Origin of the sequence: Streptomyces beigongshangae, from assembly GCF_019710745.1 — a bacterium.
In the GTDB taxonomy this organism is placed as follows: Bacteria; Actinomycetota; Actinomycetes; order Streptomycetales; family Streptomycetaceae; genus Streptomyces; species Streptomyces beigongshangae.
The window spans coordinates 60,078-117,748 of the sequence record NZ_JAHKJW010000026.1 but is presented as its reverse complement, the minus strand read 5'-3'; the positions used below and the strand labels follow the sequence as shown (position 1 = coordinate 117,748).

The window sequence follows — 57,671 nt, the reverse complement described above, 5'->3', positions numbered from 1 at the left end:
AGGGATCCTCCAAGGATCTGCCCCGGATTCGCGGGATGAGACCGACCTGCGAATGGACAAATATTAAAAGTTGTCGACCTGCGGGACCCCACCCGGTCCGCCGGACGGAGTCGGGCGCCCTCCCCGTGCGGCGGTTCGCCCGGCGGAAACCGCGCTGACCTGCGCGGAAGCCACTCTGAAGGGGTCGCTCGGCGGCAGGGCCGGAACCGGCCGGGGACCGGGACCGGTCAGGGGCCGGCGGCGGGGCGGTCACGGTGACCGTGGTCAGGTCTCCCGCCCGGTGCGGCCGCCGGGCGCGCGTCACTGCCATGGTGCGGGCTCCCCTCCTGGAGACGGCGGGACCCGGCCGGAGCCGTCCCCGCGCGGGGGCCTCCGCGGACCTCGCCGGGCCGTGGGAGGCCGTGGTCGGATCACCACTGCGCAGCCTTACGTGAGGTGTGGGACGCCACAAGGCCGAACGCCGGGGTGGAATCGGCCATATCACCCGGACGGCACACCCGGCGGCCACGGCGGGAACGGAACCGCCACGGTGGCGCGGANTCGGCCATATCACCCGGACGGCACACCCGGCGGCCACGGCGGGAACGGAACCGCCACGGTGGCGCGGACCGGCCGCGAAGGGCATGGGCCCCGGCATCCGCGGCTGCGGAGCGGGGCGTGACCTGCCGCGGACGGCCCGCGGCCGTGGTACGGCGCACCGGGCCGAGTGCTGTGCGCCGTAGTTGCGAGGGCGCCCTCGCCGTTACCGTCGTGGATGACGAAGGGCGCACACCGACGTGTGTCCCTCACGGCCCGGCCACCGGGCTCCCGTCCGTCCGCCCGGCAGGGCGGGCACCGCGGGGGACCGGCGGCCGGGCCAAGACCCTGGTACGCCGCCCCGGTACGTCGTTTGTGAAGGTGGAAAGCTCGTGAAGGCCATCCGCAGGTTCACCGTGCGCCCCGTACTCCCCGAAGCACTCCACCCCCTCAGTGATCTGGCGCGCAACCTGCGCTGGTCCTGGCACGCCGAGACCCGTGACCTCTTCCAGTCCGTCGACCCCGAGCGCTGGGCCGTCTCCGGACGCGACCCCGTACGCCTCCTCGGCAGCGTGTCGTCCGGACGGCTGGCCCAGCTCTCGGCGGACCGGCGCTTCCTGCGGCGGCTGTCCGCGGCCGCCGACGACCTCAAGGACTACGTGACGGGGGACCGCTGGTACCAGTCCCAGCCGGCGGGGCTGCCCGACGCCATCGCCTACTTCTCGCCCGAGTTCGGCATCACGGCCGCGCTGCCGCAGTACTCCGGGGGCCTCGGCATCCTCGCCGGGGACCACCTCAAGGCGGCCAGCGACCTCGGCGTGCCCCTGATCGGCGTGGGCCTCCTCTACCGGCACGGCTACTTCCGTCAGTCCCTGTCCCGGGACGGCTGGCAGCAGGAGCACTATCCGGTCCTGGACCCCAACGAACTGCCCCTGTCCCTGCTGCGCGAACCCGACGGCACCCCCTCCCGGGTGTCCCTCGCCCTGCCCGGCGGCACGGCGCTGCACGCGCGGATCTGGCTGGCCCAGGTCGGCCGGGTCCCGCTGCTGCTGCTCGACTCCGACGTCGAGGAGAACGACCTCGGCGAGCGGGGCGTCACCGACCGGCTCTACGGCGGCGGCAGCGAGCACCGGCTGCTCCAGGAGATGCTGCTCGGCATCGGCGGGGTGCGGGCCGTGCGCACGTACTGCCGGCTGACGGGCCACGCGCGGCCCGAGGTGTTCCACACGAACGAGGGGCACGCGGGCTTCCTCGGTCTGGAGCGCATCCACGAGCTGTCCGGGGAGGACCTCGACTTCGACGCCGCGCTGGAGGCGGTCAGGGCCGGGACCGTCTTCACGACCCACACCCCGGTGCCCGCCGGCATCGACCGCTTCGACCGCGAGCTGGTGGCGCGCCACTTCGGGCCCGCCGCCGAGCTCCCGCGCATCGACGTCGAGCGCATCCTGCAACTCGGCATGGAGACCTATCCGGGCGGCGAGCCGAACCTCTTCAACATGGCGGTGATGGGCCTGCGGCTCGGCCAGCGGGCGAACGGCGTCTCCCTGCTGCACGGCCAGGTGAGCCGCGAGATGTTCTCCGGGCTGTGGCCGGGCTTCGACCCGGCCGAGGTCCCCATCACCTCCGTGACGAACGGCGTCCACGCCCCCACCTGGGTGGCGCCCGAGGTGCTGCGGCTCGGCGCCCGGCAGATCGGCGCGCACCGCACCGAGGACGCGCTCACCGTCGGCGGCTCCGACACCTGGGACGCCGTCGCCGACATCCCCGACCAGGACATCTGGGAGCTGCGGCGCTCCCTGCGCGAGCAGCTGGTGACGGAGGTGCGGGAGCGGCTGTACGCGTCCTGGCGGCAGCGCGGCGCCGGGACGGCGGAACTGGGCTGGGTCGACGGCGTACTGGACCCGGACGTGCTGACGATCGGCTTCGCGCGCCGCGTGCCGTCGTACAAGCGCCTGACGCTGATGCTGCGGGACCGGGACCGGCTCATGGACCTGCTGCTGCACCCCGAGCGGCCCGTCCAGATCGTGGTGGCGGGCAAGGCCCACCCGGCCGACGACGGCGGCAAGCGCCTCGTCCAGGAACTGGTGCGCTTCGCCGACGACCCGCGCGTACGCCACCGGATCGTCTTCCTCCCCGACTACGGCATGGCGATGGCGCAGAAGCTGTACCCGGGCTGCGACATCTGGCTCAACAACCCGCTGCGGCCCCTGGAGGCGTGCGGGACGTCGGGCATGAAGGCGGCGCTGAACGGCTGTCTCAACCTCTCCGTCCTGGACGGCTGGTGGGACGAGTGGTTCCGGCCCGACTTCGGCTGGGCGATCCCCACGGCGGACGGCAGCGCGGTCGACGACGACCGCCGCGACGAACTGGAGGCGACCGCCCTCTACGACCTGCTGGAGCAGCGGGTGGCGCCGCGCTTCTACGAACAGGGGCAGGCCGGCCTGCCCGACCGCTGGATCGAGATGGTCCGCCAGACCCTGACCCACCTGGGCCCGAAGGTCCTGGCGGGCCGGATGGTCCGCGAGTACGTGGAACGCCTCTACGCCCCGGCGGCCCAGGCCCACCGCTCCATGGACCACTCCTGCGCGAGGGAGCTGGCGGTGTGGAAGTCCCGGGTGCGCGCGGCCTGGCCGCACGTCACGGTCGACCACGTCGAGACCACGGCCGTGACCGCGACGGCCGAGCTGGGCTCCACGCTCTCCCTGCGGGTCCTGGTGGGCCTGGGCGACCTGGTCCCGGACGACGTGGAGGTCCAGGCGGTCTCGGGCCGCGTCGACTCGCAGGACCGCATCACGGACGGCACGGCGTTCCCGCTGAAACCGGCGGGCGGCCCGGACCAGGAGGGCCGCTGGCTGTACGAGGGCCCGCTCTCCCTGGACCGCACGGGCCCCTTCGGCTACACGGTCCGCGTCCTCCCGGCCCACCGCCTTCTCGCCTCCGGCGCGGAGCTGGGCCTGGTGGCGGTGCCTTCGGAGGGGATGGGGGAGGGGGCGGGGGTCCTGATGCGCTGAGTCGCCGGACACGGCCGGACACGGCCGGACACGGCCGGTCACGACGGGGTACCCGGGGCGCGTCGCGCCCCGGGTACCCTAGGCCGCCCCGCCGTCCTCCGTGCAGATCCGCCGCAGCACCGCCCCGCACCGCCGTGCGTACGCGTGCTGCAGCCCGCGGGTCGCCGCCCCGCCCGCCTTCGCGTACCACTTCGCCGGGCGGCTGAAGGCGGTCACGGTCAGCCAGACCGTGCCGTCGCCCGTGCGGTCGACCACGAATGCCTCCTCGCCGGACTCCGGGTGGCCGGGCAGCGTGCCGTAGGCCCAGCCGGCGCGGCGGGGCTCGTCCAGGGTCCAGACGACGCGGCAGGGGGCCTTTATGAGAGGGCCCAGACCGACCGTCACGTCGACGCCCGGCGCGGCCTCCGCGGCGTCCGTGGTGATCGTGACGCCGACGGCCCTGTGGAGTTCCCAGGTCAGGACCGCCCGCGAGGCGGACCTGAAGACCTCCTGGCCCTCACCGATGCGGCTGCGGACGTGCAGGGGGTGGAAACCGGGCGGGCACCGGCCGTCGCGGGTCGCGCCCACGTCCTCGTAGGTGAAGGGCATGGGCACCAAGAGTAGGGCGGTACCCGGGGATGCCTCGTCCCGGGTACCGCCCGCGCGCGATTGCCGGGGCGTCAGTCAGTTCACGTTCACGGCGGACCAGGCCGCCGCGACCGCCTTGTACTCCGTGCTCGCCGTGCCGCCGTACAGCGCCGACGCCGCGCTCAGGGTCGCCGTACGGGCGCCCGCGTACTTCGTCGTGGACGTCATGTACTCGGTGAGCGCCTTGTACCAGATCCTGGTCGCCTTGTCGCGGCCGATGCCGGTGACCGTCGAGCCGTTCGACGTCGGGGAGTTGTAGCTCACCCCGTTGATCGTCTTGGCGCCGCTGCCCTCCGAGAGGAGGTAGAAGAAGTGGTTGGCGGGACCCGAGGAGTAGTGGACGTCGATCGAGCCGAGGTTGGAGGACCAGCTGTCCCTGGACGAGCCGTCCTTGCTCGGCTTGTCCATGTAGCGCAGCGGGGTGCCGTTGCCGTTGATGTTGATCTTCTCGCCGACGAGGTAGTCGCCCACGTCGGAGGAGTTGGCCGCGTAGAACTCCACCGCCGTGCCGAAGATGTCGGAGGTGGCCTCGTTCAGGCCGCCCGACTCACCGCTGTAGACCAGGCCCGCCGTGTTCGAGGTGACGCCGTGGGTCATCTCGTGGCCCGCGACGTCGATCGAGGTGAGCGGCTTGGTGTTGCCCGAGCCGTCGCCGTACGTCATGCAGAAGCAGCTGTCGCTCCAGAAGGCGTTGACGTACGCGTTCCCGTAGTGGACGCGGGAGTAGGCGGCGACCCCGTTGTTCTTGATGCCGCTGCGGCCGAGCACGTTCTTGTAGAAGTCCCAGGTGACCTGGGCCCCGTAGTGCGCGTCGACGCCCGCCGTCTGGGTGTTGGACGCCGCGCCCGTGCCCCAGACGTCGTCCGCGTCGGTGAAGAGGGTGCCGGTGCCGGACGTCCCCCGGTTCAGGTTGTACGTCTTGTGGCCGCCGCGCGACGTGTCGTTGAGCTGGTACGTCGAGCCGGAGAGCGAGGTGCCGATGGTGACCTTGCCGGCGTACTGGCTGTTGCCGGTGCCGGTCTGGATCGCCTCCCACTCGTACAGCTTCTCGCCCGTCCCGGCGTCGGTGACGACGTGCAGCTCCTGCGGGGTGCCGTCGTGCTGGAAGCCGCCGACGACCGTCTCGTAGGCCAGGACCGGCTTGCCGTCGGCCGCCCAGACGACCTTGCGGGGCGCCTTGTCGGCGGCCGACTTGGTGCTGCCCTCGGCCTTCGCGGCCGCCACGGCCTGCTTCTCGGCGGTGGACCGGGCGATGGCCGGAGTGAGGTCGGCGACCTTGATCGTCGCCTTGGTCGCCCTGGTCACGCCCTGGGTCGTGCCGGCCTTGTCCCGGTGCACGACCAGGTCGCCGCCGAGCACCGGCAGCCCGTCGTAGGTGCGCTCGTAACGGGTGTGGGTCGTGCCGTCGACGTTCTTGACGACGTCTCTGACGACCAGTCTCTCCTTGGTGCCGAGACCTATCTCGTCGGCCGTCTCCGCGGTCGCGGCGTCGGCCTTCGCGATGAGGCCCGTGCGGGCCGCCGCGGAGAGCTGGACCGGCGACGCGGCGAGGGTCGTGTCGGACTGCTCGGCGGGGCTCTGGGCGGAGGCACCGGTGGTCAGACCGGTGGTGAGGAGGGCTCCGGCCGCGACGGCCGTGGCGACGGCCAGGGTGGTGCGACGGCGACGCGCGTAGAGGGGGGTCACACAAGCTCCTTCGTGGGGGGTGCCCGACCGCTGTGGGGGTGCGGTCGGGCTGCGGTGAAGTTGCGGTGCGGGTGCCTGCGGTGCGAGGTGAACAGTGCCAGTTGGGTCGCGTACATGTCAGTGGGCGAATACAGGTTGGCCGGAAATCGTCCGGTGCCCGAAGATCCGCGTACGCATTGCGGACTTGATCACCGGCAAAGGGTCGGCAATGAAGTCGGTAACCGTCGGTAAGACCGGAGTAAAGGAGGGGTCAAGGAGGTGTTGCCCCGGAGTCGGTGCCCAGGCCGCCGGGCGCGATCTTTCGGCCATCCGCCCGCCGGTGTTCCGCGCGGTCCGGTCCCGCGCCTTCAACTGCCGAGTCGTGTGGGTGACTTCGGCGTACGGAGTGGCCGTACCGGGCCGCCGGACGCCGGGCACCCGGTCCGGGGAGGTGAGGGACCCGGATCGGTGGGTCGAACCGCCCGGACGGCCCGACCGGCGGACGGACCGCCGCGCCGGGTGTGCGCGGGGCCGGTACGTGTCCGACGTGGCGCCGGAGTGGAGGGCGAGTCTTTCCGGCCTGGCTGAAAACATACGCCGGAGCCCGGAGCCCGGAGCCCGTACCCCGGAGCCCGGAGCCCGGAGCCCGGAGCCCGGAGCCCGGAGCCCGGAGCCCGGAGCCCGGAGCCCGGAGCCCGGAGCCCGGAGCCCGGAGCCCGGAGCCCGGAGCCCGGAGCCCGGAGCCCGGAGCCCGGAGCCCGGAGCCCGGAGCCCGGAGCCCGGAGCCCGGAGCCCGGAGCCCGGAGCCCGGAGCCCGGAGCCCGGAGCCCGGAGCCCGGAGCCCGGAGCCCGGAGCCCGGAGCCCGGAGCCCGGAGCCCGGAGCCCGGAGCCCGGAGCCCGGAGCCCGGAGCCCGGAGCCCGGAGCCCGGAGCCCGGAGCCCGGAGCCCGGAGCCCGGAGCCCGGAGCCCGGAGCCCGGAGCCCGGAGCCCGGAGCCCGGAGCCCGGAGCCCGGAGCCCGGAGCCCGGAGCCCGGAGCCCGGAGCCCGGAGCCCGGAGCCCGGAGCCCGGAGCCCGGAGCCCGGAGCCCGGAGCCCGGAGCCCGGAGCCCGGAGCCCGGAGCCCGGAGCCCGGAGCCCGGAGCCCGGAGCCCGGAGCCCGGAGCCCGGAGCCCGGAGCCCGGAGCCCGGAGCCCGGAGCCCGGAGCCCGGAGCCCGGAGCCCGGAGCCCGGAGCCCGGAGCCCGGAGCCCGGAGCCCGGAGCCCGGAGCCCGGAGCCCGGAGCCCGGAGCCCGGAGCCCGGAGCCCGGAGCCCGGAGCCCGGAGCCCGGAGCCCGGAGCCCGGAGCCCGGAGTCCGGAGTCCGGAGCCGCGCGGTCGGCCGCAGCCGGCCAGGGTCCGGCCGGTCGCCGTGCCACAAGTGCCGTGAGTGCCGCAGGGCCGTGTGTGCACGCCGCAGGCCGTCACGAGGGCGTCACGGGGCCGCCGTGGGCGCCGGGTCGGTCACCCGGGAGCGGCCCGCGCGCCGCCGCGGGATCACCCGGCGTGGCCCCGCACGAGGCTGTCCCGCCAGGCCCGGTGCAGGTCCGCGAACCGGCCCGTGTCCGCGATGAGCCGCTCGGGGCTGCCGTCCTCGACGATGCGGCCGTGTTCCATGACGAGAACCCGGTCCGCGATCTCCACCGTCGACAGGCGGTGCGCGACGACCACCGCCGTACGGCCGCGCAGGACCGTGTGCATGGCCCGCTGGACGGCCCGTTCGCCCGGCACGTCCAGGGAACTGGTGGCCTCGTCGAGGATGAGCACCGCCGGATCGGCGAGCAGGGCCCGCGCGAACGCGACGAGTTGCCGCTGACCGGCCGAGATGCGCCCGCCCCGCTTGCGTACGTCCGTGTCGTAGCCGTCCGGCAGGGCGCTGATGAAGTCATGGGCGCCGATGGCCTTCGCGGCCCGTTCGATGTCCGCGCGGGAGGCGTCGGGGCGGCCGATGGCGATGTTCTCGGCGACCGTGCCGGAGAACAGGAATGCCTCCTGCGTCACCATCACGACACCGCGCCGCAGTTCGGGCACCGGGAGTTCGCGCAGGTCCACGCCGTCGAGGAGGACCCTGCCGCTCGTGGGGTCGTAGAAGCGCGCCAGGAGTTTGACGAGCGTCGACTTGCCCGCGCCCGTCGAGCCGACCACGGCCACGGTCTGGCCCGCCGGGAGCGTCAGCGAGAAGGACGGGAGCACCTCGCCGCCCGTCCGGTACGCGAAGCGCACGTCGTCGAACACGACCTCGCGGCCCGGCAGTTCGGAGGCGGGCGCGGGCAGGGACCGGGGCCGCGCGGGCTCCGGCACCGAGGGGACCTGGGCCAGCAGGCCCGCGACCTTCTCCAGCGAGGCGGCCGCCGACTGGTACGAGTTGAGGAACATGCCGAGCCGGTCGATCGGGTCGTACAGGCGGCGCAGGTACAGCACCGCGGCGGCCAGCACGCCCAGCGCCAGCGAGCCGGCGGCCACCCGGTACGCGCCCCACAGCACGATCCCCGCCACCGCCGTGTTGGCGACCAGGCGGGAGCCGACGACATAGCGGGCCATCTCCAGGATGGCGTCGCCGTTGACGCGCTCGTGGCGGCTGTTGAGGGCGCGGAAGGCGGTGTCGTTGACGCTCTCCCGGCGGAAGGCGCGCACCGGCCTGATGCCGTTCATGGTCTCCGCGAACTTCACGATGACGGCGGCGATGGCCGTCGAGCGGACGCCGTAGATCCGCCCGGCGCGGCGCCGGTAGAGCCGGATGAGGAGGTACAGCGGCACGAACGACGCCACCGCGACCGCGCCGAGGCCGAGGTCCAGCCAGAGCAGCAGCACCGAGATGTAGACGAACGACAGGACGACGGTGATGAGTTCCTGGAGGCCCTCGCCGAGCAGTTCGCGCAGCGACTCGACGTCCGTCGTGGAGCGCGAGATGAGCCGGCCCGAGGTGTAGCGCTCGTGGAAGTCGACGCTGAGCGCCTGCGCGTGCCGGAAGATCCTGCCGCGCAGGTCGAGCAGGACGTCCTGGTTGACGCGGGCGGACGCGAGGACGAAGCCGTACTGGAGGGCACCGGCCGCCGTCGCGCACAGCGCGTAGGCCGCGGCCACCGCGATCAGCGGCCCGTGGTCGTCGTCGCGGAAGGCCGGTACGGCCCGGTCGATGGCGTACGCCACGAGCAGCGGGCCCGCCTGTACCGCCGCCTGCTGGAGCAGCAGGAGGACCGCGGCGAGGACGACGCGGGCCTTCAGGGGCGAGAGCAGGGAGCGCAGGAGGGTCGCGGTGGCGCGCGGGGGAGTGGGGAGGGCGTCGTGGTCGAAGGGGTCGCCGTCACCGGGCGGCGCGGCGGCCCGCCCGCTGTCCGGGCCTCCCAGGCCGTTGCCGTTCCCGTTCTCGTGGTCGTCGTCCGTCGGCGCGGTGGTCGTGGGCGCCGTCATCGGTTCTCCCTCTCGGTCGTCTCTGTCCTTCCCGACATCAGCCAGGCGTACTCCGCGCTCGTCCGCAGCAGTTCGTGGTGCGTGCCGACGGCGGTGACGCGGCCCCCCGAGAGCAGGGCCACCCGGTCGGCGAGCAGGACCGTGGAGGGGCGGTGGGCCACGACCAGGGCGGTCGTCCCGGCGAGGACGCGGCGCAGGGCCGCCTCGACCAGGGCCTCGGTGTGGACGTCCAGGGCGGAGAGCGGGTCGTCCAGGACGAGGAAGCGGGGGTTGCCGACGACCGCCCTCGCCAGGGCGAGGCGCTGGCGCTGGCCGCCCGAGAGGCTGAGGCCCTGCTCGCCGACCTGGGTGTCCGTCCCGTGCGGGAGGGCGTGGACGAAGTCCGCCTGCGCGATGTCCAGGGCGCGGCGCAGATCGGCCTCGCCCGCGGTGTCCGCGGCGCCCATCAGGACGTTCTCGCCCACGCTCGCGGAGAAGAGGGTGGGCTCCTCGAAGGCGACCGCGACGAGGGCGCGCAGCGTCTGCCTGGGCATGTCGGTGATGTCCACGCCGTCCAGGGTGATGCGGCCCTCCGTGACCTCGTGCAGCCGGGGGACGAGCGCGGTGAGCGTCGTCTTCCCGGAACCCGTCCCGCCCACGAGGGCCATGGTCTCGCCGTGCCGTACGTGCAGGTCGACACCGTCGAGGACGGGAACGCCGCCGGGGTCCGCGTCGGGATACCGAAACCGCACCCCCTCGAACCGAAGCCCACCGCCATCACCGGCCCCGGCCCCGGGCCCCCCGCCGGGACGCGGCACCGGAGCCGTTTCCGGCTCCGGTGCCGCGTCCATCACCTCGAAGTACCGTTCCGTGGCCGTCGCCGCCTCCTGGCTCATCGCCAGCAGGAAGCCGATCGACTCGACCGGCCAGCGCAGGGCGAGGGCCGTGGACAGGAACGCGACCAGCGTGCCCGCCGACAGGGAACCGTCCGCGACCTGCACCGAGCCGAGCACGAGCGCCGCGCCGACGGCGAGTTCGGGCAGGGTCGTGATGACGGCGAAGATGCCGGCGAGCAGGCGCGCCTTGACGAGTTCCGTGCCGCGCAGCTCACGGGAGAGGGCCCGGAAGGCGAGGGCCTGGCTGCGGTGGCGCCCGAACCCCTTGATGATGCGGATGCCGAGCACGCTCTCCTCGACGAGCGTCGTCAGGTCGCCGACCTGGTCCTGTGCCTGCCGCGCCACCTGCGAGTACCGCTTCTCGAAGAGCCAGCAGACGATCACCACGGGCACCGCGGGAGCGAGCAGCACGAGGCCCAGCGTCCAGTCCTGGGCCAGCATGATCAGGAAGCCCACGAGGATCGTCACGGAGTTGACCAGCAGGAACGTCAGCGGGAACGCGAGGAACATCCGCAGCAGCATCAGATCGGTCGTGCCCCGCGACAGCAACTGCCCGGAGGGCCACCGGTCGTGGAACGCGACGGGCAGCCGCTGCAGGTGCCGGTACAGGTCCGCCCGCATCGCCGCCTCGACACCCGCCAGCGGCCGGGCCACCAGCCAGCGCCGCAGCCCGAAGAGCACCGCCTCCGCGATCCCGAGGAGCAGCAGGTACAGCGCCCCGAGCCAGACACCGCCGGTGTCGCGGTCGGCCACCGGGCCGTCCACGATCCACTTCAGGGCGAGCGGGATCACCAGCCCCGTGCAGGAGGCGACGACCGCGATGACGGCCGCGATGGACAGCCGTGCGCGCACGGGCCGCACGTACGGCCACAGGCGCAGCAGGCTGCGTACGGCGGAGCGGTTCGCGGCGGATCCGGTCCCGGCGGCTTCCTCGGTGGGGGCAGGTGTAGTGGCCATCAGCGGCGAGCCTACGTTTCGCCACCGGCGGTGCCCAGCGAGTTTCGACCGGTCCCGACTCCGCCCCTGGTCCTACGACGCGACCCTCAGCAGCAGGACCGAGCGGGCGGGGACCGTGACGGTCGTGGCCGCCCGGTGCGCCGCCCCCGGAGCCTCCCGCTGCTCCTCCTCCGACGTGTCGACGACCACCTCGTACGACCCGGCCCACGGCGGGCCCGGCAGGACGAAGTCCGTGGGCCGGCCGCCCGCGTGCAGGACCGCCAGGAAGCTGTCGTCCGTGACGAGGTCGCCCCGTGCGTCCCGGCCGGGGATGTCCCGGCCGGACAGGAACATGCCCAGCGTCCCCGTGGGCGCGTACCAGTCCCCTTCCGTCATCTCGGTGCCGTGGGCGGTGAACCAGGCCAGGTCCCGCAGCCCGTCCGCCGAACGGGGCCGCCCGGAGAAGAAGGCGCGCCGCCGCAGCACCGGGTGGGCGCGGCGCAGCGCGATCAGGCGGGACGTCAGGTCGAACAGGGACCGCCAGCCGGGGTCGTCCAGCAGGCTCCAGTCGAGCCAGCTGATCTCGTTGTCCTGGCAGTACGCGTTGTTGTTGCCGCCCTGCGTGCGCCCGAGTTCGTCGCCCGCGACCAGCATCGGGACACCCGTGGACAGCAGCAGGGTGGTCAGCAGGTTGCGCAGCTGGCGCCGCCGCAGGTCCCGTATGCCGGCGTCCTCGGTCTCGCCCTCGGCCCCGCAGTTCCACGCCCGGTTGTCGTCGGTGCCGTCGCGGTTCCCCTCGCCGTTGGCCTCGTTGTGCTTGTGCTCGTACGACACCGTGTCCCGCAGGGTGAAACCGTCGTGGGCGGTCACGAAGTTCACCGAGGCGTACGGCCGCCGCCCGCCCCACGCGTACAGGTCGCTCGACCCCGACAGCCGGTACCCGAGGTCCCGCACGTCCGGCAGGGCGCCCCGCCAGAAGTCCCGTACGGCGTTGCGGTAGCGGTCGTTCCACTCCGTCCACAGCGGTGGGAAGGCGCCCACCTGGTAGCCGCCGGCGCCGACGTCCCACGGCTCGGCGATCAGTTTCACGCGGCGCAGCACCGGGTCCTGCGCGATGACCGCGAGGAACGGGGACAGCATGTCGACGTCGTGCACGGACCGCGCCAGCGCGGCGGCCAGGTCGAAGCGGAAGCCGTCGACGCCCATCTCCGTCACCCAGTACCGCAGCGAGTCCGTGATCAGGCGCAGCACGTGCGGCTGGAGGACGTGCAGCGTGTTTCCGCACCCCGTGTAGTCCGCGTACCGCCGGGCGTCGTCCTGGAGCCGGTAGTAGCCGCGGTTGTCGATCCCGCGCAGCGACAGCGTCGGGCCCAGCTCGCTCGCCTCCGCGGTGTGGTTGTAGACCACGTCGAGGATGACCTCGATCCCGGCCGCGTGCAGGGCGCGCACCATGCGCTTGAACTCGCCGACCTGCTGCCCGCCGGTCCCGGACGCCGCGTACGCCGCGTGCGGGGCGAAGTAGCCGATGGAGTTGTAGCCCCAGTAGTTCCTCATGCCGCGGCGCAGCAGGTGGTCCTCGTGCGCGAACTGGTGCACCGGCAGCAGCTCGACGGCCGTCACCCCGAGCGCCACCAGGTGCTCGATCGCCGCCGGGTGCGCCAGCCCGGCGTACGTGCCCCGCAGCTCGGGCGGGATGCCCGGGTGCAGCCGGGTGAACCCCTTCACGTGCAGCTCGTAGATGACGGACTCCGCCCACGGCGTCTTGGGGCGGCGGTCGTCCGCCCACTCGTCGCCGGGCGTGTCGTCGTGGACGACGACGCCCTTGGGGACGTACGGCGCGGAGTCCCGGTCGTCGCGCACGGTGTCCGCGACGTGCTGCTGAGGCCAGTCGCGCACATGCCCGTACACCTGGGGCGGCAGGCTGCCGAACTCGTCCCGCCCGGCGCCGTCCACCGCGCGCGCGTACGGGTCCAGGAGGAGCTTCGCCGGGTTCCAGCGGGCGCCGGTCCACGGGTCCCAGCGGCCGTGCACCCGGAAGCCGTACCGCTGTCCGGGGCGCACACCGGGCACGAAGCCGTGCCAGATCTCGTGGGTCAGCTCGGTCAGCGGGACCCGCACCTCGGTCTCCCGGACCTTCCCGCCCTCCCCGCCCCGCCGGCCCTCCGTGCCGTCCGGGGTGCCGAAGAGACAGAGCTCGACCGACTCCGCCCCGCCCGCCCAGAGCGCGAAGTTGGTGCCCGGGACCCCGTCGGGCCCCGTCCGGAAGCGCGCCCCGAGCGGGGTCGGCGCACCCGGCCGGACGGAGACGGACGGCGCCCTGCGCGCCGTGCGGTTCAGCACGGGGGCGGGCTGCGCGGGCAGTGTGCCCCCGGGGGCGCGCTCCTCCTGCGCTGCCTCCGGTACTGCCTCCTGCTCGGCTGCGCTCGACACGTCGGCCCTCCCGCGGCTCGGTCGGAGCGGCACGAGGAGGACCGCGGCGTCCCGGCCGCGGCCTCATGTCGTGCCGTCCTCCCCACTGTTCTGCCCAGCTCCGGGCTCGCCCTCACGTTTCCCGAGGCGGGGGCCGAACGGCGGGGAGGGAGCGGGTCCCCCCGTGCCCCCGCCCGCGCCCCTCCCGCCCGCGCCCCTCCCGCCTCCCGCCCGCGCCGCCCCGCACTCCGCCCGTGCCGCCCGCATCCCGCCCGTGCCGCCCGCCACCCCGCCGGACGCACCCACTTCCCCGGGACCCGCTCGGTCGTTGGACCCCACGTGATGCACGCACAGACGCGCGCGCGGCGCGCAGGGGCCGCGCTGGCCGCCGTACTGACATGGGCAGCCCTGCTGGCCGGAGCCGCGGGGTGCACCCCGCAGGGGGCGGACGGGACGCTCGGCAAGCCCCGCTCGTCCGAGGAGGCGATCCGCGTCTCGCCCGACGACGGCAGCAGGGCCGTCCGCCCCGGGAAGGGGCTGAAGGTGTGGGTGCCGGCCGGGCGCCTGGAGTCCGTGCGGGCCGTCAGGTCCCAGGACGCCCGGGAGTTCCCGGTCGCCGGCCGGATCGGCAGGGACGGCACCACCTGGCGGCCCGACGACCCGGAACTGGCCCTGGCCGCCAAGTACACGGTGGATGTCGTCGCGCTCGACGGCCGCGGCCGGCGGGCGGCCCGGCACGTCACGTTCACGACGTACGTCCCCGACAAGCGGTTCATCGGGTACGTCATGCCGGAGAACCGCTCGACGGTCGGCACCGGCATGATCGTGTCACTGGAGTTCAACCGGAAGGTCGGGAACCGGGCGGCGGTCGAGCGCGCCGTCCGCGTGACGTCCGTGCCGAAGGTGGAGATCGCCCCCCACTGGTTCGGCGACGACCGGCTGGACTTCCGCCCCCGGAGCTACTGGAAGCCCGGCACGAAGGTCACGGTCGCCCTGCGGCTGCGGGACGTCGAGGCGGCCCCGGGCGTGTACGGGCTCCAGCACAGGACCCTCTCCTTCACGGTCGGCCGCAGTCAGACCAGCGTCGTCGACGCGGCCGCCCACACCATGGAGGTGCGCCGCGGCGGAGAGCTCCTCGCCACCGTGCCGATCACCGCCGGCGCCCCCGCGAGCACGACCTACAACGGGAAGATGGTCGTCACCGAGATGCTGGAGGTGACCCGGATGAACGGGGCCACCGTCGGTTTCAGACGGCCCGACGGCAAGGGCGAGTACGACATCCCCGACGTCCCGCACGCGATGCGCCTCACCTCCTCCGGGACCTTCCTGCACGGCAACTACTGGGCCCGGGGCGTGTTCGGGACGGCCAACGTCAGCCACGGCTGCGTGGGACTGCGCGATGTGAAAGGCGGCGGCTCCGCGACCCCGGCGGGCTGGTTCTTCGATCGCAGCCTCATCGGTGACGTCGTCGAGGTGGTCAACAGCAATGACAGGAAAGTGGCCCCCGACAACGGCCTCGGAGGGTGGAACATGCCCTGGAAGGCGTGGAAATCGGGTTCCGCGGTGAAGTAGCCCGACATAGGGGTACGCACAGGGAAGGCCCCGCCGCGCCACCGGCCCCACGAGTTGGGACTGAACGGTGACATTCCCGGGAGACCATCTCTTCCGGCAATGTGATTGATTAGCGCGATGCGCGCGTGGGACGCGCCGCAGTACGGGCCTGAACAGGCCGTGCGAGGGGAGAACGAACTTGAACGGGCGACCGATATCGGGGGCGTCGGTTGGCGCACGGACACGAGGCCGCAGAGGAGTCCCGGCACTTGCGCTCGGGATGCTGCTGCTCCTCGTGACCGCGTGCGGCGGAGGAGGGGACTCGGACTCGGACTCCGGTTCCGGTGGGAACAAGAACAAGGGCGGGGATTCCAGCCGGACGGACACCGAGGTGTCGCAGGCGGCCGTGACCATAGCGCCCGAGGACGGCGCCGGAGCCGTGAAGACCAGCGGCGCGCTGAAGGTGACGGCAGCCAAAGGCAAGCTGACCGAGGTCACGGTCGAGGACACCAAGGGCAGGCCCGTCGCGGGGAAGATCACCGGTGGGGGGACGAGCTGGACGCCCGCCGGGCACCTCGCCGCGTCCACCAAGTACAGGGTGCACGCGGTGGCCGAGGACTCCGAGGGCCGCCAGGCCGCCGAGGAGTCCGCCTTCACCACGCTGACCCCGAAGAACACCTTCGTCGGCATCTTCACGCCCGAGGACGGCTCCGAGGTCGGCGTCGGCATGTCCTTCTCGGTGCGCTTCACCCGGGGCATCACGCAGCCCGAGGACGTCGAGAAGGCCATAAGGATAAAGACCGAGCCCGCGGTCGACGTCCGGGGCCACTGGTTCGGCAACGACCGCATCGACTTCCGCCCCGAGAAGTACTGGAAGCCCGGTACGAAGGTCACCGTGAACCTCAACCTCGACGGGGTCGAGGGCCGGCCGGGCGTCTACGGCGAGCAGGCCAAGACCGTGAAGTTCCGGATAGGCCGCAGCCAGGTCTCCACCGTCGACGTCAAGACCAAGAAGATGGTCGTCAGGCGCGACGGCAAGGTCATCAAGACCATCCCGGTGACCACGGGCAAGCCCGGTTACGAGACCTGGAACGGCCAGATGGTCATCACCGAGCGCCTCAGGGTGACCCGCATGAACGGTGAGACGGTCGGCTACGGCGGCGAGTACGACATCAAGGACGTGCCGGACGCCATGCGCCTGACCACGTCGGGCACCTTCATCCACGGCAACTACTGGGGCGGCGACGCCTTCGGCAACTACAACGCCAGCCACGGCTGCATCGGCCTGCGCGACCAGCGTGGCGGCGGTGACCGGGGCGCCCCGGCCGCGTGGTTCTTCGACCGGTCGATGATCGGCGACGTGGTGGTCGTGAAGAACTCGAACGACCGGACCGTGGCCCCGGACAACGGGCTCAACGGCTGGAACATGCCGTGGGAGAAGTGGACGGCCTGACCCCGCGGTGACCCGTACGGGCCCGTACAGCTCCGTACGGCCCTCTGCGGCCCCGGTGCGCTCCTCTGTGACGGAGCACACCGGGGCCGCTCCCGTTAGCCCCCGTTAACCTCCTTGCATGACTGCCACTCTCGAAGTCGCCGAAGGCGTCGGCACGATCCGCCTCGACCGTCCGCCCATGAACGCGCTGGACGTCGCCACCCAGGACAGGCTCAGGGAACTCGCCGAGGAGGCCGCGCGGCGTGAGGACGTGCGCGCGGTGGTCCTGTACGGCGGCGAGAAGGTGTTCGCGGCGGGCGCGGACATCAAGGAGATGCAGGCCATGGACCACGCGGCGATGGTCGTGCGCTCCCGGGCCCTGCAGGACTCCTTCACCGCCGTGACCCGCATCCCCAAGCCGGTCGTGGCCGCCGTCACGGGCTACGCGCTGGGCGGGGGGTGCGAGCTGGCGCTCTGCGCCGACTTCCGCGTCGCCGCGGACAACGCGAAGCTGGGCCAGCCGGAGATCCTCCTCGGCCTGATCCCCGGCGCGGGCGGCACCCAGCGGTTGTCCCGGCTCGTCGGTCCCTCCCGGGCGAAGGACCTCATCTTCACCGGCCGTATGGTCAAGGCCGACGAGGCGCTGTCGCTGGGCCTGGTGGACCGGGTCGTGCCCGCCGCCGACGTGTACGCCGAGGCGCACGCGTGGGCCGCGAAGCTCGCGCAGGGACCGGCGCTCGCGCTGCGCGCGGCCAAGGAGTCGGTCGACGCGGGTCTGGAGACGGACCTGGAGACCGGGCTCGCGATCGAACGCACCTGGTTCGCTGGTCTGTTCGCGACGGAGGACCGGGAGCGGGGGATGCGGAGCTTCGTCGAGGAGGGCCCCGGCAAGGCCGAGTTCCTCTGAACCGGCCCCCGGTCGTCCCGGTCGTCTCCGCTCGACCCTCGACCGGCCCGAAACTCACCCGTCGAGTTGCCTTCGGGCTCTTGCTGTTGACACGGCGTATGACCCGCGTCCCTCGAATGAGCGGTTTATCCGGTACTTGACGCGGCCTTGAGGGTTACTTGTCCGGAAGCGGGGCCGGCCGCTCCCGGCAGGGCTTCCTCCGCAGGTCGCACCGGCTGCGGACACCACCCGAGCGCCTGCGGTGCATGCCGGACGGATGAAACGGAACGGAGGGTTCCGGAGGGCGTATTCCCCCGGAACGCCTCCGGAGCGGCCCCCCGGCGGCCATGATGGGGGGCATGGCGGGGCTGGAAGGTATCGAACAGCCGCGGCGGCACGGGAGCGCGACCGCGGCGCGCTGGTCGCCTGCTGTCGAGGACGAACACGCGCTGAAGGCGCTGGAACTGTTCGGCAACCCCACCGAGGCCGAGGTGCCGCTGCCGTCCCGGCCGGAGTCGGCCGCCACCGCGCGCCGGCTCGTCCAGGTCGTGGTGCTCCGCCAGTGGCGCCTCTCGCCGAAGCTGACCGAGGACGCGGTGCTGCTGGTCTCGGAACTCGTGGGCAACGCCGTGCGGCACACCGGGGCGCGGGTCTTCGGGCTCCGGATGCGGCGCCGGCGGGGATGGATCCGGGTGGAGGTGCGCGATCCCTCACGGGGGCTGCCCTGTCTGATGCCGGTGAAGGACATGGACGTCAGCGGCCGGGGCCTCTTCCTCGTCGACAAGCTGTCCGACCGCTGGGGGGTGGACCTGCTGCCGCGCGGCAAGACGACCTGGTTCGAGATGCGGGTGGCGGACCGCTAGTTCCGACGGGGCCGACGGGGCCGACGGGGCCGGACCGAACCGGAACGTTAATCTGACCTCGTCAGTGAAGCACCACGAAGGGGCGGGTCCGGTGGCGGACATCGAGGAAGCACGCAAGGCGTTCGAGCGCATCGACGTGGACGGGGACGGCTACATCACCGCCGCCGAGTTCAAGAGGGCCCTGGCCCAGGGCGGGGACTGGAACGTCACCGAGTCGGTGGCCGAGGCCGTCATCGGCGCCCAGGACCTCAACGGCGACAAGCTGCTCTCGTTCGAGGAGTTCTGGGCCCACCTCGACAGGTGACGTGAGCTGGAGGGGCGCCCCCCGAACCGGCGGGCGCCCCTCTCGCTGTGCCCGCCAGCCCGCCAGCCCGGCGACCCGCTGCCCGGACGCGGCGCGGGCTCAGACGGTCTTCAGGGGCAGGTGCGGCCCGTCCGGCAGCCCGACCCCGACGGCGTCGCCGGGCCGCACGACCCCGCCCGCCACGACGACGCCCATGATCCCGGCCCTGACGACCCGGGTCCTGCCGTCCTCGCCCCGCCCCACGACCTGCTTCATCAGCCCTTTCCGGAAGGCGTCGATCTGCGCGCAGGGACTGCGCAGCCCGGTGACCTCCACCACGGCCTCGTCCCCGAGGCGCAGCAGCGTCCCGGTGGGCAGCCCCAGCAGGTCGACGCCCCGGGTGGTGACGTTCTCGCCGAGCTGCCCGGCCGCGACCTCGAACCCCGCCGCCCGCACCTCGTCGAACAGCTCCTCGTGGAGGAGGTGCACCTGCCGCAGATTGGGCTGCGAAGGGTCCTTCCGCATCCGGAACCGGTGCTTCACGGTCACCCCGGCATGCACGTCCCCCTCGACCCCGAGCCCCGCGAGCAGGGTGATGCTCTCCCGGTTCGGCTTGGTGAACGCGTACGTCCCGTTGCTGCTGACCGCAGCGACACTCCCGCCCATGCGGGAAAGCCTACGGGGTGGCCCACTCGCGCAGTTCGGCCTTGCTCGCGAACTTCGCGACGTTCTTGTCCAGCGGGTCGTCGGTGTACTGGTGGAAGCGCCACTTGGCCTGGATGCGGGGCTTGCCCGCCGCGACGTAGTCGGCGATCCAGAGGCCGTCGCCGGCGTAGGAGGTGTCGTCGACGTTGAGCCAGTAGTTCCGGTTGCAGTAGAGGAGGACCCGGTTGTCCGGGCGGAGTTCCTTCACCTTGCGGATGAAACGGTCCTTCTCGGCGTTGCTCGCGTGCGTGCCGTCGCTCGTCGTCTCCCAGTCCACGACGAGGAGGTCGCCCGCCTTCTCCGGGGCCTTGCCGACGAAGTACTCGGCCTGGGCCGTCAGGTTGCCCGGCCACAGGAAGTGGTAGAAGCCGACCACGCAGCCGGCGTCCCTGGCCCGCTTCGTCTGCGCGCCCAGCTTCGGGTTGACGTACGTGCGGCCCTCGGTGGCCTTGACGAAGACGAAGGACACGCCTTCGGTGCTGTACGAGGACGACTGGTAGGCGCTGACGTCGATGCCGCGCAACATGGGTGACTCCTTGGTGCATGGGGGGACAGAAGTACGAATGTGCTTCCCGGGGCCTGTGGGGGGCAACTTCCTTTGTGGTTCCCTCACTTGACCGGCCCTACCCTCATGCGTGCCGGGCCCCGGAAGGCCGCGCCGGAGCACGCGCCCCCGGCCCCGCCGGCCGCCACCGCCGTACCACCCCCCGGGGGCGGTCCGTCAGCACTCGATGATGTTCACCGCGAGACCGCCCCGGGCCGTCTCCTTGTACTTGACGCTCATGTCGGCGCCCGTGTCCTTCATCGTCTTGATGACCTTGTCCAGGGACACCTTGTGGGAGCCGTCGCCGCGCATGGCCATCTTCGCCGCCGTCACGGCCTTCACCGCGGCCATGCCGTTGCGCTCGATGCAGGGGATCTGGACGAGACCGCCGACCGGGTCGCAGGTGAGGCCGAGGTTGTGCTCCATACCGATCTCCGCGGCGTTCTCCACCTGCTCGGGGCTGCCGCCGAGGACCTCGGCGAGGGCGCCGGCGGCCATCGAGCAGGCCGAGCCGACCTCGCCCTGGCAGCCGACCTCGGCGCCCGAGATGGAGGCGTTCTCCTTGAAGAGCATGCCGATGGCGCCCGCGGCGAGCAGGAAGCGCACCACCCCGTCCTCCTTCTCCGCCTCGGTGGCGGCGCCCGCCACGAAGTTGACGTAGAAGTGCAGGACCGACGGGATGATGCCCGCGGCGCCGTTGGTGGGGGCGGTCACGACCCGCCCGCCCGCCGCGTTCTCCTCGTTCACCGCCATCGCGTACAGGGTGATCCACTCCATGGCGTGGGCCGTCGGGTCGCCCTCGGCGCGCAGCTGGCGGGCCGACACGGCCGCGCGGCGGCGCACCCGCAGACCGCCCGGCAGGATGCCCTCGCGGGACATGCCCCGCGCGACGCACGCCTGCATCACCCGCCAGATGGCGAGGAGCCCCTCGCGTATCTCCTCCTCGGTGCGCCAGGCCCGCTCGTTCTCCAGCATCAGCGCGGAGATGGACAGGCCCGTCTCCCTCGTCAGCCGCAGCAGCTCGTCGCCCGTGCGGAAGGGGTACTTCAGGACCGTGTCGTCCAGCTTGATGCGGTCCGCGCCCATCGCGTCCTCGTCCACGACGAAGCCGCCGCCCACCGAGTAGTACGTCTTGGACAGCACCTCGGCGCCCGACGCGTCGTACGCCCACAGCGTCATGCCGTTCGCGTGGTACGGCAGCGCCTTGCGGCGGTGCAGCACCAGGTCGTCGTCGAAGGAGAAGCCGATCCCGTGCTCGCCGAGCAGGTCGAGGCGGCCGGACGACTTGATCTTCTCGACCCGTTCGTCGGCGCCCTCGACGTCCACCGTGCGGGGCGAGGCGCCCTCCAGGCCGAGCAGCACCGCCTTGGGGGTCCCGTGGCCGTGGCCGGTCGCGCCCAGGGAGCCGTACAGCTCCGCGCGGACCGCGGCCACGGAGGCCAGCAGGTCCTCGTTGCGCAGGCGGTGCGCGAACATGCGCGCGGCGCGCATCGGGCCGACCGTGTGGGAGCTGGACGGGCCGATGCCGATCGAGAACAGGTCGAAGACCGAGATGGCCACGGGAACTCCTCAGAACGGGGTGGGGCGGGAGGGGTACCGCGCACCTTCCGGTGTGCGCGGTACCCCGCGAAACGAACTACTCGCCCAGACCGGGGTACAGCGGGTGCTTGCCGGCCAGGGCGGTCACCCGGGCCTTGAGCGCCGCCGCGTCGTAGGACGGCTTGAGGGTCTCGGCGATGACGTCCGCGACCTCGGCGAAGTCCTCGGCCGTGAAACCACGGGTCGCCAGGGCGGGCGTGCCGATCCGCAGGCCCGAGGTCACCATCGGCGGCCGGGGGTCGTTCGGGACGGCGTTGCGGTTGACCGTGATGCCGACCTCGTGCAGCCGGTCCTCGGCCTGCTGCCCGTCCAGCTCGGACTCGCGCAGGTCCACCAGGATCAGGTGGACGTCGGTCCCGCCGGACAGGACGTTCACCCCGGCCTCCCGGGCGTCCGGCGCGGTGAGCCGCTCGGCGAGGATCCGCGCGCCCTCGACCGTACGGACCTGGCGCTCCCTGAACTCCTCCGAGGCGGCGACCTTGAAGGAGACGGCCTTGGCCGCGATCACGTGCTCCAGGGGACCGCCCTGGAAGCCCGGGAAGACGGACGAGTTCAGCTTCTTGGCGAAGGACTGCCTGGCGAGGATGATCCCGCCGCGGGGTCCGCCGAGCGTCTTGTGGGTGGTGGAGGTCACCACGTCCGCGTACTGCACCGGGTTCGGGTGGAGACCGGCCGCGACGAGGCCCGCGAAGTGCGCCATGTCGACCCACAGGTACGCCTCGACCTCGTCCGCGATCCGGCGGAACTCGGCGAAGTCCAGCTGCCGCGGGTACGCCGACCAGCCCGCGATGATCACCTTCGGGCGGTGCTCCTTGGCGAGCCGCTCGACCTCGGCCATGTCGACCAGACCGGCGTCGTCCACGTGGTACGCGACCACGTCGAACTGCTTGCCGGAGAAGTTCAGCCGCATCCCGTGGGTCAGGTGGCCGCCGTGGGCGAGGTCCAGGCCGAGGACGGTGTCACCGGGCTGGGCCAGCGCGAAGAGCGCGGCCTGGTTGGCGGAGGCGCCCGAGTGCGGCTGCACGTTGGCGTACTCGGCGCCGAACAGCTCCTTGACCCGGTCGATGGCGATCTGCTCGGCGACGTCGACGTGCTCGCAGCCGCCGTAGTAGCGGCGGCCCGGGTAGCCCTCGGCGTACTTGTTGGTGAGGACCGAGCCCTGGGCCTCCATGACCGCGACCGGGGCGAAGTTCTCCGAGGCGATCATTTCGAGGGTGGACTGCTGGCGGTGCAGCTCGGCGTCGAGGGCGGCGGCGACGTCGGGGTCGAGTTCGTGCAGGGGCGTGTTCAGAAGCGACATCGGTCTGGGTCCTCAGGATCCGGAGAATTCGGTGTACTCGTCGGCGGAGAGCAGGTCCTCCGGCTCGTCCGCCACCCGTACCTTGAACAGCCAGCCGCCCTCGAAGGGAGCGGTGTTCACCAGCGCCGGGTCGTCCACGACGTCCTGGTTGATCTCGGTGATCTCGCCGGTGACGGGGGAGTAGAGGTCGCTCACGGACTTGGTCGACTCCAGCTCGCCGCAGGTCTCGCCCGCGGTCACCGTGTCACCGACCTCCGGGAGCTGGACGAACACGACGTCGCCGAGCGCGTTGGCGGCGTGCTCCGTGATGCCGACCGTCGAGACGCCGTCCTCGGCGCCCGACAGCCACTCGTGCTCCTTGCTGTACCGCAGCTGCTGGGGGTTGCTCATGGCCTGAATTCTCCTGTACGCCGGGGGGTGCTGATGCGGGGGAACCGCTCTGGACCGGGCATTGTGCCCGAGGTCACGGGCTGTCTCACTGCTGACGGTGGCGGACCGGTGTCACTTCTGCCGCTGGTAGAACGGCAGCGCCACGACCTCGTACGGCTCGTGGCTGCCCCGGATGTCCACGCCGACACCGGTGCTGCCGGGCGCCGCGTGCTCCGCGTCGACGTACGCCATCGCGACCGGCCTGCCGAGCGTCGGGGAGGGCGCGCCGGAGGTGACCTCGCCGACGACCCGGCCGCCGGCCACCACGGGGTACCCGGCGCGCGGGACCCGGCGGCCCTCGGCGACCAGCCCGACGAGGACGCGCGGGGGCCTCGAGGCGGCGCGGTCGGCGGCCTCGGACAGCGCCTCGCGCCCCACGAAGTCGCCCTCCTTCCCGAACTTCACCACCCGGCCGAGTCCCGCGTCGAACGGGGTGAGCGAGGTGGTCAGCTCGTGCCCGTACAGCGGCATGCCCGCCTCCAGGCGCAGGGTGTCCCGGCAGGACAGCCCGCAGGGGACGAGCCCGGCCGGGGCCCCGGCCCCGGTCAGCGCCTGCCACAGCTTCCCGGCGTCGGCGGGGGCCACGAACAGCTCGAAGCCGTCCTCGCCGGTGTAGCCGGTGCGCGCGATCAGGGCGGGGACGCCGGCGACCGTGCCGGGCAGGCCCGCGTAGTACTTGAGGCCGTCCAGGTCGGCGTCGGTGAGGGACTTCAGGATGCCGGGGGACTCCGGGCCCTGCACGGCGAGCAGGGCGTAGGCGTCCCGGTCGTCGCGCACCTCGGCGTCGAAGCCCTCGCCGCGCTCCACGAGGGCGTCCAGGACCACCTGGGCGTTGGAGGCGTTCGCCACGACCAGGTACTCGGTGTCGGCGAGGCGGTAGACGATCAGGTCGTCCAGGATGCCGCCGTCGGCCCGGCAGATCATGGTGTAGCGGGCACGACCGGGCTTCACGGCGCCGAGGTCGCCGACCAGCGCGAAGTCGAGCAGCGCGGCGGCCTGCGGCCCGCTCACGGTGATCTCGCCCATGTGGGAGAGGTCGAAGAGACCGGCCCGGGTGCGCACGGCGAGGTGCTCGTCGCGCTCGGAGCCGTACCGCAGGGGCATGTCCCAGCCGGCGAAGTCGGTCATCGTCGCGCCGAGCGAGCGATGCAGGGCGTCGAGGGCGGTGCGGCGCGGTCCGGCGGAGGCGTTGCTGCTCGTACTGCTCACGGTGGGGGCTCCCAAGGCATGACGGCGATGTCGTTCCTCCCCATCTGTCATCGAAACCTGAGAGGTTCGCCGTGGCCACCGGTGGACGGGGCGGTCACTGACTTGCACCTTGGGTGGAGCCGGCACCCCGGCTGGAGGGGAGCGGACCCGCTTTTCAGATGTGCCTCGCCCGCGCGGTAACGGGGCCTGAGAGATTCAAGGGAGGGACTTGCTCCTTCGGCGCCCGGGAGCCCGTACACCTTGCGTGTACGTCCTCCCGGAACTCTCCCGCGCGGGTTCAAGCGGCCGGTATGCAGTTGGCGCGCACATCATTGCACGCATCGGTCCCACCGGGGACGCCGGTGTCCGGACGGAGGGCGGACGCGTTCGCAGGGATCTGTGACGGTGCTGTGGCAGGACGAGAACGAAAACGAGGGGACCGGCGCATTACCTTTTCTTTACACTCGACCGGGGATGGGTCTCCCGACCCCATGGGGAGGACGATCAGGGTGGACAGGACCACGGCGTACGCGACCGGTACGGGCATCGCGGTGCCCGGGCAGCCACCCGCCTCGGCCAGGGAGGCGTGCGGCCCGTTCCCGGTGCCCGTCGTCCGCGACCTGCGGGAGCGCGCGGGCCGCAGCCCGCACGGCCTGTGCTTCGGGGCGGCCGACCTGGTGGTGGTCACGGGCCTGCCGGGCAGCGGCAAGTCGACCCTGATGCGCCGGACGGTGACCGGCCGCCGCGTCGACTCCCAGGACACCCGCGACCGCTGGGACGCCCGCCTCTCCCGCTTCCTGCCGTACGCCGTCTACCGGCCCCTCGTCCGCGCCGCGCACTACGCGGGCCTGCGCCGGGCGCTGCGCTCCGGCGAGGGCGTCGTCGTGCACGACTGCGGTACGCAGGCATGGGTGCGCCGCTGGCTCGCCCGGGACGCCCGGCGCCGCGGCGGCACCCTGCACCTGCTGCTGCTCGACGTCGATCCCGGCACGGCGCTGGACGGCCAGCGCGAGCGGGGCCGCGGCGTCTCGCGGTACGCGTTCGCGCGCCACCGGGGCGCGGTCGCCCGGCTGCTGCGGTCCGTGGAGAAGGGCGGCCTCCCGGAGGGCTGCGGTTCCGCGGTGCTCGTCGACCGCGCCGCGGCGGACGTCCTGCGGCGCATCGACTTCGGCGACTGAGCGCGGTCCCGGCGGCCGGCGGGGCGGTCGGCGGGGCGGTCGGCGGCCGCGGTGGGCGGGCGCCCGTGCGCGTAATCTCGTCAGCGGCACACGGCGGTTCGAGCAGGCGGTGGAGATGGACTTCCCGGCACAGGACATTCCGGCGCAGGGCATTGCGGCACACGACATTCCGGTACAGGACATTCCGGTACAGGATTTTTCGGCGCGGGCGCACCCGCACCCCCATGCCGGCTGGCCCGGCAACGAGCTGGAGGAGGTGCTCGCCGCCTCGCTGGGGCTCCCCCCGTCGGCCTCGGCGGGGGCCCGGATCGTGGAGACGGCCGCGCGCTGCTTCCTGTGGGTGCCCCTGCCCGAGGGGGGCGGCCCGCACAGCGGCCCGCTCGACCTGCCCACCGTCGAGCTGGGCGGGCAGGCGTACGTACCGGTCTTCACCTCGGAGCAGCAGTTCCGCCAGGTCGTCGGCGGCCATCTGGCGTACACCGTGGCGCCCGCCGTCGAGTTCGCGCGCGGGCTGCCGCCCCAGGTCGGCATCGCGCTGAACCCGGGGGGCACGGTCGGGGTGCCGCTGCCCCCGCCCGCCGTCGCCGAGCTGTGCCGGGCGGGCCGGACCGAGCTGGACGGGGCCGCGAGCGGGGGCCGGGTCCGGCTCTTCCAGCCCGACTGGCAGGACGACCCGGTGGACTTCCTGTCCGCGGCCTCGGCGGAGTTCGCCGGTACCGGCACCGTGCTGAGCGCCCGGCGCTGCCTGGCGAGCATCGAGGGCGGCGACCCGGTCATGTTCGTCGGCGTCGAGACGATCCACTGGGACGAGAACGCGCGCACGCTCCCCCTGGACGCCCTGGGCCGGGCCCTGGGCCGCGTCCCGGTGCCCCACCCGGTGAACCTGGTCTTCCTCGACGCGGCCCAGGACCCGGTGACCGACTGGCTGCGCACGCAGGTGAGGCCCTTCTACACCCACACCTTCTGAGGTACCGGCGCCCCCGAAGGGGCGCGGGGAACCGCACGCCCGACCCCCACCGGCCCGCAGTCGAAGAACTACAGACCGTCCCGAGCTCCCCCACGGAACGAAGCGGAGCGCAACCGTGCTGTCGGGATGGCCACTTAAGCTGGTTTCATGGCTCGTCCGGGGTGGTGCGATGTTCAAGCGAACACGGCACTCCGGTGAGAAGGACCCGTATGTCAGGGATGTCGCGAAGGGGCGGTAGAAGGTGAGCGCGTCGGGCACGGCCGCGGCCGGGCAGGTCGAGCACATGCTGCGCCAGGTGACGCCCGGGCGTTACGACGCCTATGAGGCGCTCCTGCGCGCACTCGCGACCCCGTCGTCCGGTCAGGTCTGGATGCTGCTGTGGCACGGCCAGGCGGGCTCCCCCGACGCCCAGTACGGGAACATGGAGGTCGACGGCTTCGGCTACGCCCCCTGTGTGACCTCGGCGCAGGAGCTCTCGGCCAGCGGCTGGAACCGCTCGTACGAGGTGGTCGACGGGCTCGACGTCGCCCGCACCCTCTACCCCGACCACTTCGGCCTCTGGCTCAACCCGCACGCACCGGGCGGCGGGGTCGGCGTGCCCTGGCTGGACCTGCGCCGCATCGCCACCGGCCTGGAGCGGCAGCCCGCGGGCCCGCTGCGGCTGTCCGAGCCCGGCATCGAGATCCCGCAGTTCTACGCCCTGCTCACGCAGAACGCGCACCGCACCGCCGCCGTCCGCTCGCTGCGCCGCGCCTGGGTGCAGCCCGCGCTCGGGGCCCCGTACCTCGCCATCGGGCTCGACGTCTACGACACCAGCCCGCCCGCGGTGGACTCGGTGCGCGCGATGATGCAGCAGTCCATCGGCGCGGTGCCGGACGGTCTGCCGGTGTCGACGGTCGCGATGTCGGACGAGTACGACCCGGTCGCCCTGTGGCTGCGTGCCCGTGCCCGGCCGTTCTACGACCGGGAGGCGCACGCGGCCCCGGTCCAGGCTCCGGCGGCAGGCGGTTACGGGTTCCCCGGCACCTACTGAGATGATCTGTACGGATCGTGTCCACCCAGTGGAGCATCCGCCCTCACGCCCGTATTACCGTGAAGCGGAATGTCCCGATCTACGCGGGTAAATGGGCTGCGAGGCCCGTTTCGCCCCTAATATTATGCGTCCGCCCTCCGTTACCCAGCGTTCGGATAACGGAATCCTCCTAACAGCATCACGTTTGCGCATCCATTCACCGTCAAGTCTGGCTACAGATCACCGAGGCGTTGAAGACTCCCGGTCCAGGGGGTTTAAACCTCCTGTGTGTACGACGGACTGATCACGCCGCTACCGCGGCAAGTGTGGGCCGGCTACCGCCGGTTTGAGAGGGGTCCCTGCCACGATGACGGCACCATTGCACGAGCCGACGGCCGAAGCCGCGCCGAGCGCGGCCGAAGAGGCGGCGCTCGTTGCCGGCTCCGCCGAGGCGAAGGCGGTACAAGGGCGTTCCCTCGGCCGCATCGCCTGGGAGCGTCTGAAGCGGGACAAGCTGGCCCTGACGGGCGGCATCGTCGTACTCGTGCTCATCGCGATCGCGCTGCTCGCCCCCGTGATCACGAACCTGGTCGGACAGGATCCCGAGACGCACCACGAGGACCTGATCGACCCGCTCTTCTCGACTCCCACCGGATCCTTCGGCGGCATCAGCGGAGACCACCTCCTGGGTGTCGAACCCGTCAACGGCCGCGACATCTTCGCCCGGATCGTCTACGGAGCCCGGATCTCCCTGCTGGTCGGCTTCCTGTCGGCCCTGGTCGCCGTGGTGCTCGGTACGATCCTCGGCGTGCTCGCCGGTTACTTCGGCGGCTGGGTCGACGCGGTCGTCAGCCGCGTGATGGACGGCCTGCTGGCCTTCCCGCAGCTGCTCTTCATCATCGCGCTGGTCTCGGTCATGCCGAACGAGATGCTGGGCCTGACCGGCACGGGCGTGCGCCTGTTCGTCATGATCATGGTCATCGGCTTCTTCGGCTGGCCCTACGTGGGACGCGTGGTGCGCGGCCAGACGCTCTCCCTGCGTGAGCGCGAGTACGTCGAGGCCGCGCGCAGCCTGGGAGCCGGACGGTTCTACATCCTGTTCAAGGAGCTGCTGCCCAACCTGGTCGCACCGATCATCGTCTACACGACGATGATGATCCCGACCAACATCCTCACGGAGGCGGCGCTCAGCTTCCTGGGCGTCGGCGTCAAGCCCCCCACCGCCTCGTGGGGCCAGATGCTCTCCTCCGCGATCGACTACTACGACTCGGACCCGATGTACATGATCATCCCGGGTGTAGCGATCTTCATCACTGTGCTCTCCTTCAACCTCTTCGGCGACGGCGTACGCGATGCGCTCGACCCGAAGGGCTCCCGCTGAACTGCCGTACCCCCATGGGCCCGTCATCTGTCGACGGGCCGCTACATATCGGAGGATCCGAGTGAGTACCCAACGCACCACAGGGCGGCGCAAGCAGGCCGTGGCCGCCGCAGCCGTGGTCGCTGCACTGCTGTCCACGGCGGCGTGCGGCGGCGGCAACGACGACAAGGACGGCGGCTCGAAGAGCGGCGCGGCCGGCTTCAACGCCGCGAACAACAAGGTCGCCCAGGCCTCGCTCGCCAAGAAGGGCGGCACGCTGAAGTTCGCGAGCGCCCAGGACGCCGACTCGTGGGACACCACGCGTGGTTACTACGGCTTCATGTGGAACTTCAGCCGGTACTACAGCCGCCAGCTGGTGACCAACAACGCCGAGGCCGGTGCCGACGGTGCCAAGGTCACGCCGGACCTCGCCAGCAGCACGGCGAAGATCTCGGACGACGGCAAGACCTACACGTACACGCTGCGTGACGGGATCACCTGGGAGGATGGCAAGCCCATCACCTCCAAGGACGTCAAGTACGGCATCGAGCGCGTGTGGGCGCAGGACGTGCTCTCCGGCGGCCCGATCTACCTCCAGCAGGTCCTCGACCCCAAGAAGACCTACAAGGGTCCCTACAAGGACAAGTCCGCGGACAAGCTGGGCCTGAAGGCCGTCGAGACGCCGGACGACAAGACGATCGTCTTCAAGCTGCCCGAGGCGAACTCGGACTTCGAGGAGATGCTCGCGCTCACCTCGGCCTCCCCGGTCCGCCAGGACAAGGACACCAAGTCCAAGTACGGCCTGAAGCCGTTCTCGTCCGGCCCGTACAAGTTCCAGTCGTACACGCCGAACAAGAACCTCACGCTGGTCCGCAACACCGAGTGGAAGCAGTCCTCGGACCCGGTCCGCAAGGCGTACCCGGACAAGATCACGATCAACTTCTTCACCAACGCCAACGACCTGGACCAGCGTCTGATCAACGGCGACTACGACCTGGACCTGGCCCAGACCGGTCTCTCCCCGCAGGGCCGCACCACCGCCCTGAAGCAGCACAAGGAGAACCTGGACAACCCGGTCTCCGGCTACATCCGCTACGCGGTCTTCCCGCAGAGCGTCAAGCCGTTCGACAACGAGCACTGCCGCAAGGCCGTGATCTACGGTGCCGACCACGAGTCGCTCCAGACCGCCCGCGGCGGCCCGGTCGCCGGTGGTGACATCGGCACCAACATGCTGCCGCCGTCCGTCCCGGGCTCCGAGGGCCAGAAGTACGACCCGTACGAGTCGGCGACGACGAACAAGAACGGCAACGTCGCCAAGGCCAAGGAAGAGCTCAAGGCCTGCGGCAAGCCGAACGGCTTCAAGACCACCATCGCGGTCCGCAACAACAAGCCGGTCGAGGTGGCCACGGCCGAGTCCCTCCAGGCCTCGCTGAAGAAGATCGGCGTCACCGTCGACATCGACCAGTTCGACGGCGCCCAGACCACCGGCATCATCGGCAGCCCTTCGAACGTGAAGAAGAAGGGCTACGGCATCATCATCATGGGCTGGGGCCCGGACTTCCCGAGCGTCCAGGGCTACGGCCTGCCCCTGTGGAGCGGCGACTACATCCTTGAGAGCGGCAACAACAACTTCGCCCTGATCAAGGAGAAGGCGATCGACGGCCTCTTCAAGAGCTACACGAAGGAGCTCGACGACGCGAAGAAGGCCGACATCGCCAAGCAGATCAACCACAAGGTGATGGAGGGCGGCTACTACCTGCCCTTCGTCTTCGAGAAGTTCATCAACTGGCGCTCCAGCCGACTGGCGAACGTCTACACGACCGACGGCTACAGCGGTCAGTACGACTTCGTCAACCTCGGCCTGAAGAAGTAACACCGACCGGCGCACCCGCCACACGGTACGAAAGGCAGGTGAAGGCCGGCGCGGCGTGACCCGCGGGCCATCGGACGACCTCCGGTGGCCCGCGGCCCCGCCGCCGGGCCGAGAGCAGTGCTCGCATACCTCATCAGGCGGCTCTTTGCCGCCGCAGTGATGCTGGTGGTCATCATTCTGGTGGTCTTCGGCATCTTCTTCCTCGTCCCCCGCTGGGCGGGCGTGGACCCGGCCACGATGTTCGTCGGCAAGCAGGCGGACCCTGCGGCCATCGAGGCCGTGCGGCAGAAGCTCGGTCTGGCAGACCCGATCTTCGCCCAGGTCTGGGAGTTCTTCAGGGGCCTGTTCGTGGGCCGTACGTACTCGGGTGGCGGCGACGTCACGGAGTGCGCGGCCCCCTGCTTCGGCTACTCCTTCCGCAGCGAGCAGGCCATCTGGCCGGTGCTCACCGACCGCTTCCCGGTGACCCTGGCCCTCGCGCTCGGTGCCGCCGTCCTGTGGCTGCTCTTCGGTGTCGCGGCGGGTGTGCTCTCCGCGCTCAAGCGCGGATCCCTCTGGGACCGTGGCGCGATGATCGTCGCCCTCGGCGGCGTCTCGCTCCCCATCTACTTCACCGGTCTGCTGTCGCTGGCGATCTTCAGCTACGGACTGGGCTGGATCGACGGCCAGTACGTGCCCCTGGAGGAGAGCTTCAGCGGCTGGTTCGGCGGCATGATCCTGCCCTGGGTCACGCTGGCCTTCCTCTACGCGGCCATGTACGCCCGCATCACCAGGGCCACCATGCTGGAGGTCCTGGGCGAGGACTACATCCGTACGGCCCGTGCCAAGGGCCTGACGGAACCCGTCGTCATCGGCAAGCACGCCATGCGTTCCACCATGACGCCGATCCTCACCATGCTCGGCATGGACCTCGGCGCGCTGATCGGTGGCGCGATCCTCACCGAGACCACCTTCAGCCTTCCCGGCCTCGGCCAGGCCGTCCTCAAGGCGATCAGCGACAAGGACCTGCCCATCATCCTGGGCGTCACGCTGATCACCTCGCTCGCGGTGATCGTCGCGAACCTGCTGGTGGACCTGCTGTACGCCGTGATCGACCCCCGAGTGAGGCTCTCATGACCGAACTCAGCAAGAGCGGAGCCGCGGTCGGCGAGCCCGTCAAGGACTCGCCCGCCCCCTCCGCCTTCCTCGAAGTCCGCGACCTCAAGGTGCACTTCCCGACCGACGACGGACTGGTCAAGTCCGTCGACGGACTCACCTTCTCCCTGGAGAAGGGCAAGACCCTCGGCATCGTGGGCGAGTCGGGTTCGGGCAAGTCGGTGACCTCGCTCGGCATCATGGGCCTGCACACGGCCGGCCAGTACGGCAAGCGCAAGGCCCAGATCTCCGGCGAGATCTGGCTGGACGGCACCGAACTGCTCTCCGCCGACCCCGACTACGTGCGCAAGCTGCGGGGCCGCGAGATGGCGATGATCTTCCAGGACCCGCTGTCCGCGCTGCACCCGTACTACACGATCGGCCAGCAGATCGTGGAGGCGTACCGGATCCACCACAAGGTCGACAAGAAGACGGCCCGCAGGCGGGCCGTCGAGATGCTCGACCGGGTCGGCATCCCGCAGCCCGACAAGCGCGTCGACAGCTACCCGCACGAGTTCTCGGGCGGTATGCGCCAGCGCGCGATGATCGCGATGTCGCTGGTCAACAACCCCGAGCTGCTGATCGCGGACGAGCCGACGACCGCCCTGGACGTGACCGTCCAGGCGCAGATCCTCGACCTCATCCGCGACCTGCAGAAGGAGTTCGGCTCCGCGGTCATCGTCATCACCCACGACCTGGGCGTCGTCGCCGAGCTGTCCGACGACATCCTGGTGATGTACGGCGGCCGCTGCATCGAGCGGGGCCCGGCCGAGAAGGTCTTCTACGAGCCCAAGCACCCCTACACCTGGGGTCTGCTGGGTTCCATGCCGCGGCTCGACCGCGACCAGACCGAGCGCCTGATCCCGGTCAAGGGCTCCCCGCCCTCGCTGATCAACCTCCCGTCGGGCTGCGCCTTCAACCCGCGCTGCGCGTACGCGGACGTCCCCAAGGACAACGTCACCCGCACGGTCCGCCCCGAGCTGTCCGTCGTGGGCAGCCAGCACTGGGCCGCCTGCCACATGACGCAGGAGCAGCGGGAGCGGATCTGGACCGAAGAGATTGCGCCCAAGCTGTGAGCGAGGACAAAGCAGTGACCCCTTCCGCGCAGAGTGGCGGCGCGACCCTCACCAAGGACGCCGCGCCCGGCGAGACGCTCCTGAAGGTGACCGGGCTGCAGAAGCACTTCCCGATCCGCAAGGGCCTGCTCCAGCGGCAGGTCGGCGCGGTGCGGGCGGTCGACGGCCTCGACTTCGAGGTCAGGTCCGGTGAGACCCTGGGAGTCGTGGGCGAGTCCGGCTGCGGCAAGTCGACGATGGGCCGGCTGATCACGCGGCTGCTCGAACCGACCGCGGGCACCGTGGAGTTCGAGGGCAAGGACATCACGCACCTCGGCGTGGGCGCGATGCGCCCGATGCGCCGCGACGTCCAGATGATCTTCCAGGACCCCTACTCGTCGCTGAACCCGCGCCACACCATCGGCACGATCGTCAGCGCCCCCTTCAAGCTCCAGGGCGTCACCCCCGAGGGCGGCGTCAAGAAGGAGGTCCAGCGGCTGCTGTCGGTGGTCGGTCTCAACCCCGAGCACTACAACCGCTACCCGCACGAGTTCTCCGGCGGCCAGCGCCAGCGCATCGGCATCGCCCGCGCGCTCGCGCTCAACCCGAAGCTGGTCGTGGCGGACGAGCCGGTCTCCGCGCTCGACGTGTCGATCCAGGCGCAGGTGGTGAACCTGCTGGACGACCTCCAGCAGGAACTCGGCCTCACGTACGTGATCATCGCGCACGACCTGTCCGTCGTACGCCACGTCTCGGACCGCATCGCCGTGATGTACCTCGGCAAGATCGTCGAGCTGGCGGACCGCGACTCGCTGTACAAGGCGCCGATGCACCCGTACACCAAGGCGCTCATGTCGGCCGTGCCGATCCCGGACCCGCGGCGCAAGTCGGCCAAGAGCGAGCGCATCCTGCTCCAGGGCGACGTGCCCTCGCCGATCTCGCCGCCGAGCGGCTGCCGCTTCCACACGCGGTGCTGGAAGGCCACGCAGATCTGCACGACCACCGAGCCGCCGCTCCTGGAGCTGAAGCCCGGCCAGCAGGTCGCCTGCCACCACCCGGAGAACTTCGAGGACCAGGCCCCGCAGGACACCGTGCTGCTGACCGCCGCGAAGCAGGCGGCGGAGCTGGTGGCCGACGAGGTCCTCGCGGAGTCCGCGGCCACCTCGGCCGCGGTCGCCGCCGAGGTGGGGCAGACCCCGGCCAAGGAGACCCTCGCCAAGGAGACCCCTGTGAAGGAGACCCCGACCGTGGAGGCTCCTGCCGTGGAGACTCCCGTCAAGGAGACTCCCGCCGAGGAGAAGTAGGCAGCGGAGAAGCAAGCAGCACCGAGCCCCCGCCTTGCATCGCAAGGCGGGGGCTCGGTGCTGGGTGGGAATGCTGGGTGAGAATACGGAGGTGCTCCAGCAACTCTTCACCCCCACCGTCCAGCACACGCTCGAACTCGTCGGCATCTTCGTCTTCGCGATCTCCGGCGCGCTGCTGGCCGTCCGCAAGAACTTCGACGTCTTCGGCATGGCCGTCCTCGCGGAGGTCACCGCGCTGGGCGGCGGACTCCTGCGGGACCTGCTCATCGGGGCCGTGCCGCCCGCGGCCTTCACCGACCTCGGGTACTTCCTCACCCCGCTCCTCGCCACGCTGCTCGTGTTCTTCCTCCACCCGGAGGTGGAGCGGATCCAGCTCGGCGTGAACGTCTTCGACGCGGCCGGCCTCGGCCTCTTCTGCGTCTCCGGCACGACGAAGGCGCACGAGTACGGACTGGGCCTGACCGCCTCCGCGACCCTGGGCCTCGCGACGGCCGTCGGCGGCGGGGTGCTGCGGGACGTCCTCGCCAACGAGGTGCCGTCGCTGCTGCGCTGGGACCGCGACCTGTACGCCGTGCCCGCCATGGTCGGCGCCACGATGGTCGCCCTGTGCATCCGCCACGACGCGCTGACGCCCCTCACGTCGACGCTCGCGGTCGTCACCGCCTTCGTGCTGCGGCTGCTGGCGATGCGGTACCACTGGCGCGCGCCCCGGGCCTGGCACCGCCGCTCGACGGCGGTGGAGGTACCCGAGTGAGCACAGGCGCCGCGGTGAGCACAGGTGCCGTGGTTAGGGGTGGTGCCGTGGTTAGGGGTGGCGTACAGGACCCCGGTCTCGCATAGTGGTCCCTCCTGGACCGGCACGCTGGTCAGTGTGTTTACATGCGCGTAACACCTGTGTGTCCTGGCACCTGTGCGTCCTGGCACCTTGTGTCCCGACACCTGTGTGTCCTGCGCGCGGCAACGGCGCCGAGCGCCCGCCGGACCGTACCGGAGCGGAGCCTTCCCTCGTGTCGGCCCCCGGTGTCAGCCGTGCCCGTGTGCCAGAAAGGGTTCCCGTGACCACGCGATCCGATACGAAGACCATGCTCGCGCGGCTGCTCGCCGAGATCGAGCACCGCAATCCCGCCCAGCCGGAGTTCCTCCAGGCCGTCCACGAGGTCCTGGAGACGCTGGCGCCGGTCCTCGCGGCCCGGCCCGAGTACGCCGAACCCGGACTGGTCGAGCGGCTCTGCGAGCCGGAGCGGCAGATCGTCTTCCGGGTGCCGTGGCAGGACGACCGGGGCCGCGTCCACGTCAACCGCGGCTTCCGGGTGGAGTTCAACAGCGCGCTCGGCCCCTACAAGGGCGGTCTGCGCTTCCACCCCTCGGTGAACCTCGGCGTCGTCAAGTTCCTGGGCTTCGAGCAGATCTTCAAGAACGCGCTCACCGGTCTCGGCATCGGCGGCGGCAAGGGCGGCAGCGACTTCGACCCGCACGGGCGCAGCGACGCGGAGGTCATGCGGTTCTGCCAGTCGTTCATGACGGAGCTGTACCGGCACATCGGCGAGCACACGGACGTGCCCGCCGGTGACATCGGCGTGGGCGGCCGGGAGATCGGCTACCTGTTCGGCCAGTACCGGCGCATCACCAACCGCTGGGAGGCCGGCGTCCTCACCGGCAAGGGCGCGGGCTGGGGCGGCTCGCTGATCCGCCCCGAGGCCACCGGGTACGGCAGCGTCCTGTTCGCGGCGGCGATGCTGCGCGAGCGCGGCGAGGACCTGGAGGGCCGGACGGCGGTCGTCTCCGGCTCCGGCAACGTCGCCATCCACACCATCGAGAAGCTGGCCGCCCTGGGTGCCAATGCTGTGACCTGCTCGGACTCCTCCGGTTACGTGGTCGACGAGAAGGGCATCGACCTCGGCCTCCTCAAGCAGGTCAAGGAGGTCGAGCGCGGCCGGGTGGACCTGTACGCCGAGCGGCGCGGCGCCTCGGCCCGCTTCGTGCCGGGCGGGCGGGTCTGGGAGGTCCCGGCCGACCTCGCGCTGCCGTCGGCCACGCAGAACGAACTGGACGCCGACGACGCCGCCGCCCTGATCCGCAACGGCGTGAAGGCGGTCGCGGAGGGTGCCAACATGCCGACGACCCCCGAGGCGGTGCACCTGTTCCAGCAGGCGGGCGTCGCGTTCGGGCCCGGCAAGGCGGCCAACGCCGGCGGCGTCGCGGTCAGCGCCCTGGAGATGGCCCAGAACCACGCCCGTACGTCGTGGTCGGCGGCACGGGTCGAGGAGGAGCTGACGCGCATCATGAACGACATCCACACCACCTGCCACGAGACCGCCGAGCGCTACGGCGCTCCCGGCGACTACGTGACGGGTGCGAACATCGCGGGCTTCGAGCGGGTGGCGGACGCGATGTCGGCGCAGGGCGTCATCTGAGCCGGAGGGTTCGTGTGAGCCCGAGGGCTGATGTGGACCGGAGGGTTCGTGTGGGCCGGAGGGTTCATGTGATCGAAACAGCAAAAGCTACTGCTTAGTAGTAACTTGTTGTACCGTTCGGGCATGGCAGAAGCAGCTTCCCTGCGCGCGGTGCGGGCCAGGATCGGCGACAGCGAGTTCGACCGCGACACCGCGGTGACCCGGCGCGAGCCCGGTGTCTACGACATCGACCTGTCCGCCGGGTGGACGATCATCAACGCAGTCAACGGCGGCTACCTCCTCGCCGTCCTGGGCCGCGCGCTGGCGGACGCCCTGCCGCACCCCGACCCGTTCACGATCAGTGCGCACTACCTGACGGCCTCCCACCCGGGCCCGGCGGTGGTGCGCACCGACGCCGTGCGCACCGGCCGCACGCTCTCCACCGGCCAGGCGTCCCTGTTCCAGTACGACGAGGAGGGCCGCGAGGTGGAGCGGATCCGCGTGCTCGCCTCGTACGGCGACCTCGACGGCCTGCCCGACGACGTCCGTACGACCGCGAAGCCGCCCGCGATCCCACCCGTCGACCAGTGCTTCGGGGCGTCGGACGGTCCCGCCTCCACCCCCGTTCCCGGCAGTTCGGCCATCACCGGGCGGCTGATGCTCAAGATGGACCCCGCCACGCTGGGCTGGGCCCTCGGGTCGCCGTCCGGCAAGGGGGAGATGCGGGCGTGGTTCGGCCTGGCCGACGGCCGGGACGCGGACCCGCTCTCGCTGCTCCTGGCGGTGGACGCGCTGCCGCCGACCGCGTTCGAGCTGGGCCTGTCGGGCTGGGTGCCCACGGTCGAGCTGACCGTGCACGTGCGCGCCCGTCCGGCGCCGGGCCCGCTCCGGGTCGCCGTCACGACCCGCAACCTGGCCGGCGGCTTCCTGGAGGAGGACGCCGAGGTCTGGGACAGCGCGGACCGCCTGGTGGCCCAGTCCCGCCAACTGGCCCGCGCCCGCCTGGGCTGAGCCCTTTCGGGGGGAGGGGGCGCGGGGAACTGCGCGCTCGGCTCCCACCGACCCGCACCCGATACACCCCGCAGCCCGATCCGCCTTTCAGGGGCGCGGGGAACTGGGGGACCAGCCACAGGCGCCCCGCACCGGACACGCCACCGCACCCCTGCCTCCGGAGGCGTGGAAACCGCGCGGCCGACCTCCGGGGGAGCGGGGGCCGACCTCCGGGAGGGTGGGCCCTAGAATCGGGCCTACCATGGCATACCTCGACCACGCCGCGACCACCCCCATGCTCCCGGAGGCGGTCGAGGCGATGACCGCCCAGTTCACCGTCACCGGCAACGCCTCCTCCCTGCACGCCGCCGGCCGTCGCGCCCGCCGGACGGTCGAGGAGTCCCGGGAGGCCCTGGCGGACGCCCTGGGCGCCCGCCCCAGCGAGGTGGTCCTCACCTCCGGCGGCACGGAGGCCGACAACCTCGCCGTGAAGGGCCTGTACTGGTCCCGCCGCGACGCCGACCCGGCCCGCACCCGGGTCCTGGCCAGCCCCGTCGAACACCACGCCGTCCTCGACGCCGTCGACTGGCTCGGCGAGCACGAGGGCGCCACCGTCGAGTACCTCCCGGTCGACCGGTACGGCCGCGTCCACCCCGAGGCCCTGCGCGAGGCCCTGGCCCGCAACCCCGACGACGTCGCCCTCGCGACCGTCATGTGGGCGAACAACGAGATCGGCACGGTCATGCCGGTGCACGAACTCGCCGACGTGGCGAACGAGTTCGGCGTTCCGCTGCACGCCGACGCCGTCCAGGCATTCGGCCAGCTCCCCGTCGACTTCGCCGCCTCGGGACTCGCCGCGATGACCGTCTCGGGCCACAAGATCGGCGGCCCGTACGGCATCGGGGCACTGCTGCTCGGCCGCGAGTACAGCCCCGTGCCCGTCCTGCACGGCGGCGGCCAGGAGCGCCATGTGCGCTCCGGCACGCTGGACGTGCCCGCCGTCGCCGCGTTCGCCGCGGCGGGCCGCACCGCCGCCGGACGGCGCGAGTGGTTCGCCCACGAGATCGGCCGGCTGCGCGACGACCTGGTCGACGTGGTGCGCAAGGCCGTACCCGACGCGATCCTCGGCGGCGACCCGTCGGACGGGGGCCGCCTGCCGGCGAACGCCCACTTCACGTTCCCCGGCTGCGAGGGCGACTCGCTGCTCCTGCTGCTCGACGCCCAGGGCATCGAGTGCTCCACCGGCTCGGCGTGCACGGCGGGCGTGGCCCAGCCCAGCCACGTCCTCCTCGCCACCGGCACCGACCCCGACCTGGCCCGCGGCACCCTGCGCTTCTCCCTCGGCCACACGTCGACGGAGGCGGACGTGGAGGCGGTCGGGAGGGCGATCGGCCCGGCGGTGGAACGGGCGCGGACGGCGGGGCTCAGCTAGCGACCGCCCCCGTCCGCGACCGCCCCCGTCCGCTCCGTGTGGCTTCGGCCGGGGACGACCGGCGGGCACCCGCCGGACGACCGCTAGGTGCGGTGTCTCAGGACGTTGGTTCCACGGCGTCCTCGAAGGTGAGCTGCTGCGGGATCGTGTCGAGTGGCTTCGGCGGCTGGTCGAACACGATGCGGTAGTCGCTGCCGGAGGTCCGGCTGATGGGTGGCCGGCCTCCGAGCCCGGAGTGCGGGCGCTCGTGGTTGTAGTAGTTGAGGAAGTTCGCGAGCGCGGCCCTGCGTTCCTGCTCGGAGGTGTAGGCGCGCACGTGGGCCCACTCGCGGGCCGGCGTCCCGTTGAACCTCTTCACCTTCCCGTTTGTCCGTGGCGTGTACGGCCTGGTGCGCTTGTGCTTCCAGCGGGCGTACCACTTGGCCAGGCAGCGGCGGGAGATCCCTGCTTCCGCAGCGACATGTGCGATCGGACGTCCGGCATCGACCCGCAGGCACAAGCGCAGACGTCCTTCAGGGGTTAGCGGTGCGTTCCGATGTCTCCTGCTGGTGGTGCTCCTGGACTCGGCGGCCGCGTTCACCGGGAGCCCCCGAGATTTCGGGGCTCCCGCGTGAGCGGCTGTGCGTGGCGTCAGCGTGCGAACTTTTCGATGGCCTCCGGGGTGACGGGGGTGAAGAAGTTGACGAGGTTGCCGTCGGGGTCGCGGAACAACAGCGACCGGTTGCCCCAGGGCATAGTGGTGGGCTCGTTAACGAAGTCGGTGACGAAGCCGGTCAGGTTCTGGTGAACGCGGTCCACGTCGTCGACGAGGAACTCGATGATCACGCTGTGGTTGTCCGCCGGGCGGGCGGAGCCCGGGGCGAACAGCGGGACGGTGCGGGTGCCGGCGATCGCGAGGGTTGCGCCCGCGGTCTTGAGTTCGGCGAAGTCCTCGGTGGCCCGTATCGCCTGCATCCCTGTAGCTCGCTCGTAGAACTCGACGAGGCGTGCGACGTCGCTGGTGATGATGCGGATCGAGACGAAGTCCATGGGTATCTCCTTGGCTGTGCTGGAGGCGTGCAGTCTCAGGCTAGGAGAAATAGTGGACAGAATCGGTCCTGTATTCGCGTTAGGCTGCGAACATGTCACGACCCACCGGCCGCGTGCTGAGACTCCTGGAGCTACTGCAGTCGGGCGGCACCCGGACTGTGGCCGAGCTCGCCGACCGTCTCGGCGTCGAAGGGCGCACTGTGCGGCGGTATGTGGACCAACTGATCGACCTGGACGTGCCCGTGGAGTCGGTGCGCGGCCGCTACGGCGGGTACCGGCTGGCTCCCGGGTACCGCTTGCCTCCGCTCATGCTCAGCGACGACGAGGCGCTGGCCGTGCTGCTCGGCCTGGTCGCCGGCCGCCGGGCAGAGCTGACGACGACGGAGCGCACGGCAAACGAGACGGCGTCAGCGAAGATCCGGCGGGTGCTGCCCAAGCACATCGCCCGCCGGCTCGACACACTCCTGGAAGCTCTCGCCTTCACGGATCAGCCCGGCGGGTTGGACCACCCGGACGCCGGGCTCCTGCTCACCATCGCCGATGCGGTGCGCCACCGCCGACCGGTCTCGATCCGCTACACCGACCGCGACGGACGGCGCAGCGAACGCACCCTGCACGCGTACGGGATCGTCGCCCATGCGGGCCGGTGGTACGTGACGGGCAAGGACGCCCAGGTCGGCGAGGACCGAACCTTCCGGCTCGATCGCATCGCAGCCGCGAGGACCCTGCCCGGCTCATTCGAAGCGCCCGTGGGTCCCGGTCCGGCACAACGCGTGTTGTCAGGATTCGCCACGGCCGAGTACAGGCATCAGGTCACCTTGCGGATCCACGGGACAGTTGAGCAGATCCGCGCCCACCTCCCCGCCAGCGTCGCGAGCCTGGAGGAGCTCGAGCCCGCGGCCGGCCAGGACCCGGCGGCCGAGCACTGGCTGCGCGTCGAGCTACGGGCGGAGCGGCTCGACTGGTTGCCTCCGGTACTCGCCTCACTCGACCGGCCGTTCGTCATCGAGCACCCCGATGAACTCCGCGCCCTCGTCATCGCGCTCGCCGATCGCTTCACGTCCTATGCCCGCCAAGCCTGACAGGCGAAGAACCAATGTCATGAGACGGCACAGCTAGGTACCCGCGCGGCGCAACCGCTCCTCGATCCCGCCGGCCAGCCCCGCGACCACGGGACCGCCGTCGGGGCGCAGTGCCGCCTTCTTGGCGTTGAAGCAGTGCACCCAGGCACCGGCCGCCCACGCCGCCTCGCGGTCGGCGGCGGTCCAGGACAGCCCCCTGGCCGCCGGGTAGGCATCGATGAACCGGGCCGTGTCCGGGATCGCCGTTTCACCGGGGCTGCCGCCCAGGACGGCGTGCACCGCGGCGGCCGCGCCGGCGACGACGATCTCCGGCTGTGCCACGACACTGTCCCAGTCGTGCACGGCGTACAGGTCGTCGCCCCGCCACATCACGTTCTGCGCCTCCCAGTCGCAGTGCCCGACGACGGGAACGCCGAGGTCGTGCCCGGCCAGCCGCTTCCGCACCCGGGTCGCCGCGTCGTCCAGCCAGTCCGGCCCCGGGTGCTCGTTGAGGTCCTCCGGACGGTCGTCGGGGAGCGGCCAGAGCCTGCCCTGGTCGTGGTTCCACCACACCCACGGCGGAGGCGGGTCCAGCGTGCCGATCCCCTCCACGGCGGGGGCGAGCGACACGAACCGGGCCAGCCCGGCGGCCGAACGGGCCGAGGAACGGGGAGCGGGCTCGATCGTCCCGCCGTCGTCCATCAGCGCTTCGATCGTCACGACCCGGTCGCCGACCAGGATCTGCTCGCCCAGCGGTTCCGCGCAGGGCAGCCCCGCCCGCCACATCAGCCGGTGGACCCGGCAGCAGCCGGTCAGCCGCTCGGCGAACGGACGGATCTTGACCACCACCCGGCGCCGGTCGGCCAGTTCCAGGGCGAGCACCGTGGACAGATGCGACCAGCGCCACAACTCTGTCGTGGGACGGCTGCCGAGGCGGTTCTCCACCAGGGAGAAGAGGGACGGGAGGTCGGGTGCGGCCGTCTCGTCGGACATCGCTGCGGCTCCTGCTCTCGGTCGTACACGGTCACTCTCGGTCGTACACGGGAAGGCGCTCCCGGCGCCCCACCCCTGTCCTGGGGTGATCTTCGGCCTCGCGGCCCGGGCGCGGGGGAGGGACACGCTGTGGCCGCTCCCGCCGCCCTCCTCCCGCCGCCCTCCTTCCGCCGTCCTCCTTCCGCCGGGCCGCTCCCGCCGCGGCCGTCACGACAGGGCGAGGGCGCGGCTCCCGTCCCGTCGACGGCCGCTGGAGCGCTGGAGGTCGAAGGTGAGGGTGAGCTTGCGCAGCCAGCGGTCGGTGCCGTCGTACCGGGGTGCGAACGGGTCCCGGCCGTGCACCGCCCGGTGGTTGTCGATGACCACCAGGTCGCCGGGGCCCAGCCGGACGCGCACGAGCGCCGCCTCCAGCCGGCGGCACAGCCGGGAGAACGCCTGCGCGGACGCGTCGTCCCCCGGCGCGGTCGTGGTGTACGCCGGGTCGACCCTCAGGTACGGCTGCGAACCGCCGGAGAGGACGGGACGCCACACGGGGGACGGGTCCGCGGACCGGCTCGTCCTGAGGTGCTCGGGGTCGGGGAGGATGCCGAAGCGCGGCCGGCGGAGCAGCTCGTCGTCGTCCGCGCCGATCCCGGCGAGCGCGCCGACGTCGGCGACGGTCGTCGCGACCAGGTCCGGATTGCGCAGGCAGAGCAGGGCCAGCACGTCGCAGCGGTGGTCGTCGAAGGCGTCCTCGACGTGGAAGTCGAGGTGGTGCAGGCTGCCGTGGCCGGTCTGCGCGTGTTCCTCGCCCCTGATCGGCAGCACGTCGTTGAACAGCCTGCCGTCCTGGAGCGTCTGCCAGCAGACCGGATCGCCGGCCTGCATCGCCACCAGCGCCAGCCAGAGGTCGTGGGCGGCCGTGGCGGCGCGTCCGCGCAGCCGCCAGTGCGACGGCGTCGGACCGACGTCCTCCTCCGGAGGGGGCCTGCGCACCACCGTGACCGGGCTGCCCAGCCGGCGCCGCACACCGGCCAGCGCGTCCGTCAGCCGTACGGGGAGGACGTCCCGGTGCCCGGCGAGCCGCGTCAGCAGGCCGATTTCGTCCGCGCTGCCGTACTCGCCCACGAACCGGCGGACGAGGTCGTCCGCGGGGCGTACCTCCCGCTCGGTGAGCGTGATCTCCCGGATGCCGGGCACTGAGGCGGATCCACGCATGTGCTACCCCTTCTGCCGTCTCGGTCCGTCTCCGGTCCCGTACCGGCCCGTACCGGCCTGATGCTGGCCCGTGCCGGTCCTTCCCGGCCGGGTCGGGCCGGGCAGGACCGGTGCGGTGCGGTGCGGCGCGCTCGCCTATCCGCCGCCCCCGGTCGGTTCGGTCAGCTCGGCCAGCTCGGTCAGCTGCTCGGTCCAGGGGCCGGTCGGGAACCGGTGTTCCACGATCTGCCGGTTGCGCCGCAGCACGTCGGCCATGCCGCGCTCCCCGGCGCGGTTCGCCCGCACGGCCGTCATCAGCTCGTCCCCCGCCCGCTCCATCCCGGCGGGGCCGGGCTCCACCGGGACGACGGAGAACTCCCCGCCGTACGTCGGGGCGAAGGCGTCGTACCCCGTACTCGCGCACGGCAGCTCGGCGACGGCGGCCAGCGCCGGTCCCAGTCCGACCGTCTCGACGTCGCCGGTGTTCGGGGTGAAGACGACCCCGCCGCCGCTCACCGAGGCGATGCGCAGGAGATCGACCTCGTCCAGCCGCCAGCGGCCGGCGCCGTCCCGGGTGCTGCACACCGGGACACCGTCGAGGAAACGCACGTCGGGGAGCAGATCGAGGCGCCGTGCGGTGCTCAGCACCTCGTCCGCGTAGGAGGGGTCCTCCGCCAGGCTGCCGAACACGAGCAGGTACGGGGCGGGCAGCCCGCGACGGACGGCGGCCGACCGGGCCGCCGCCAGCAGTTCGAGGGCGAGCTCCACGCCCTTGACCCGGAAGACCCGCACCGGGTCGAGCAGGATCGGCCGCCGCGGATCGAGCCCCAGGCCGTCGAGGAACTGCCGGTGCCGCGGCTCCAGCGGCCCGATGGGCACCCGGGGCAGGATGTTGGGCACCACGCGCGGCCGCTCCGGTACCGGATAGCCCGCGGCCTCCTCCGCGAGCGCCTCGGACACCACCGCCCACCGCACACCCGGGCCGGTCCGCGGGAGCGGGGTGAACTCGTTGGGCCGCTCCGGGTACATGCGCGTGCCCTCCTCGTACACCGCGCAACTGCCGAAGAGGTCGTGGTCCCAGAAGAGCACACCGCCGGCCCGGCGCTCGCGGTGGCGCTCGCGCCCCGCGGCGTGCAGGGCCTTGGTGACGGGCACCGCGTCCGAGAGCGTCATGTTGACCGCGACGGTCCAGTCGATCCGGTTCCGGCGCATCCAGTCCGCGAAGTGGACGCGGTAGGGGGCGGCCAGGCGGTCGATGCGCTCGTGCAGGTGGGCGCGCCCGGCGGGATCCAGCGCCGCGGCGTCCGCGACCGACGTCCGGACGGAGGTCCACTCGGCGGCCGCGCGGTCGCGAGTGCCGAAGACGGGAGGGACCTGCGGAGCCGGCTCCCACAGCCCGGACGACTCCTGCTCGGCCGGTCCGTACGGGAAGAAGGCCGGTTTGTCGGGTCGCCACGAGTAGCCCAGGTCGGCGGGGACGGGCGTGTCGAGCAGCTTCAGGTCGACGCCGAGGCCGACCACGTTGCGGAAGATCGTCAGCAGGCCGCTGGCCGGCACCCCGTCCCCGCACACCAGTCCTATGCGCACCTGGACGTCACCGGCCCAGCTGGGTGTTCATGACGGCCTCCACCAGGGTGGCTCCGGCTTCGGTGAGGGCGACGCTGCCGGCCCTCCGGTCTATCCGCACCAGCCCGCGTTCGGCGAGCGAGTCGAACATCGCGCCCCACCGGCCGGACAGCAGAGAGCTGCCGGGGAACCGGGAGCGGTGGACGTCCTCCAGCAGTGGCCGGCAGGTGGACAGCGCCATCTGCACCGCCCGCACCTCCCGGTGGTCCGGGCTGACCGTGGTGACGTTCTCCAGCGGAACCCCGCCCTGCTCGACCAGGCTGAGATAGCGCGCCGGAGCGGCCACCGCGTTCGCCTCCGCGTCCCCGCACCAGCTGTAGGCGCCCAGCCCGATACCCACCTGGGGGACCTGCTTGTCCTGGTCGAGGTTGAGGGAGCGCCACAGCTCCGGCCCCACGTCACGCCGTGGGAAGTAGGTGGTGGGGTGCTCGTAGTAGCCGGCGGCGCCGAGCCGGTCGACGGCCCCCTCCCGCATCTGCATCTGCTGTCCCAGCGACGGCCACGCGAACCCGCGCCGCTCCAGCTGCTCGCGTACGCGCGGGTCCTCCCACGGGGCCGGGGACACGTGCCCGATGGCCGACTCGACGTCGTGGAAGGACCGCAGATGCAGCTTGATCGCGACGACGGTGCTGAACCGGGCCTCGATCAGGCGGTCGACGTCGTCCAGGAAACCGGCGACCGTCTGGCCGGGCAGGCCCCAGACGAGATCGCCGTCGACCCGGGTGAAGCCCAGCCGTTCCGCGGCCGCGCGGACCTGCAGCGCCTGGTCCCCGGTGTGCCGGCGGTTGGCCACCGCCAGCAGCCGGTCGTCCAGGGACTGGATGCCGTAGGAGAGCGCGGTGAAGCCCGCTCCGCGCAGGGTCGACAGGATCTCCTCGGTGAGGGAGTCCGGGCTCCCCTCCGCCCGCATCGAGGTCCGCTCGTCGATGGCGAACGTCTCCCGGTAGAAGTCCACCAGCCGCTCGATCTCACCGGCGGGCAGCACGCTCGGTGTCCCGCCGAACAGACAGAACTCGCCGACCGGAGTGGTGCGCAGCGCCGGGACCGCCGCCACCCAGGAGCGGGCCTCCCGGATGTTCGCGTCCACCCACCGGCGCGCGGTCGCGTCGGCCGTGTCGGTCCGGCTGCTCGTCACGAGGGTCGGGAACTGGCAGAAATGGCAGCGGTACCGGCACAGCGGGATGTCCACCCACAGATGGAAGGACGGCGCCTCGCGGAGCCCGCGGTCCAGGTCGCGGAAGAAATGCTGCGGGTCGCTCTCCACGTCTCCCGTGAAAACATGGGTGAATGCCTCGGCCTGCAGATATCCGAGGAGTTCGTCGTTTCGCTCGTCGGCGAGCACCGGGAACACCCTGGGCGCCGGATATGCGGAATCGATCGCGGAAAGGCTGTGGAGCGCCTCGTTTCGGTCATACAAATGCACCGTGCTGGTCCCCATATGTGCGACACTCCGTATCAACTGCGCCGAGTGGCAGGGTGCGCGCCGGTCCGGACAGCACACGGCCGTCGGGAGAGGCGCGGGAAATGATCGGTTCCGGGCACCGCCCGACCAGGCTAGAAGAGCCCCATCGGACGGTCAATGCCGCATGTGAAGGGGCGGCAGGATGGCGGATTCCTTGCGCTGCGGGGCGGACGGACAGGAAAAGCTGCGCCTCACGTTACGCAAGTGGCACCGGCGCGGAATTGGTGACGCGACGGCCGATCCGCGACGGCCGATTCGCGATGGACGATCCGCGAGGATGATCCGCGACGGCCGATTCGCGACGGCCGGGAATTCTGCTTCAATATCCGGCATGGTATGGCCACCACGACTCGTCATGACCGATTCGGCCGCCGCCGCACTGGCCGATTTCAGCTCGACGCGGCAGCCGGAAGAGCTGATGACCGAGCAGGCCCAGCAGGCGGCCCTTCGCCGCGCCCGCGGGGAAATCCCCGAACTGCACCGGCTGCTGGACGAGGCCGTCACCGCGCTGCGTACGTCGCTGGCCGTGGTCGTCGAGAACTTCCCGCCCGACGCCACCGCGCTGGCCGTCGCCGCCACCGCCCTCGGCAGGGTCGACCCGAGCTGCAACGGCCCCGTCCCGGACACCCTCGTGCACGACGTGGTCGACAGCGAGGCCCGGCCCTACCGCGACCCGGACCCGTTCCACACCGACTCCCCCCTGCAGGCGGAGCCGCACGCCTACCTCGGGCTGCTGTGCGTCCGCCCGAGTCCCGCGGGCGACGGACGGACCGTTCTGGTGAGCGCGGCGGACGTCGCCGCGGAGATCGCCGACGACGGCCGGCTGCGCGCGCTCCAGGCCCCGCGCTATCCGTTCGCGGTCCCCCGTGAGCCCGGTGAGCCCGGTGAGCCCGGCGGCGACGGGTCGTCGGTCACCACCCACCCGATCCTCACGGTGTCCGGCGAGGACGTCACCGTGCGGTACTGCCCCGTGCGGGTCACCGCGGGCGTGCGGTCGGCCGGACACGCCCTGGACGCCGAACACGTCGACGCGCTCGGCGCGTTCGAGCGCGCGCTGGAGGCACCGCGGCTGCCCACGGTCTTCCTGCTGCGCGCGGGCGAACTCCTGCTGCTGGACAACCGGCGCCTGCTGCACGGCCGCACCGACGTCGGTCCGTCGGGCGTGGGCCGGCACCTCATGCGCGTCAAGGTGCGCACCCGGACCGCGGACGCGTAGCGCCTACGCGCTGCGTGCGGACGGGCCGGCGGACGGATCGGCGGACGGATCGGCCGACCGGTCGGCCTCCTGCTCCGCGGCCCTGCGCACCAGGGGTATGTACCGGTCCCAGTCCCAGTGGGGGCCGGGATCGGTGTGGTCGGTCCCCGGGACCTCGACGTGGCCGATGATGTGGTCCCGGTCGACGGGAAGGCCGTACCGGGCACAGATCCGGGCTGTCAGGCGGGCCGACGCCCCGTACATCGCGTCCGTGAAGTCCTCGGGCCGGTCCACGAAGCCCTCGTGCTCGATGCCGACGCTGCGCTCGTTGAAGTCGCGGTTGCCCGCGTGGAAGGCCACGTCCAGCTCGCGGATCATCTGCGTGATGCGGCCGTCCTGGCGGACGATGTAGTGCGTGGCGGCGCCGTGGCCGGGGTCCTGGAAGACCTTGACGGCGCTCCTGTAGCTGCCCTGGGTGACATGGATGATCACACGGTCTATGCCGAAGTCGTCGGGCCGGTCCGCCCGCCGCCAGTTCGCCGAGGACGCCGCCACCCAGCGCGCGCCCCCGAAGTCGACCTCGCCCTCCTTGCGCGGCTTGCTCACGCCCGGCGCGCGCCACCACAGGCGCCCCAGCTCGTCCCGGGCCAGCACGGCGGTGCCGACGGCGGCCGCGGCACCGCCGAGGAGCAGCGCGCGGCGCCCGACGCGCCGGTCGGAGTCACCACCGTGCGTACCGGAGCCGCCTCCGCGGCGCGTGCCGGAGCCGCCTCGTGTGCCGGGGGCGCCGTCACGGTGCGTGCCGGAGACCCCGTCGTCGCCGCCGTCACCGCCGTCGCGCCGGTCCGGGTCGTTCGTCGTCTCCGTCATACGATCTTCAACGGATACTCGCGGGCTCCGGTTCCCGGGGACCCGTACCCTGGAAGGGTTATGACTGAGACCTCGCAGCGCCCCCGCCCCCGCCCCCTCAGGGTCCTGGCCGCCATGTCCGGCGGCGTGGACTCCGCCGTCGCCGCCGCCCGTGCCGCGGAGGCCGGGCACGACGTGACCGGTGTGCACCTCGCCCTCTCGGCGAACCCGCAGTCGTTCCGTACGGGCGCGCGGGGCTGTTGCACCATCGAGGACTCGCGCGACGCCCGCCGGGCCGCGGACGTCATCGGCATCCCGTTCTACGTGTGGGACCTCGCCGAGCGCTTCCGCGAGGACGTCGTCGACGACTTCGTGGCGGAGTACGAGGCCGGCCGCACCCCGAACCCCTGCCTGCGCTGCAACGAGAAGATCAAGTTCGCGGCCCTGCTGGACAAGGCCCTCGCCCTCGGCTTCGACGCGGTCTGCACGGGCCACTACGCCAAGGTGCTGGTGAACGAGGACGGCACGCGCGAGCTGCACCGCGCCTCCGACATGGCCAAGGACCAGTCGTACGTCCTCGGCGTCCTGGACGACCGCCAGCTCGCCCACGCGCTGTTCCCCCTGGGCGACACGGTGACGACGAAGGACGAGATCCGCGCGGAGGCCGAGCGCCGGGGCCTGGCCGTCGCCAAGAAGCCCGACTCGCACGACATCTGCTTCATCGCCGACGGCGACACCCAGGGCTTCCTGTCGAAGCGGCTGGGCAAGGCGGAGGGCGACATCGTCGACGAGTCCGGCGCGGTCGTCGGCAGCCACGAGGGGGCGTACGGCTTCACGATCGGCCAGCGCAAGGGCCTGCGCATCGGCACGCCCGCGCCCGACGGCAAGCCGCGCTACGTCCTGGACATCTCCCCGGTGGACAACACGGTGACGGTGGGCCCGGCGGCGGCCCTGGACGTCACCGCGCTGACGGCGATCCGGCCCCGCTGGTGCGGCGCGGCCCCGACCGCCCCCGGCACGTACACGGCCCAGCTCCGCGCCCACGGCGGCGAGACGGAGGTCCGCGCGGAGCTGGTGGACGGCACCCTGGAGGTCACCTTCACGGAGCCGGTCCGCGGGGTGGCCCCCGGCCAGGCGATCGTCCTGTACGACGGCACGCGGGTGGTGGGCTCGGCGACGATCGAGACGACGGAGCGGGTCACGGCGTCGGTCTGACGCCCCCCGGACGCCGCGCGAGACTCCGCACGAGCGCGTGCAACGCGGCCCGGTCCGCTGTGAGCACGTCGGCCGGATGGTCGCTCTCGCGCAGGGCGACGGCGGAGGGGCCGATGGCGGCCACCTCGACGCAGTTGTTGCCGCCGTCGCCGGAGAAGGACGACTTGCGCCAGTGCATCTCGGGCAAGACGTGCCCCCTTCTTACAGTTCCTTGGCGATTCCGTGGATGAAGTCGGTCGACTTCTTCGCAGTCAACGCCACTTGTTCGACCAAGTCCAGCCGCACCCGGAAGTTCTGCAACTGGGTCGGCGAGTCGAAGAACAAGGGGCCCGCAGGCGAGTCCATGTGCACCGTGTCCAGATGGGGGTTGGCCGCCACCGCGTACAGGATGGAGTCCCCCGCCATGGGGAAGCCGCCGTTGGCGAAGGGGATGACCAGCAAGGTCACGTTGTCGCGCTCGTTCTCGTCCAGCAAGTGCTGAAGCTGGGCCCGTGCCACCTTCCTGCCGCCGAACTGCATCCGCAGGGCCGACTCGTGGATGACACCGGTGTACGGCTTCGGATCGGGACCGGTGATCACCGACTGCCGGGCGAGACGGTGGGCGACGCAGAGCTCGATCTCCAGGCGGGGCGGCTTCGGCACGACGAGATCGAACATGGCCCGTGCGTGATCCTCGGTCTGGAACAGTCCGGGCAGGTGCGAGGTCTGAACGGTGCGCAGGCGTACCGCGTGGTGCTCGATCTCCGAGATGTCGAGCAGACCGGGCGGCACCTTCCCCCGGTAGTCGTCCCACCAACTCGCCCTGCGGCCACCTGTCATCGAGGCGAGGGTCTCGACCAGGTCCTCGTCGTTGCACTCGTAGATGCTTGCCAGTCTCCGGAGCCGTTCCTCGCTGATGCCGTAGCGGCCCGCCTCGATGTTGGAGATGTTCGTCCGGTCCGTGCCCAGCGAACTCGCCGCCGCCGGGGCCGACATGCCCGCTGACTCGCGCAGCCGCCGAAGTTCCAGGCCGAGACGGCGCTGCCGGATTGAGGGCGTATTCGGTGCCAATGGGCCTCCTTGCTCGCGCACAGTGTGTCGATGCCGGGCCGGTGAGTCCACTCACGCTCAATATTTAACCCGTTCAGGTTGCTTTGATGGCACGTGTTAAATGGCGGAGCCTATGGTGTGGCTCAGGTCACCGTTCTGGCCCCGCGCCGGCGGAAGCGCACCGGCATGCCCGCCGGCAGGCACACCGCGGCGGCCCCATCACGTCCACGCGCTCCGCGGAGCGCCCCGCACCAATGGAGGTGCCGCGTGAGTTCAGCTCTGGGCATCCGGCCCGACGGCCGGTATCCCGAACCCCTCCCGTTCACGGCTCCCTGGGTCTACGAACTCCACTTCCCCTGTGACCCCCGCAGTCCCGCGATCGCCCGCCTCACGCTCCGCGCGGTTCTCGGCGCGTACCACCTCGCCGACCTGGCCGACCGGGCCGAACTGCTGACCACGGAGCTGGCGACCAACTCGGTGCGGCACACCAAGGGCCCCGCCTCCGTACGGCTCCAGTGGCTGCACCCCGTGCTGCGCGTCAGCGTGTGGGACATGAGCCCCGACCTGCCTCCGCTGGCCCCGCCCCCGCCGGTGAGCGCCCACGCGGACGGCGGGCGGGGCATGGTCATCCTCGACACCGTCGCCGACCGCTGGGGCGGGTGCGCCATGGGGGAGGGCCCGTACGGGCCGGGTGGCAAGACGATGTGGTTCGAACTGTCCGTGCCGACACCCACGCCGACCGTCTGACGGGTCGGGGCGGTCCGGAGGCGTTCCCCTTGTCGGTGTCGTTCAGGTCGACCACTCCGGTCGACACCGACATATGGAGCCGTCACACCCCTGCAGCGAAGGAGCAGCCGGTGATCTCGTCCGAAGACGACGCGGCACTGCCGTCCGCGGAACCGCAGCCCATCCAGGCCCGTGTGACGGTCTCGGGCGCGATGGCCGGCATTCTCCGCGATCTCGCCGCCCTCGACGGGCGCACCCCCGAGGCGCTGGCAGTCGAGTGGGCGGCGGGAAAGCTGGTCATCCCCGAAGGGACCGTGGGCGACGTCGTCGACGACTGGGGCCTCTTCGACGGACCGCCCGATCTCGCGAGCCGCGTACACGAGTACCTGCGGGGCGGAAACGCCGCGTGACCGTCCCCGCCACGCTCGCGGTGGCCGACACCAGCGTCCTGCTCGCCGCCACCGGTTACGCGCGCGTCCCCGTGGTGGACGCCCAACTCCTCGGCGAAGCGGAGAAAGTGCAACGCCGGTACATGGGGCAGGCGATCGGTCTGACCGACGCCGTCAACGCGTGCCTGGCCTGGTGGCTCCAGCACCCGATGGTCCTGTCGTTCGACAACCACTACAGGATCATCGCTCCGCGGCGATCGGATGAGGCAGCGCTCGACGTGCGGCCATGACCGGTCCGGGTCACCCGTGTCAGCGCGAGCTGACGGTCTCCACCTCGTAGAAGCAGAAGTGGTCCTTGATCTCCGCGACCTCCGGCTTGGGGTCCGGGTACGCCCAGACGAGGTCCGGGGCGTCCGGGAGCGACCAGTAGGACGCGTCGCCCTTGAACGGGCAGTGGGTCGAGGTGTCCGACGGGGTCAGGAGGTCGACGCGTACGTCCTCCGGCGGGAGGTAGTAGCGCACGGGCAGACCCGTCTCGCGCAGCACCAGCGGGCGCGTGCTCTCCGCGAGCACCTGCCCTCCGTGTACGACGCGCACGTGCTCGGTGCCCTGCTCGACGGTGATGCGGTGGCCCTTGGTCACGGTTCCACTCCTTGGTAGGGGTCGTGGGGCTGCGGTGCCGTTCTCGGCCCGTACAGCGTCCGGCGCCGCCGTGTTCTTCCCCGGAGGGCGACCCGTAGTTTGGGTCCATGAACATCTGCGTCTTCCTCTCCGCCGCCGATCTCGACGAGCGCTACACCCGGCCCGCCCGCGAGTTCGCCGAACTGCTCGGCAAGGGCGGGCACACGCTGGTGTGGGGCGGCAGCGACGTCGGGCTCATGAAGGTCGTCGCCGACGGGGTGAAGGAGGCGGGCGGACGGCTGGTGGGCGTCTCCGTCCGGTTCCTCGTCGCCAACGCGCGCGAGGGCGCGGACGAGATGGTCGTCGCCCGGGACCTCGCCGAGCGCAAGGCGCTGCTCCTGGAGAAGGCGGACGCCGTCGTCATCATGGTCGGCGGTACGGGCACGCTCGACGAGGCGACCGAGATCCTGGAGCTGAAGAAGCACGGGCACACCGACAAACCGGTCGTCCTGCTCAACACCGCCGGGTTCTACGACGGCCTGAAGGAGCAGTTCCTGCGCATGGAGGCCGAGGGCTTCCTGCCCGTGCCGCTCACCGACCTGGTGTTCTTCGCGGAGGAGGGTGTGGGGGCGCTGGCCTACCTGGAGGAGAGCCTGGGCACGCGGTGATGCGAGCATGGCGGACATGGCTACTCATGTGATCACCGGGGCCGGTTCCGGCATCGGCGCGGCCGTCGCCCGCCGCCTCCACGCGCGCGGGGACGACCTCGTGCTGCACGCGCGCGACGCGGGCCGCGCCAAGGAACTGGCCGCCGGGTTCCCCGGGGCCCGGACCCTCGTCGGCGACCTCGCGGACCCGGACCGCCTGTCCTGGGCGTTCTCCCACCAGACCCTGCCCGACCGGGTGGACTCGCTCCTGCACATCGCGGGCGTGGTCGACCTCGGCCGGGTCGGCGACCTGACCCCCAAGACCTGGCGCCACCAGCTCGACGTCAACCTGATCTCGCCCGCCGAACTGACCCGGCACTTCCTGCCCCAGCTCCGGCTCGCTCAGGGGCATGTGGTCTTCGTCAACTCCGGCTCCGGGCTCAACGCCGGCCACGAGTGGTCGGCGTACGCCGCGTCCAAGCACGGGCTGAAGGCCCTCGCCGACTCGCTGCGCCACGAGGAGCACGCGAACGGCGTCCGCGTCACGTCCGTCTACCCCGGCCGCACCACGAGCCCCATGCAGGAGAAGGTCCACCGGCAGGAGGGCAAGGAGTACGACCCCACGAAGTGGATCGACCCCGAGTCCGTCGCGACGACCATCGTGATGGCGCTGGACCTGCCCAGGGACGCCGAGGTCAACGACCTGACGGTGCGTCCGGGACGCTGAACGGCGGCACGTCCGGCCGCGGACCGGGGCGGCCGCGGCTCCGGTCGGACGTGGCCGCGGCTCCGGTCGGACACGGTCCCGGCTCCGACCGGGCGCGGCCCCGGCCCGCCCGTTCCGTAGGCTGCCGGGGTGAGCGAAAACAGTGAGTTCAGGCCCGGCCCCGCCACCGGCGTCGGGTCGATGCCGGGCGGCGACGCCCAGGAGGCCGCCAGGACCGTGACCGGGACCTTCGAGGGCCCGGAGACCGGCATGCCGTTCCTGGCGGAACTGCCCGCCCGCGGCCCCGGCGCGGACATGATCGGCCGGACCGCCGGGATGCTGACCGAGCTGTACGCGCGCGTGGAGCCCAGCGGCTGGCGGCTGGGCGACCGGCCGGGCCGCGACACCAGGCGCGCCAGGTCCTGGCTCGGCGAGGACCTCGACGCCCTGGAGGAGTTCACCCAGGGCTACGAAGGGCCGCTGAAGGTGCAGGCGGTGGGGCCCTGGACGCTCGCCGCCGCGCTGGAGCTGCGCAACGGGGAGGTGGCCCTCTCGGACGCCGGGGCCTGCCGCGACCTCGCCGCGTCGCTCGCCGAAGGGCTGCGCGAGCACCTCGCCGACGTACGCCGCCGCGTCCCCGGCGCCCAGGTCGTCCTGCAGCTCGACGAACCCTCCCTCACCGCGGTCCTGCGCGGCCACGTGCGGTCCGCCAGCGGCTACCGCACCCACCGGGCCGTGGACCGGCAGGTCGTCGAGGCCGCCCTGCGGGACGTGATCGGCGTGCAGGCGGGCGCCGCGCAGAGGGACGGGGACGAGAGCGGAGGCGAGGACGGGGGCGAGGACGGGGACGGGGTACGGAAGGACGGTCCGGTCGTCGTGCACTCGTGCGCCCCGGACGTGCCGTTCGCGCTGCTGCGCCGGGCCGGGGCGGCGGCCGTCTCCTTCGACTTCGCGCTGCTCACCGAGCGTGACGACGACACGATCGGGGAGGCGGTGGAAGCGGGGACGCGGCTCTTCGCCGGTGTCGTGGCGGGTACGGACGGCCCGTTGTCGGACCCTGCCGGTAGCGTCATGGGGGTCAGGACGCTGTGGCGCAGGCTGGGGCTGAGTCCGGGGCTTCTCGCGGACGCGGTCACCCTCACCCCGTCGTGCGGACTCGCGGGCGCCTCTCCCGAGTACGCGCGCCAGGCGCTCGCCCACTGCGTCCGGGCGGCAAGGTCCCTCGCGGACAACCCAGAGTAGCCAGAGCAGCATAACGGGAGGACCACACGGTGGCCGGCGACAAGGACGCACAGACCGCCTCGGCTGACACCGCGGCGGCGGCCGCGGGACCCGCGCCGAGCGAGGCACGGGAGAAGCACGCGCAGCTCGCCGAGCAGATCGAGGAGCACCGCTTCCGGTACTACGTGAAGGACGCGCCGGTCGTCAGCGACGCGGACTTCGACAAGCTCCTGCGCTCCCTGGAGGCGCTGGAGGACGAGTACCCCGAGCTGCGCACCCCGGACTCGCCGACCCAGAAGGTCGCGGGGGCGTACGCCACGGAGTTCACGGCCGTCCAGCACCGGGAGCGCATGCTCTCCCTGGACAACGCCTTCGACGACGAGGAGTTGTCCTCCTGGGCCGACCGCCTCGCCAAGGAGGTCGGCACGTCCGCGTACCACTTCCTGTGCGAGCTGAAGGTCGACGGGCTCGCGGTCAACCTCACGTACGAGCACGGGCGGCTCACCCGCGCGGCGACCCGCGGCGACGGCCGCACGGGCGAGGACATCACGCCCAACGTCCGTACGATCGCGGAGATCCCGGACCGGCTGCGCGGCGAGCGCGTCCCCGACCTCGTGGAGATCCGCGGCGAGGTCTACTTCCCGATGAGCAAGTTCGAGGAGCTCAACGCCCGTCTGGTGGAGGCCGGCGACAAGCCCTTCGCCAACCCGCGCAACGCGGCGGCGGGCTCACTGCGCCAGAAGGACCCCCGTGTCACGGCGACCCGCCCGCTGCACATGGTCGTGCACGGCATCGGCGCGCGCGAGGGCTTCGACATCGACTGTCTCTCGCACGCCTACGAGCTGCTGCGCGAGTGGGGCCTGCCGACGACCTCCTACGGCAAGGTCGTCGACGGCATGGACGGCGTCCGGGAGTTCATCGCGTACTACGGGGAGAACCGCCACTCCGTGGAGCACGAGATCGACGGCGTCGTCGTCAAGCTCGACGAGATCCCCCTCCAGGGCCGCCTCGGCTCGACCTCCCGCGCCCCCCGCTGGGCGATCGCCTGGAAGTACGCGCCCGAGGAGGTCAACACCAAACTGATCGACATCACGGTGAACGTGGGACGCACCGGCCGCGTCACCCCGTTCGCGCAGGTGGAGCCCGTCACGGTGGCCGGCTCCGAGGTCGAGTTCGCGACGCTGCACAACAAGGACGTGGTCAAGGCCAAGGGCGTCCTCATCGGCGACACGGTGGTGCTGCGCAAGGCCGGGGACGTCATCCCGGAGATCCTCGGACCGGTCGCCGACCTGCGGGACGGCAGCGAGCGGGAGTTCGTGATGCCCGCCGAGTGCCCCGAGTGCGGCACGGCGCTGGCGCCCGCCAAGGAGGGGGACATCGACCTGCGCTGCCCGAACAGCGCCACCTGCCCGGCCCAGTTGCGCGAGCGCCTCTTCTACCTCGGCGGCCGCAAGTGCCTGGACATCGAGAACTTCGGTTACGTGGCCGCCGCCGCGCTGACCAAGCCCCTGGAGCCGGCGGAGCCGCCCCTGCGCAACGAGGGCGACCTCTTCGACCTCACCGTCGAACAGCTGCTGCCCATCAGGGCGTACGTCCTCGACCCGGACAGCGGACTGCCCAAGCGGGACCCGGAGACCGGCGAGGAGAAGATCGCGACGGTCTTCGCCAACCAGGAGGGCGCGCCGAAGAAGAACACCCTCGCGATGCTCGACAACATCGCGGCGGCCAAGGAGCGCCCGCTGGCCCGGATCCTCACCGGTCTGTCCATCCGCCACGTGGGACCGGTCGCGGCCGAGGCGCTGGCCCGCGAGTTCCGCTCGATCGACCGGATGGAGCAGGCCACGGAGGAGGAACTCGCCGCCGTCGAGGGCGTCGGGCCCACCATCGCCGCCTCGCTGAAGCAGTGGTTCACGGTGGACTGGCACCAGGAGATCCTCCGCAAGTGGCGGGCCGCGGGCGTCCGCATGGAGGAGGCGGGCTCCGGCGAGGACGAGGGGCCCCGCCCGCTCGCGGGACTCACCGTCGTCGTCACGGGCACCCTGGAACGTCACACGCGTGACGGGGCGAAAGAGGCGCTGCAGAGCCGGGGAGCGAAGGTGGCCGGTTCTGTCTCGAAGAAGACGTCTTTCGTTGTTGTGGGTGACAACCCCGGATCGAAGTACGACAAGGCGATGCAGCTGAAAGTTCCGGTTCTGAACGAGGACGGTTTCGCCGTTCTGCTCGAACAAGGACCGGAGGCGGCGGCCGATGTCGCGCTTCCGGCCGAGGAGTAGCGGTTGAAGACCACCCGTTCGGCGCATACCAGATGCATACGGGTGCCCGGGCCGCATTCGGGCAACCGTGGACGACCGCTGCCCGTGGAGGCCCTGTGCGGCCTACTGTTGAGAGGTGCGCCTGCCGTGCCCAGCTGCGGTCGGGGCGCCCCCCTGCTCCCCGGGAGCCGGGGGAGGGTTTTTCGGACGCGGTGCCGTTGAGGGATCAGGGGGCCTCCTGCGCCCTCCGGCCGGGCATCGGGCCGCGTGGCGTGGGCACCGCCGGCTGTGAGAGGGACGGGAATGGAACCGACCGAGAGCGCCGCCCCGGACTCCCGGCTGCGCCCGCGCTGGATGACCGGTGTACGGCGATGGGGGCACCCCCTGCTGGAGCGGAGCCGGGAGTTCGGGGCGAACCTCGGGGTCACCCGGTCCGCCGGCCGGCCCGGCGCACCGGGGCGGACCGCCGGACCGCCCGCCGCGCCGGACGGGCGCGGCCCCGGCCGCCCC

50 protein-coding genes, 2 pseudogenes and 1 riboswitch are annotated in these 57,671 nt (G+C 71.9%); of the genes and pseudogenes, 30 read left to right on the top strand and 22 right to left on the bottom strand.

Features of this window, described 5'->3' with window-relative positions:
- The first annotated feature begins 908 nt into the window (after positions 1-908).
- Positions 909-3,527, top strand: coding sequence for a glycosyltransferase family 1 protein (locus tag KM933_RS21470; RefSeq protein WP_221354594.1), 2,619 nt, complete (start codon positions 909-911; stop codon positions 3,525-3,527).
- A gap of 78 nt (positions 3,528-3,605) precedes the next feature.
- Here the strand turns inward: KM933_RS21470 and KM933_RS21465 are convergent, their stop codons facing one another.
- Both KM933_RS21465 and KM933_RS21460 read right to left on the bottom strand, forming a co-directional pair.
- Positions 3,606-4,115: a DUF1990 domain-containing protein gene (locus KM933_RS21465; RefSeq protein WP_221354592.1), complete on the bottom strand. Its 510-nt coding sequence runs from the start codon at positions 4,113-4,115 to the stop codon at positions 3,606-3,608.
- A 75-nt stretch (positions 4,116-4,190) separates the two neighbouring features.
- Positions 4,191-5,840 carry a M4 family metallopeptidase gene (locus tag KM933_RS21460; RefSeq protein WP_221354590.1) on the bottom strand — a complete coding sequence of 550 codons (1,650 nt, stop codon included), beginning with the start codon at positions 5,838-5,840 and terminating at the stop codon, positions 4,191-4,193.
- Between the two features lie 500 nt (positions 5,841-6,340).
- Between KM933_RS21460 and KM933_RS40640 the strand changes: the two genes are divergently transcribed.
- Positions 6,341-7,429: a hypothetical protein gene (locus KM933_RS40640; RefSeq protein ID WP_430727351.1), complete on the top strand. Its 1,089-nt coding sequence runs from the start codon at positions 6,341-6,343 to the stop codon at positions 7,427-7,429.
- Here the strand turns inward: KM933_RS40640 and KM933_RS21455 are convergent.
- The 3 genes from KM933_RS21455 to glgX form a co-directional block, all read right to left on the bottom strand.
- Positions 7,353-9,266, bottom strand: coding sequence for an ABC transporter ATP-binding protein (locus tag KM933_RS21455; protein ID WP_221354588.1), 1,914 nt, complete (start codon positions 9,264-9,266; stop codon positions 7,353-7,355). The genes KM933_RS40640 and KM933_RS21455 overlap by 77 nt on opposite strands.
- Positions 9,263-11,098 (bottom strand): ABC transporter ATP-binding protein, encoded by a 1,836-nt coding sequence (locus KM933_RS21450; RefSeq protein ID WP_221354586.1) that lies wholly within the window; start codon positions 11,096-11,098, stop codon positions 9,263-9,265. Before KM933_RS21450 ends, KM933_RS21455 begins: the two co-directional genes overlap by 4 nt.
- Positions 11,099-11,170: 72 nt before the next feature.
- A complete protein-coding gene (gene glgX, locus KM933_RS21445) occupies positions 11,171-13,507 on the bottom strand; it encodes a glycogen debranching protein GlgX (RefSeq protein ID WP_221354584.1) in 2,337 nt (778 codons plus the stop codon).
- Between the two features lie 318 nt (positions 13,508-13,825).
- Between glgX and KM933_RS21440 the strand changes: the two genes are divergently transcribed.
- The 5 genes from KM933_RS21440 to KM933_RS21420 all read left to right on the top strand — a co-directional run bounded on the left by KM933_RS21440 (position 13,826) and on the right by KM933_RS21420 (position 18,522).
- Positions 13,826-15,058 carry a L,D-transpeptidase gene (locus tag KM933_RS21440; RefSeq protein ID WP_221354582.1) on the top strand — a complete coding sequence of 411 codons (1,233 nt, stop codon included), beginning with the start codon at positions 13,826-13,828 and terminating at the stop codon, positions 15,056-15,058.
- Between the two features lie 178 nt (positions 15,059-15,236).
- A complete protein-coding gene (locus tag KM933_RS21435; protein WP_221354580.1) occupies positions 15,237-16,490 on the top strand; it encodes a L,D-transpeptidase in 1,254 nt (417 codons plus the stop codon).
- 118 nt (positions 16,491-16,608) lie between these two features.
- Positions 16,609-17,376 carry an enoyl-CoA hydratase/isomerase family protein gene (locus KM933_RS21430; RefSeq protein ID WP_221354578.1) on the top strand — a complete coding sequence of 256 codons (768 nt, stop codon included), beginning with the start codon at positions 16,609-16,611 and terminating at the stop codon, positions 17,374-17,376.
- Positions 17,377-17,714: 338 nt separating this feature from the next.
- Entirely contained in the window at positions 17,715-18,218 is a 504-nt protein-coding gene (locus KM933_RS21425) for an ATP-binding protein (RefSeq protein WP_221354576.1), read from the top strand.
- A 91-nt stretch (positions 18,219-18,309) separates the two neighbouring features.
- Complete coding sequence (locus KM933_RS21420) at positions 18,310-18,522, top strand: EF-hand domain-containing protein (protein WP_221354574.1); 213 nt, start codon at positions 18,310-18,312, stop codon at positions 18,520-18,522.
- Positions 18,523-18,621: 99 nt separating this feature from the next.
- On the opposite strand, the gene KM933_RS21415 is transcribed toward KM933_RS21420, so the two are convergent.
- The 6 genes from KM933_RS21415 to gcvT form a co-directional block, all read right to left on the bottom strand.
- Entirely contained in the window at positions 18,622-19,167 is a 546-nt protein-coding gene (locus KM933_RS21415; protein WP_221354573.1) for an MOSC domain-containing protein, read from the bottom strand.
- A gap of 10 nt (positions 19,168-19,177) precedes the next feature.
- A complete protein-coding gene (locus KM933_RS21410) occupies positions 19,178-19,732 on the bottom strand; it encodes a glycoside hydrolase family 25 protein (protein WP_221354570.1) in 555 nt (184 codons plus the stop codon).
- Positions 19,733-19,927: 195 nt separating this feature from the next.
- Positions 19,928-21,310 (bottom strand): L-serine ammonia-lyase, encoded by a 1,383-nt coding sequence (locus tag KM933_RS21405; protein WP_221354568.1) that lies wholly within the window; start codon positions 21,308-21,310, stop codon positions 19,928-19,930.
- A gap of 76 nt (positions 21,311-21,386) precedes the next feature.
- A complete protein-coding gene (gene glyA / locus KM933_RS21400) occupies positions 21,387-22,649 on the bottom strand; it encodes a serine hydroxymethyltransferase (RefSeq protein ID WP_221354566.1) in 1,263 nt (420 codons plus the stop codon).
- Positions 22,650-22,661: 12 nt separating this feature from the next.
- On the bottom strand, positions 22,662-23,039 hold the full coding sequence (gcvH, locus tag KM933_RS21395) for a glycine cleavage system protein GcvH (RefSeq protein ID WP_221354564.1): 378 nt from the start codon (positions 23,037-23,039) through the stop codon (positions 22,662-22,664).
- 111 nt (positions 23,040-23,150) lie between these two features.
- A complete protein-coding gene (gcvT, locus tag KM933_RS21390) occupies positions 23,151-24,287 on the bottom strand; it encodes a glycine cleavage system aminomethyltransferase GcvT (protein ID WP_308013493.1) in 1,137 nt (378 codons plus the stop codon).
- Between the two features lie 164 nt (positions 24,288-24,451).
- Positions 24,452-24,567: riboswitch (glycine riboswitch) on the bottom strand.
- Positions 24,568-24,775: 208 nt separating this feature from the next.
- Here gcvT and KM933_RS21385 point away from each other — a divergent pair.
- From KM933_RS21385 to KM933_RS21330, 12 genes are all read left to right on the top strand, one after another.
- Complete coding sequence (locus tag KM933_RS21385; RefSeq protein ID WP_308013492.1) at positions 24,776-25,444, top strand: AAA family ATPase; 669 nt, start codon at positions 24,776-24,778, stop codon at positions 25,442-25,444.
- A gap of 115 nt (positions 25,445-25,559) precedes the next feature.
- A complete protein-coding gene (locus KM933_RS21380; RefSeq protein ID WP_221354558.1) occupies positions 25,560-26,411 on the top strand; it encodes an enhanced serine sensitivity protein SseB in 852 nt (283 codons plus the stop codon).
- A 241-nt stretch (positions 26,412-26,652) separates the two neighbouring features.
- Complete coding sequence (locus tag KM933_RS21375; protein WP_221354556.1) at positions 26,653-27,444, top strand: enhanced serine sensitivity protein SseB C-terminal domain-containing protein; 792 nt, start codon at positions 26,653-26,655, stop codon at positions 27,442-27,444.
- Positions 27,445-27,790: 346 nt separating this feature from the next.
- A complete protein-coding gene (locus tag KM933_RS21370) occupies positions 27,791-28,804 on the top strand; it encodes an ABC transporter permease (protein ID WP_221354554.1) in 1,014 nt (337 codons plus the stop codon).
- Between the two features lie 61 nt (positions 28,805-28,865).
- Positions 28,866-30,656, top strand: a complete 1,791-nt coding sequence (locus KM933_RS21365; protein ID WP_221354552.1) for an ABC transporter substrate-binding protein — start codon at positions 28,866-28,868, stop codon at positions 30,654-30,656.
- A 117-nt stretch (positions 30,657-30,773) separates the two neighbouring features.
- Positions 30,774-31,772: an ABC transporter permease gene (locus KM933_RS21360; protein WP_221354549.1), complete on the top strand. Its 999-nt coding sequence runs from the start codon at positions 30,774-30,776 to the stop codon at positions 31,770-31,772.
- The gene (locus KM933_RS21355; RefSeq protein WP_221354547.1) at positions 31,769-32,866 is read left to right on the top strand and encodes an ABC transporter ATP-binding protein; all 1,098 of its coding nucleotides are present in this window, start codon (positions 31,769-31,771) and stop codon (positions 32,864-32,866) included. The genes KM933_RS21360 and KM933_RS21355 overlap by 4 nt, the downstream gene beginning before the upstream one ends.
- A gap of 14 nt (positions 32,867-32,880) precedes the next feature.
- A complete protein-coding gene (locus KM933_RS21350) occupies positions 32,881-34,149 on the top strand; it encodes an ABC transporter ATP-binding protein (protein WP_308013491.1) in 1,269 nt (422 codons plus the stop codon).
- Positions 34,150-34,219: 70 nt separating this feature from the next.
- Positions 34,220-34,903: a trimeric intracellular cation channel family protein gene (locus KM933_RS21345; RefSeq protein WP_260333915.1), complete on the top strand. Its 684-nt coding sequence runs from the start codon at positions 34,220-34,222 to the stop codon at positions 34,901-34,903.
- Positions 34,904-35,204: 301 nt separating this feature from the next.
- Positions 35,205-36,563, top strand: coding sequence for an NADP-specific glutamate dehydrogenase (gene gdhA, locus KM933_RS21340; protein ID WP_221354544.1), 1,359 nt, complete (start codon positions 35,205-35,207; stop codon positions 36,561-36,563).
- Between the two features lie 123 nt (positions 36,564-36,686).
- Positions 36,687-37,553, top strand: coding sequence for a thioesterase family protein (locus KM933_RS21335; protein ID WP_221354542.1), 867 nt, complete (start codon positions 36,687-36,689; stop codon positions 37,551-37,553).
- Between the two features lie 241 nt (positions 37,554-37,794).
- Positions 37,795-38,964 carry a cysteine desulfurase family protein gene (locus KM933_RS21330; protein WP_221354540.1) on the top strand — a complete coding sequence of 390 codons (1,170 nt, stop codon included), beginning with the start codon at positions 37,795-37,797 and terminating at the stop codon, positions 38,962-38,964.
- 202 nt (positions 38,965-39,166) lie between these two features.
- On the opposite strand, the pseudogene KM933_RS40635 reads toward KM933_RS21330, so the two are convergent.
- The 3 genes and pseudogenes from KM933_RS40635 to KM933_RS21320 all read right to left on the bottom strand — a co-directional run.
- Positions 39,167-39,364, bottom strand: a pseudogene (locus KM933_RS40635) (integrase core domain-containing protein); the annotation flags it as partial.
- A pseudogene (locus KM933_RS40630) lies at positions 39,365-39,544 on the bottom strand (helix-turn-helix domain-containing protein); the annotation flags it as partial.
- A gap of 50 nt (positions 39,545-39,594) precedes the next feature.
- Positions 39,595-39,993 carry a VOC family protein gene (locus KM933_RS21320; protein ID WP_221354536.1) on the bottom strand — a complete coding sequence of 133 codons (399 nt, stop codon included), beginning with the start codon at positions 39,991-39,993 and terminating at the stop codon, positions 39,595-39,597.
- A gap of 92 nt (positions 39,994-40,085) precedes the next feature.
- Here KM933_RS21320 and KM933_RS21315 point away from each other — a divergent pair, with 92 nt between their 5' ends.
- Positions 40,086-41,075, top strand: coding sequence for a helix-turn-helix transcriptional regulator (locus KM933_RS21315; protein ID WP_221354534.1), 990 nt, complete (start codon positions 40,086-40,088; stop codon positions 41,073-41,075).
- Between the two features lie 33 nt (positions 41,076-41,108).
- Here the strand turns inward: KM933_RS21315 and KM933_RS21310 are convergent, their stop codons facing one another.
- The 4 genes from KM933_RS21310 to KM933_RS21295 form a co-directional block, all read right to left on the bottom strand.
- Entirely contained in the window at positions 41,109-42,047 is a 939-nt protein-coding gene (locus KM933_RS21310) for a phosphotransferase (protein WP_221354532.1), read from the bottom strand.
- 207 nt (positions 42,048-42,254) lie between these two features.
- A complete protein-coding gene (locus KM933_RS21305; RefSeq protein ID WP_221354530.1) occupies positions 42,255-43,244 on the bottom strand; it encodes a TauD/TfdA family dioxygenase in 990 nt (329 codons plus the stop codon).
- A 135-nt stretch (positions 43,245-43,379) separates the two neighbouring features.
- Positions 43,380-44,810 carry a hypothetical protein gene (locus tag KM933_RS21300; RefSeq protein ID WP_221354528.1) on the bottom strand — a complete coding sequence of 477 codons (1,431 nt, stop codon included), beginning with the start codon at positions 44,808-44,810 and terminating at the stop codon, positions 43,380-43,382.
- A gap of 7 nt (positions 44,811-44,817) precedes the next feature.
- The gene (locus KM933_RS21295; RefSeq protein WP_221354526.1) at positions 44,818-46,191 is read right to left on the bottom strand and encodes a radical SAM protein; all 1,374 of its coding nucleotides are present in this window, start codon (positions 46,189-46,191) and stop codon (positions 44,818-44,820) included.
- A gap of 475 nt (positions 46,192-46,666) precedes the next feature.
- Here KM933_RS21295 and KM933_RS21290 point away from each other — a divergent pair, with 475 nt between their 5' ends.
- On the top strand, positions 46,667-47,527 hold the full coding sequence (locus KM933_RS21290; RefSeq protein ID WP_221354524.1) for a TauD/TfdA family dioxygenase: 861 nt from the start codon (positions 46,667-46,669) through the stop codon (positions 47,525-47,527).
- A 3-nt stretch (positions 47,528-47,530) separates the two neighbouring features.
- Here the strand turns inward: KM933_RS21290 and KM933_RS21285 are convergent, their stop codons facing one another.
- On the bottom strand, positions 47,531-48,376 hold the full coding sequence (locus tag KM933_RS21285) for an N-acetylmuramoyl-L-alanine amidase (protein ID WP_221354522.1): 846 nt from the start codon (positions 48,374-48,376) through the stop codon (positions 47,531-47,533).
- A gap of 60 nt (positions 48,377-48,436) precedes the next feature.
- Between KM933_RS21285 and mnmA the strand changes: the two genes are divergently transcribed.
- Complete coding sequence (gene mnmA, locus KM933_RS21280) at positions 48,437-49,570, top strand: tRNA 2-thiouridine(34) synthase MnmA (RefSeq protein WP_221354520.1); 1,134 nt, start codon at positions 48,437-48,439, stop codon at positions 49,568-49,570.
- Here mnmA and KM933_RS21275 read toward each other — a convergent pair.
- Positions 49,554-49,748: a DUF397 domain-containing protein gene (locus KM933_RS21275; RefSeq protein ID WP_430727350.1), complete on the bottom strand. Its 195-nt coding sequence runs from the start codon at positions 49,746-49,748 to the stop codon at positions 49,554-49,556. The two genes, mnmA and KM933_RS21275, sit on opposite strands and share 17 nt — an antisense overlap.
- 23 nt (positions 49,749-49,771) lie before the next feature.
- A complete protein-coding gene (locus KM933_RS21270) occupies positions 49,772-50,620 on the bottom strand; it encodes a helix-turn-helix domain-containing protein (protein WP_221354516.1) in 849 nt (282 codons plus the stop codon).
- A gap of 246 nt (positions 50,621-50,866) precedes the next feature.
- On the opposite strand from KM933_RS21270, the gene KM933_RS21265 reads away from it, so the two are divergent.
- The 3 genes from KM933_RS21265 (at position 50,867) to KM933_RS21255 (ending at position 52,004) form a co-directional block, all read left to right on the top strand.
- The gene (locus KM933_RS21265) at positions 50,867-51,346 is read left to right on the top strand and encodes an ATP-binding protein (RefSeq protein WP_308013490.1); all 480 of its coding nucleotides are present in this window, start codon (positions 50,867-50,869) and stop codon (positions 51,344-51,346) included.
- A 110-nt stretch (positions 51,347-51,456) separates the two neighbouring features.
- Entirely contained in the window at positions 51,457-51,735 is a 279-nt protein-coding gene (locus KM933_RS21260) for a hypothetical protein (protein ID WP_221354514.1), read from the top strand.
- Positions 51,732-52,004 carry a hypothetical protein gene (locus KM933_RS21255; protein ID WP_221354512.1) on the top strand — a complete coding sequence of 91 codons (273 nt, stop codon included), beginning with the start codon at positions 51,732-51,734 and terminating at the stop codon, positions 52,002-52,004. The genes KM933_RS21260 and KM933_RS21255 overlap by 4 nt, the downstream gene beginning before the upstream one ends.
- A 19-nt stretch (positions 52,005-52,023) precedes the next feature.
- On the opposite strand, the gene KM933_RS21250 is transcribed toward KM933_RS21255, so the two are convergent.
- The gene (locus KM933_RS21250) at positions 52,024-52,356 is read right to left on the bottom strand and encodes a DUF427 domain-containing protein (protein ID WP_221354510.1); all 333 of its coding nucleotides are present in this window, start codon (positions 52,354-52,356) and stop codon (positions 52,024-52,026) included.
- Positions 52,357-52,463: 107 nt separating this feature from the next.
- On the opposite strand from KM933_RS21250, the gene KM933_RS21245 reads away from it, so the two are divergent.
- From KM933_RS21245 to KM933_RS21225, 5 genes are all read left to right on the top strand, one after another.
- Positions 52,464-53,003: an LOG family protein gene (locus KM933_RS21245; protein WP_221354508.1), complete on the top strand. Its 540-nt coding sequence runs from the start codon at positions 52,464-52,466 to the stop codon at positions 53,001-53,003.
- A 7-nt stretch (positions 53,004-53,010) separates the two neighbouring features.
- A complete protein-coding gene (locus KM933_RS21240; protein ID WP_221354506.1) occupies positions 53,011-53,709 on the top strand; it encodes an SDR family oxidoreductase in 699 nt (232 codons plus the stop codon).
- Positions 53,710-53,838: 129 nt separating this feature from the next.
- Positions 53,839-54,930, top strand: a complete 1,092-nt coding sequence (locus KM933_RS21235) for a methionine synthase (RefSeq protein WP_221354504.1) — start codon at positions 53,839-53,841, stop codon at positions 54,928-54,930.
- 29 nt (positions 54,931-54,959) lie between these two features.
- The gene (gene ligA, locus KM933_RS21230; RefSeq protein WP_221354502.1) at positions 54,960-57,182 is read left to right on the top strand and encodes an NAD-dependent DNA ligase LigA; all 2,223 of its coding nucleotides are present in this window, start codon (positions 54,960-54,962) and stop codon (positions 57,180-57,182) included.
- A 282-nt stretch (positions 57,183-57,464) separates the two neighbouring features.
- On the top strand, positions 57,465-57,671 hold a 207-nt coding region (locus KM933_RS21225; protein WP_221354500.1), incomplete at its 3' end, for a hypothetical protein.

Coding starts and splice junctions, on each gene's coding strand:
- mnmA (WP_221354520.1), top strand. CDS start 48,437: ATGACTGAGACCTCGCAGCGCCCCCGCCCCCGCCCCCTCAGGGTCCTG.
- KM933_RS21370 (WP_221354554.1), top strand. CDS start 27,791: ATGACGGCACCATTGCACGAGCCGACGGCCGAAGCCGCGCCGAGCGCG.
- KM933_RS21425 (WP_221354576.1), top strand. CDS start 17,715: ATGGCGGGGCTGGAAGGTATCGAACAGCCGCGGCGGCACGGGAGCGCG.
- KM933_RS21245 (WP_221354508.1), top strand. CDS start 52,464: ATGAACATCTGCGTCTTCCTCTCCGCCGCCGATCTCGACGAGCGCTAC.
- KM933_RS21380 (WP_221354558.1), top strand. CDS start 25,560: ATGGACTTCCCGGCACAGGACATTCCGGCGCAGGGCATTGCGGCACAC.
- KM933_RS21290 (WP_221354524.1), top strand. CDS start 46,667: ATGACCGATTCGGCCGCCGCCGCACTGGCCGATTTCAGCTCGACGCGG.
- gcvH (WP_221354564.1), bottom strand. CDS start 23,039: ATGAGCAACCCCCAGCAGCTGCGGTACAGCAAGGAGCACGAGTGGCTG.
- glyA (WP_221354566.1), bottom strand. CDS start 22,649: ATGTCGCTTCTGAACACGCCCCTGCACGAACTCGACCCCGACGTCGCC.
- KM933_RS21410 (WP_221354570.1), bottom strand. CDS start 19,732: ATGTTGCGCGGCATCGACGTCAGCGCCTACCAGTCGTCCTCGTACAGC.
- KM933_RS21310 (WP_221354532.1), bottom strand. CDS start 42,047: ATGTCCGACGAGACGGCCGCACCCGACCTCCCGTCCCTCTTCTCCCTG.
- KM933_RS21415 (WP_221354573.1), bottom strand. CDS start 19,167: ATGGGCGGGAGTGTCGCTGCGGTCAGCAGCAACGGGACGTACGCGTTC.
- KM933_RS21275 (WP_430727350.1), bottom strand. CDS start 49,748: ATGCACTGGCGCAAGTCGTCCTTCTCCGGCGACGGCGGCAACAACTGC.
- KM933_RS21285 (WP_221354522.1), bottom strand. CDS start 48,376: ATGACGGAGACGACGAACGACCCGGACCGGCGCGACGGCGGTGACGGC.
- KM933_RS21430 (WP_221354578.1), top strand. CDS start 16,609: ATGACTGCCACTCTCGAAGTCGCCGAAGGCGTCGGCACGATCCGCCTC.
- KM933_RS21455 (WP_221354588.1), bottom strand. CDS start 9,266: ATGACGGCGCCCACGACCACCGCGCCGACGGACGACGACCACGAGAAC.
- KM933_RS21240 (WP_221354506.1), top strand. CDS start 53,011: ATGGCGGACATGGCTACTCATGTGATCACCGGGGCCGGTTCCGGCATC.
- KM933_RS21335 (WP_221354542.1), top strand. CDS start 36,687: ATGGCAGAAGCAGCTTCCCTGCGCGCGGTGCGGGCCAGGATCGGCGAC.
- KM933_RS21315 (WP_221354534.1), top strand. CDS start 40,086: ATGTCACGACCCACCGGCCGCGTGCTGAGACTCCTGGAGCTACTGCAG.
- KM933_RS21450 (WP_221354586.1), bottom strand. CDS start 11,098: ATGGCCACTACACCTGCCCCCACCGAGGAAGCCGCCGGGACCGGATCC.
- KM933_RS21305 (WP_221354530.1), bottom strand. CDS start 43,244: ATGCGTGGATCCGCCTCAGTGCCCGGCATCCGGGAGATCACGCTCACC.
- KM933_RS21320 (WP_221354536.1), bottom strand. CDS start 39,993: ATGGACTTCGTCTCGATCCGCATCATCACCAGCGACGTCGCACGCCTC.
- KM933_RS21465 (WP_221354592.1), bottom strand. CDS start 4,115: ATGCCCTTCACCTACGAGGACGTGGGCGCGACCCGCGACGGCCGGTGC.
- KM933_RS21345 (WP_260333915.1), top strand. CDS start 34,220: ATGCTGGGTGAGAATACGGAGGTGCTCCAGCAACTCTTCACCCCCACC.
- KM933_RS21355 (WP_221354547.1), top strand. CDS start 31,769: ATGACCGAACTCAGCAAGAGCGGAGCCGCGGTCGGCGAGCCCGTCAAG.
- KM933_RS21330 (WP_221354540.1), top strand. CDS start 37,795: ATGGCATACCTCGACCACGCCGCGACCACCCCCATGCTCCCGGAGGCG.